This is a genomic window from Streptomyces sp. NPDC006208 (genome assembly GCF_040613775.1).
Taxonomy (GTDB): Bacteria; Actinomycetota; Actinomycetes; order Streptomycetales; family Streptomycetaceae; genus Streptomyces.
This window is the reverse complement of sequence record NZ_JBEXSW010000004.1, coordinates 1-56,401: the sequence shown is the minus strand read 5'-3', so window position 1 is coordinate 56,401 and position 56,401 is coordinate 1. Positions and strand designations below refer to the sequence as shown.

At 70.6% G+C, this 56,401-nt stretch carries 52 protein-coding genes and 1 tRNA gene (1 of these 53 cut by a window edge); 31 read left to right on the top strand and 22 right to left on the bottom strand.

Annotation, left to right across the window (positions count from 1 at the left end; translation table 11 throughout):
• A protein-coding gene (locus ABZ208_RS04075; protein WP_356908006.1) for an MFS transporter crosses the window boundary here: on the top strand, positions 1-972 show its 3' portion. Its footprint begins 546 nt before the window's first position; only the last 972 of its 1,518 coding nucleotides appear in the window; the start codon falls outside the window, past its left edge; it ends in the stop codon at positions 970-972.
• Between the two features lie 85 nt (positions 973-1,057).
• Here ABZ208_RS04075 and ABZ208_RS04070 read toward each other — a convergent pair whose 3' ends face one another.
• The 3 genes from ABZ208_RS04070 to ABZ208_RS04060 all read right to left on the bottom strand — a co-directional run bounded on the left by ABZ208_RS04070 (position 1,058) and on the right by ABZ208_RS04060 (position 4,268).
• Positions 1,058-1,873 (bottom strand): DUF6227 family protein, encoded by an 816-nt coding sequence (locus tag ABZ208_RS04070; RefSeq protein ID WP_356908005.1) that lies wholly within the window; start codon positions 1,871-1,873, stop codon positions 1,058-1,060.
• Positions 1,874-1,977: 104 nt separating this feature from the next.
• Entirely contained in the window at positions 1,978-3,030 is a 1,053-nt protein-coding gene (locus ABZ208_RS04065) for a P1 family peptidase (RefSeq protein WP_356908169.1), read from the bottom strand.
• A 14-nt stretch (positions 3,031-3,044) separates the two neighbouring features.
• Positions 3,045-4,268 (bottom strand): low temperature requirement protein A, encoded by a 1,224-nt coding sequence (locus ABZ208_RS04060; RefSeq protein WP_356908004.1) that lies wholly within the window; start codon positions 4,266-4,268, stop codon positions 3,045-3,047.
• Positions 4,269-4,655: 387 nt separating this feature from the next.
• Between ABZ208_RS04060 and ABZ208_RS04055 the strand changes: the two genes are divergently transcribed.
• The 6 genes from ABZ208_RS04055 to ABZ208_RS04030 are packed head-to-tail and all read left to right on the top strand — an operon-like array spanning position 4,656 to position 9,925.
• A complete protein-coding gene (locus ABZ208_RS04055; protein WP_356908168.1) occupies positions 4,656-5,666 on the top strand; it encodes an MFS transporter in 1,011 nt (336 codons plus the stop codon).
• Positions 5,663-7,972, top strand: coding sequence for a molybdopterin oxidoreductase family protein (locus ABZ208_RS04050; RefSeq protein WP_356908003.1), 2,310 nt, complete (start codon positions 5,663-5,665; stop codon positions 7,970-7,972). The genes ABZ208_RS04055 and ABZ208_RS04050 overlap by 4 nt, the downstream gene beginning before the upstream one ends.
• 8 nt (positions 7,973-7,980) lie before the next feature.
• Positions 7,981-8,580: a 4Fe-4S dicluster domain-containing protein gene (locus ABZ208_RS04045; RefSeq protein ID WP_356908002.1), complete on the top strand. Its 600-nt coding sequence runs from the start codon at positions 7,981-7,983 to the stop codon at positions 8,578-8,580.
• Complete coding sequence (locus ABZ208_RS04040; protein ID WP_356908001.1) at positions 8,577-9,317, top strand: Rieske (2Fe-2S) protein; 741 nt, start codon at positions 8,577-8,579, stop codon at positions 9,315-9,317. The genes ABZ208_RS04045 and ABZ208_RS04040 overlap by 4 nt, the downstream gene beginning before the upstream one ends.
• Entirely contained in the window at positions 9,314-9,685 is a 372-nt protein-coding gene (locus tag ABZ208_RS04035; RefSeq protein WP_356908000.1) for a hypothetical protein, read from the top strand. The genes ABZ208_RS04040 and ABZ208_RS04035 overlap by 4 nt, the downstream gene beginning before the upstream one ends.
• A 33-nt stretch (positions 9,686-9,718) precedes the next feature.
• Positions 9,719-9,925, top strand: coding sequence for a hypothetical protein (locus ABZ208_RS04030; protein WP_356907999.1), 207 nt, complete (start codon positions 9,719-9,721; stop codon positions 9,923-9,925).
• A gap of 23 nt (positions 9,926-9,948) precedes the next feature.
• Here the strand turns inward: ABZ208_RS04030 and mscL are convergent, their stop codons facing one another.
• The 6 genes from mscL to ABZ208_RS04000 form a co-directional block, all read right to left on the bottom strand.
• On the bottom strand, positions 9,949-10,461 hold the full coding sequence (gene mscL, locus ABZ208_RS04025; RefSeq protein ID WP_356907998.1) for a large conductance mechanosensitive channel protein MscL: 513 nt from the start codon (positions 10,459-10,461) through the stop codon (positions 9,949-9,951).
• Between the two features lie 123 nt (positions 10,462-10,584).
• The gene (locus ABZ208_RS04020) at positions 10,585-11,103 is read right to left on the bottom strand and encodes a hypothetical protein (RefSeq protein WP_356907997.1); all 519 of its coding nucleotides are present in this window, start codon (positions 11,101-11,103) and stop codon (positions 10,585-10,587) included.
• Between the two features lie 249 nt (positions 11,104-11,352).
• Positions 11,353-12,216, bottom strand: a complete 864-nt coding sequence (locus ABZ208_RS04015) for an S-methyl-5'-thioadenosine phosphorylase (protein WP_356907996.1) — start codon at positions 12,214-12,216, stop codon at positions 11,353-11,355.
• A gap of 81 nt (positions 12,217-12,297) precedes the next feature.
• Positions 12,298-12,627 carry an FmdB family zinc ribbon protein gene (locus tag ABZ208_RS04010; RefSeq protein WP_356907995.1) on the bottom strand — a complete coding sequence of 110 codons (330 nt, stop codon included), beginning with the start codon at positions 12,625-12,627 and terminating at the stop codon, positions 12,298-12,300.
• 68 nt (positions 12,628-12,695) lie between these two features.
• Complete coding sequence (locus ABZ208_RS04005; RefSeq protein ID WP_356907994.1) at positions 12,696-13,967, bottom strand: MFS transporter; 1,272 nt, start codon at positions 13,965-13,967, stop codon at positions 12,696-12,698.
• A 240-nt stretch (positions 13,968-14,207) separates the two neighbouring features.
• Positions 14,208-15,719, bottom strand: coding sequence for a potassium/proton antiporter (locus ABZ208_RS04000; RefSeq protein WP_356908167.1), 1,512 nt, complete (start codon positions 15,717-15,719; stop codon positions 14,208-14,210).
• Positions 15,720-15,949: 230 nt separating this feature from the next.
• Between ABZ208_RS04000 and ABZ208_RS03995 the strand changes: the two genes are divergently transcribed.
• Positions 15,950-18,736, top strand: a complete 2,787-nt coding sequence (locus tag ABZ208_RS03995) for a penicillin acylase family protein (protein ID WP_356907993.1) — start codon at positions 15,950-15,952, stop codon at positions 18,734-18,736.
• Here ABZ208_RS03995 and ABZ208_RS03990 read toward each other — a convergent pair.
• The gene (locus ABZ208_RS03990; protein WP_356907992.1) at positions 18,702-19,319 is read right to left on the bottom strand and encodes a 5-formyltetrahydrofolate cyclo-ligase; all 618 of its coding nucleotides are present in this window, start codon (positions 19,317-19,319) and stop codon (positions 18,702-18,704) included. The genes ABZ208_RS03995 and ABZ208_RS03990 overlap by 35 nt on opposite strands.
• A 94-nt stretch (positions 19,320-19,413) precedes the next feature.
• Here ABZ208_RS03990 and galU point away from each other — a divergent pair, with 94 nt between their 5' ends.
• The 7 genes from galU (at position 19,414) to ABZ208_RS03955 (ending at position 24,923) form a co-directional block, all read left to right on the top strand.
• Positions 19,414-20,316, top strand: coding sequence for a UTP--glucose-1-phosphate uridylyltransferase GalU (galU, locus tag ABZ208_RS03985; protein WP_356907991.1), 903 nt, complete (start codon positions 19,414-19,416; stop codon positions 20,314-20,316).
• A gap of 4 nt (positions 20,317-20,320) precedes the next feature.
• Entirely contained in the window at positions 20,321-21,622 is a 1,302-nt protein-coding gene (gene glp / locus ABZ208_RS03980; RefSeq protein WP_356907990.1) for a gephyrin-like molybdotransferase Glp, read from the top strand.
• Between the two features lie 95 nt (positions 21,623-21,717).
• Positions 21,718-22,272 (top strand): cyclic pyranopterin monophosphate synthase MoaC, encoded by a 555-nt coding sequence (moaC, locus tag ABZ208_RS03975; protein WP_356907989.1) that lies wholly within the window; start codon positions 21,718-21,720, stop codon positions 22,270-22,272.
• Positions 22,269-22,865 carry a MogA/MoaB family molybdenum cofactor biosynthesis protein gene (locus tag ABZ208_RS03970; RefSeq protein ID WP_356907988.1) on the top strand — a complete coding sequence of 199 codons (597 nt, stop codon included), beginning with the start codon at positions 22,269-22,271 and terminating at the stop codon, positions 22,863-22,865. Before moaC ends, ABZ208_RS03970 begins: the two co-directional genes overlap by 4 nt.
• A complete protein-coding gene (locus tag ABZ208_RS03965) occupies positions 22,862-23,491 on the top strand; it encodes a GNAT family protein (RefSeq protein ID WP_356907987.1) in 630 nt (209 codons plus the stop codon). The genes ABZ208_RS03970 and ABZ208_RS03965 overlap by 4 nt, the downstream gene beginning before the upstream one ends.
• A 136-nt stretch (positions 23,492-23,627) precedes the next feature.
• Positions 23,628-24,764 (top strand): gephyrin-like molybdotransferase receptor GlpR, encoded by a 1,137-nt coding sequence (gene glpR, locus ABZ208_RS03960; protein ID WP_356907986.1) that lies wholly within the window; start codon positions 23,628-23,630, stop codon positions 24,762-24,764.
• Between the two features lie 85 nt (positions 24,765-24,849).
• Positions 24,850-24,923, top strand: a tRNA-Ala gene (locus tag ABZ208_RS03955).
• 121 nt (positions 24,924-25,044) lie between these two features.
• Here ABZ208_RS03955 and ABZ208_RS03950 read toward each other — a convergent pair.
• Positions 25,045-26,499 carry an MFS transporter gene (locus ABZ208_RS03950; protein WP_356907985.1) on the bottom strand — a complete coding sequence of 485 codons (1,455 nt, stop codon included), beginning with the start codon at positions 26,497-26,499 and terminating at the stop codon, positions 25,045-25,047.
• A gap of 599 nt (positions 26,500-27,098) precedes the next feature.
• Here ABZ208_RS03950 and ABZ208_RS03945 point away from each other — a divergent pair.
• Positions 27,099-28,499: a hypothetical protein gene (locus ABZ208_RS03945; protein WP_356907984.1), complete on the top strand. Its 1,401-nt coding sequence runs from the start codon at positions 27,099-27,101 to the stop codon at positions 28,497-28,499.
• A 142-nt stretch (positions 28,500-28,641) separates the two neighbouring features.
• Here the strand turns inward: ABZ208_RS03945 and ABZ208_RS03940 are convergent, their stop codons facing one another.
• Positions 28,642-29,583 carry a peptidase gene (locus tag ABZ208_RS03940; RefSeq protein ID WP_356907983.1) on the bottom strand — a complete coding sequence of 314 codons (942 nt, stop codon included), beginning with the start codon at positions 29,581-29,583 and terminating at the stop codon, positions 28,642-28,644.
• A 110-nt stretch (positions 29,584-29,693) separates the two neighbouring features.
• A complete protein-coding gene (locus tag ABZ208_RS03935) occupies positions 29,694-30,182 on the bottom strand; it encodes a GNAT family N-acetyltransferase (protein ID WP_356907982.1) in 489 nt (162 codons plus the stop codon).
• Positions 30,183-30,232: 50 nt separating this feature from the next.
• On the opposite strand from ABZ208_RS03935, the gene ABZ208_RS03930 reads away from it, so the two are divergent.
• Entirely contained in the window at positions 30,233-31,030 is a 798-nt protein-coding gene (locus ABZ208_RS03930; RefSeq protein WP_356907981.1) for an exodeoxyribonuclease III, read from the top strand.
• Here the strand turns inward: ABZ208_RS03930 and ABZ208_RS03925 are convergent.
• The gene (locus tag ABZ208_RS03925; RefSeq protein WP_356908166.1) at positions 31,018-31,677 is read right to left on the bottom strand and encodes a MerR family transcriptional regulator; all 660 of its coding nucleotides are present in this window, start codon (positions 31,675-31,677) and stop codon (positions 31,018-31,020) included. The two genes, ABZ208_RS03930 and ABZ208_RS03925, sit on opposite strands and share 13 nt — an antisense overlap.
• A 179-nt stretch (positions 31,678-31,856) precedes the next feature.
• On the opposite strand from ABZ208_RS03925, the gene ABZ208_RS03920 reads away from it, so the two are divergent.
• From ABZ208_RS03920 to ABZ208_RS03905, 4 genes are all read left to right on the top strand, one after another.
• Positions 31,857-33,398: an NAD(P)/FAD-dependent oxidoreductase gene (locus ABZ208_RS03920; protein ID WP_356907980.1), complete on the top strand. Its 1,542-nt coding sequence runs from the start codon at positions 31,857-31,859 to the stop codon at positions 33,396-33,398.
• Complete coding sequence (locus tag ABZ208_RS03915; RefSeq protein WP_356907979.1) at positions 33,395-34,309, top strand: alpha/beta hydrolase; 915 nt, start codon at positions 33,395-33,397, stop codon at positions 34,307-34,309. Before ABZ208_RS03920 ends, ABZ208_RS03915 begins: the two co-directional genes overlap by 4 nt.
• The gene (locus ABZ208_RS03910; RefSeq protein ID WP_356907978.1) at positions 34,306-35,196 is read left to right on the top strand and encodes an SDR family oxidoreductase; all 891 of its coding nucleotides are present in this window, start codon (positions 34,306-34,308) and stop codon (positions 35,194-35,196) included. The genes ABZ208_RS03915 and ABZ208_RS03910 overlap by 4 nt, the downstream gene beginning before the upstream one ends.
• 97 nt (positions 35,197-35,293) lie before the next feature.
• Complete coding sequence (locus tag ABZ208_RS03905; protein WP_356907977.1) at positions 35,294-35,527, top strand: hypothetical protein; 234 nt, start codon at positions 35,294-35,296, stop codon at positions 35,525-35,527.
• A 111-nt stretch (positions 35,528-35,638) separates the two neighbouring features.
• Here ABZ208_RS03905 and ABZ208_RS03900 read toward each other — a convergent pair whose 3' ends face one another.
• Entirely contained in the window at positions 35,639-38,929 is a 3,291-nt protein-coding gene (locus ABZ208_RS03900) for a S41 family peptidase (RefSeq protein WP_356907976.1), read from the bottom strand.
• A 161-nt stretch (positions 38,930-39,090) separates the two neighbouring features.
• Here ABZ208_RS03900 and ABZ208_RS03895 point away from each other — a divergent pair, with 161 nt between their 5' ends.
• Together ABZ208_RS03895 and ABZ208_RS03890 are read left to right on the top strand one after the other, a co-directional pair.
• Complete coding sequence (locus ABZ208_RS03895) at positions 39,091-39,678, top strand: TetR/AcrR family transcriptional regulator (protein WP_356907975.1); 588 nt, start codon at positions 39,091-39,093, stop codon at positions 39,676-39,678.
• Between the two features lie 113 nt (positions 39,679-39,791).
• Entirely contained in the window at positions 39,792-41,957 is a 2,166-nt protein-coding gene (locus ABZ208_RS03890; protein ID WP_356907974.1) for an MMPL family transporter, read from the top strand.
• A gap of 148 nt (positions 41,958-42,105) precedes the next feature.
• Here ABZ208_RS03890 and ABZ208_RS03885 read toward each other — a convergent pair whose 3' ends face one another.
• On the bottom strand, positions 42,106-42,450 hold the full coding sequence (locus tag ABZ208_RS03885; protein ID WP_356907973.1) for an SsgA family sporulation/cell division regulator: 345 nt from the start codon (positions 42,448-42,450) through the stop codon (positions 42,106-42,108).
• A gap of 170 nt (positions 42,451-42,620) precedes the next feature.
• Between ABZ208_RS03885 and ABZ208_RS03880 the strand changes: the two genes are divergently transcribed.
• The 7 genes from ABZ208_RS03880 to ABZ208_RS03850 all read left to right on the top strand — a co-directional run bounded on the left by ABZ208_RS03880 (position 42,621) and on the right by ABZ208_RS03850 (position 48,382).
• Positions 42,621-43,700, top strand: a complete 1,080-nt coding sequence (locus ABZ208_RS03880; RefSeq protein WP_356907972.1) for an energy-coupling factor ABC transporter permease — start codon at positions 42,621-42,623, stop codon at positions 43,698-43,700.
• Position 43,701: 1 nt separating this feature from the next.
• A complete protein-coding gene (gene cbiQ, locus ABZ208_RS03875) occupies positions 43,702-44,463 on the top strand; it encodes a cobalt ECF transporter T component CbiQ (protein ID WP_356907971.1) in 762 nt (253 codons plus the stop codon).
• Positions 44,460-45,221, top strand: a complete 762-nt coding sequence (locus ABZ208_RS03870) for an ABC transporter ATP-binding protein (RefSeq protein ID WP_356907970.1) — start codon at positions 44,460-44,462, stop codon at positions 45,219-45,221. The genes cbiQ and ABZ208_RS03870 overlap by 4 nt, the downstream gene beginning before the upstream one ends.
• Positions 45,218-45,709, top strand: a complete 492-nt coding sequence (locus ABZ208_RS03865) for a MarR family transcriptional regulator (RefSeq protein ID WP_356907969.1) — start codon at positions 45,218-45,220, stop codon at positions 45,707-45,709. Before ABZ208_RS03870 ends, ABZ208_RS03865 begins: the two co-directional genes overlap by 4 nt.
• Positions 45,710-45,851: 142 nt before the next feature.
• Positions 45,852-46,256 (top strand): organic hydroperoxide resistance protein, encoded by a 405-nt coding sequence (locus ABZ208_RS03860; protein ID WP_356908165.1) that lies wholly within the window; start codon positions 45,852-45,854, stop codon positions 46,254-46,256.
• Positions 46,257-46,430: 174 nt separating this feature from the next.
• Entirely contained in the window at positions 46,431-47,594 is a 1,164-nt protein-coding gene (locus ABZ208_RS03855; protein ID WP_356908164.1) for a serine hydrolase domain-containing protein, read from the top strand.
• Entirely contained in the window at positions 47,591-48,382 is a 792-nt protein-coding gene (locus ABZ208_RS03850; RefSeq protein ID WP_356907968.1) for an SDR family NAD(P)-dependent oxidoreductase, read from the top strand. The genes ABZ208_RS03855 and ABZ208_RS03850 overlap by 4 nt, the downstream gene beginning before the upstream one ends.
• Here the strand turns inward: ABZ208_RS03850 and ABZ208_RS03845 are convergent.
• The 5 genes from ABZ208_RS03845 to ABZ208_RS03825 all read right to left on the bottom strand — a co-directional run bounded on the left by ABZ208_RS03845 (position 48,379) and on the right by ABZ208_RS03825 (position 53,611).
• The gene (locus ABZ208_RS03845; protein WP_356907967.1) at positions 48,379-49,164 is read right to left on the bottom strand and encodes a DUF817 domain-containing protein; all 786 of its coding nucleotides are present in this window, start codon (positions 49,162-49,164) and stop codon (positions 48,379-48,381) included. The genes ABZ208_RS03850 and ABZ208_RS03845 overlap by 4 nt on opposite strands.
• A 36-nt stretch (positions 49,165-49,200) precedes the next feature.
• Positions 49,201-50,085 carry an EamA family transporter gene (locus ABZ208_RS03840; RefSeq protein WP_356907966.1) on the bottom strand — a complete coding sequence of 295 codons (885 nt, stop codon included), beginning with the start codon at positions 50,083-50,085 and terminating at the stop codon, positions 49,201-49,203.
• Complete coding sequence (locus ABZ208_RS03835; protein ID WP_356907965.1) at positions 50,082-50,573, bottom strand: YbaK/EbsC family protein; 492 nt, start codon at positions 50,571-50,573, stop codon at positions 50,082-50,084. Before ABZ208_RS03835 ends, ABZ208_RS03840 begins: the two co-directional genes overlap by 4 nt.
• Positions 50,574-50,631: 58 nt before the next feature.
• Complete coding sequence (locus tag ABZ208_RS03830; protein ID WP_356907964.1) at positions 50,632-52,269, bottom strand: penicillin-binding transpeptidase domain-containing protein; 1,638 nt, start codon at positions 52,267-52,269, stop codon at positions 50,632-50,634.
• A 325-nt stretch (positions 52,270-52,594) separates the two neighbouring features.
• Positions 52,595-53,611 (bottom strand): hypothetical protein, encoded by a 1,017-nt coding sequence (locus ABZ208_RS03825; protein ID WP_356907963.1) that lies wholly within the window; start codon positions 53,609-53,611, stop codon positions 52,595-52,597.
• Between the two features lie 127 nt (positions 53,612-53,738).
• Between ABZ208_RS03825 and ABZ208_RS03820 the strand changes: the two genes are divergently transcribed.
• Positions 53,739-54,311, top strand: a complete 573-nt coding sequence (locus ABZ208_RS03820) for a TetR/AcrR family transcriptional regulator (RefSeq protein WP_356907962.1) — start codon at positions 53,739-53,741, stop codon at positions 54,309-54,311.
• 221 nt (positions 54,312-54,532) lie between these two features.
• On the opposite strand, the gene fxsT is transcribed toward ABZ208_RS03820, so the two are convergent.
• Positions 54,533-56,401, bottom strand: a 1,869-nt coding sequence (fxsT, locus tag ABZ208_RS03815) for an FxSxx-COOH system tetratricopeptide repeat protein (protein WP_356907961.1), incomplete at its 5' end; no start/stop codon positions are given.

The window sequence follows — 56,401 nt, the reverse complement described above, 5'->3', positions numbered from 1 at the left end:
CTGCCGGTGGGCATCGCGGGTCTGCTGCTGGGCCGCAAGTTCATCACCGAGTCCCGGGCCCCCAAGGCGCTGCGGCTCGACCTGGTGGGTGTCGCGATGGTGACGCTCGCGCTGCTGATGCTCATCTACCCCCTGACCCGCGGGCATGAGCTGGGCTGGCCGCTGTGGGGTCACCTGTGCATGGCCGGCAGCGTGCTGGTGTTCGCCGCGTTCGTGGTCTACGAGAAGTACAAGACGCGTAAAGACGGTTCGCCGCTGGTCGAGCTGTCGCTGTTCAGGGTGAAGAGCTTCGCCGCCGGCGTCGCCGTCCAGCTGACGTTCGGCATCGTGATGGGCATCTTCTTCCTGGTCTGGACGCTGTACATGCAGACAGGACTCGGCTGGAGTCTGCTGAAGGCGGGTCTGACCGGGGTGCCGTTCTCGATCGCGGTCTCCGCGGCGGCCGGGATGTCCGTTCAGATGCTGGTCCCGCGCTTCGGCCGGAAGGTGCTGCAGGCAGGCGCCGCGATCATGGCCTCCGGTCTGCTGATCTACATATGGGAGGCCGACCGCTACGGCACCGGCATCCACCCTTGGCAGATGATCCTGCCGCTGGTGGTCATGGGTGCGGGAATGGGGCTGATCGTGGCGCCGCTGACGGACGCGGTGCTCTCGGACGTCCCGCGCGAGCACGCCGGCTCGGCGTCCGGTCTGATCAACACGACCGGCCAGATGGGCATGGCGCTCGGTCTCGGCCTGGTGTCGGTGGTCTTCTTCGGATCGGTCGACGAGGAGCGGATCGTGCCGAACGGGATCGGCAAGGCCTATGCGGAGGCGTTCCAGCACTCGCTGTGGTGGGTGGCCGCGGTGCTGGCCGTGATCTTCGTGGTGATGTTCGCCCTGCCGGCCCGCCCCAAGCAGCATGTGGAGGGTGCGGAGGACGAGCCCGAGCCGGTGAAGGGCACCGAGCCGGAGCCGGTACTCGCGCACTGATACTCGTGCACTGACGGGCCGAACCAGGCCGATGCCCGCGTCACTTCGGTGCCGCGGGCATCGTCGTGTCATGACGGCAACGAGGTCAGCGGCGCACCTGCGCGCGGAGCTCCATCGCCTCGCGGGCGGTGTGCTCGGTGTCGTACACCTCGCACATATGGCGGCCGTCCGGGGTCGCCGTGTGCTCGACCTCCCACAGGCTCGTCTCCGTGCCGTCGAGCAGCAGGAACGCGTGCTCGTAGAGCGTGAAGCCCGCGTCCTTGCCCGCCACCCGGAACTGGCGGCCGAAGACCTGCGTGATGTGGTGGGCGAAGGCGGCCCGCAGCCGGCACGCCGTCTCCTCGCCCGGCCGGTCCGCGTTCTCCGCGCGGCGCAGTACGCGGCGGGCGTGGTCGGCGGAGTCGTCGGGCACGTACCTCGGCGGGAGCGGGGCCGGGGGAGCGCACATCAGCGAGGCGAGCAGCTCGAGATCGGCGTCCAGGTCCGGGCCCACGCCCTCCTCGTCCGGGCTGCCGGGGCGGGCGAGGAACCCGGAGCCCGCGAAACCCGGGAAGCCGGCCGGCAGACGTGACGCGGCGAGGCGGGCCTCGCACTCGTCGGCGTAGATCTCGTACTCGTCCGCGGCGTCCGGACCGGTGCTGTGGACGAGCTCCCACAGCGTGAGCGAACTGCCGTCGCTGAGCAGATACGTGTGCCGGTAGGTGGCGCGATGGAGTCCCGTGCTGTGGTGCGAGGAATGCAGCGAACTGGCGTGCGCCAGCGCCGACTCGAGCCGCTCGACCGTCCTGTCGGGCAGATCGAAGGAGTTGAGCGCCCGGCCCAGGAGTCGCTCGAGGTGCAGCTCGGTTGTCTCGTACGGTTCGTCGTGCTCGTCGCTCTGTCCGGTCGGCTCGTTCAACATGGGTCTCCAGGCCGTCGCCACACGTCACTTGCTGATTGCTAAACGTAGCGTCTGGGTCTGACAGCGCGTCCCGGGTTCGGCAAAACGAAGCGGCGCGAGGTGCGTCACTCGACGCCGTACAGCTCCCCGTAGGACGGAAACGTGCCGCCCGGCCCGTCGACGCTGCGCGCCGCCAGCACCGCTCGTACGATCGCCCGGGTCACCACGTCCGCGCCCGCGGCCAGCACTTCGTTGAGGGCCAGGGGGTCGGCCGTGTCGAGGCGGGCGGTCCCCGTGGCGAGCGCGAAGACCGTGTCGCCGTCGTTGAGGAGATGGACCGGCCGTACGGCGCGCGCGATGCCGTCGTGCGCCGTACCTGCCAGCTTCTGCGCCTGGGCACGGGTCAGATCGGCGTCCGTGGCGACCACGGCCAGCGTGGTGTTCAGCGGTGCCGGTCCGCTGTTCTCGCGTGCCTCGGCCAGCCGCAGCTGCGCCGCCGCGTGGACGGCCGCGGGCGGTGTCGCGACGCGCTCAGCGAGCTCGGCCACGTAACTGCCGTACAGGGCGCCCGTCCGCGGGTCGACCGCCGAGCCCGCCGCGTTCGCCACCACCAGCGCGGCGACCGTGATCCCGGACTCCAGGGCCGTGCTCGCGCTGCCGATGCCTCCCTTGAACTGTCCGACGACCGCGCCGGTCCCGGCTCCCACGCCGCCCTGTGCGACGGGTGCGCCCTCGGCCGTGGCCGCCGCCGCCTCGATCGCGGCGCGCCCGGTCGCCGCGTCGGGTCTGGCCCGCCAGTCGCCACCGCGTCCCAGGTCGAAGACGCATGCGGCCGGGACCACCGGAACCACCTGTGAGGGGTCCTGTCCGACCCGTACGCCGCGGCCCTGCTCCTCCAGCCAGGCCATCACGCCGGCAGCCGCGTCCAGCCCGAACGCGCTGCCGCCCGTCAGCACCACCGCTTCGATGCGCTGGACCAGATTGCGGGGGTCGAGCGCATCGGTCTCCCGGGTGCCCGGTCCGCCGCCCCGTACGTCCACGGCCGCCACCGCCCCGCCCTCGGGCGCGAGGACGACGGTCGTGCCGCTGAGTGCACGGTCCCCGGGAACCTGCGCATGACCGACTCTCAGGCCCCGCACATCGGTGAGCCCGTCCGTCGCCGCGTCATTCCTGTCCATAACGGCCATGCGCATCACCGTAGTTGGGGTCGGGTGGGGCGAGCGTGACGGGTGGTGAGCGTCACACCGACCGCGACGGTCACGGCGGAGACCAGTCCGGCGGTGAACACCGCCCACTGGCCGGCGAAGGTGCAGGCCAGGATGGCCAGCCCGCACACCGGCAGTGTCAGTTGCTCCGCCATGCCGCGCTTGAAGTGGCGGGAGTGCAGCGCCCACACGGTCAGGACGAAGGCCGCGGCCGGGATCGTGACGGTGGCCGCCGCGGCGGTGGTGGAGACATGGGCCTTGTGGACCGACTCCTCCACCGCGACCTCCAGGCCCGCTCCGATCGCGGCGGCGGAAGCGAAGATCAGGAAATGCCCGTAACCCCAGGGAATGGCCTGGCGGTTGGAGTTGAGCCGCTCGTGGGCAGGCACCGCGAAGTAGACCCACCAGGCGGAGAAGACGATGAGAAGTCCGCCGCCCGCGATCGGCAACAGCTCGTACACGGCATCGGTCTCGTCGAGCGCGGACTGCACACCGGTGGTGGCGGCGTACATCGTCTCGCCCAGCACGATCAGGGTGAACTGGCCGTACCGCTCGACGATGTGGTGCGGGTGCCACGAGGTCTGGTGGTCCCGCTCGGCGATCACCGGAACCAGGAGTTCGGCCACCACCGCGATCAGGAACAGCCAGCGCCGCATACCTTCGGGGGCGGCCAGCAGTGCCACCCAGACCGCCTGGCAGATGGCGAGGCCGGCCGCGTAGCGGGTATTGGTGCGGCGGGCCGCCCCCGGCGGCTCGGATGCGGCGGCACGCAGCCACTGGGCGGTCAGGGCGACCCGCATCAGCAGATAGCCGATGACGGCGACGGTCCAGTCGTTGTCGGCGAAGGCACGCGGCACGCCGGCCGCGTAGACCAGCACGCCGCTGATCTGGATGAACGTCGCGATGCGGTACGGCACGTCGTCGCAGTCGTAGGCGGACGCGAACCAGGTGAAGTTCATCCAGGCCCACCACACGCCGAAGAACACATAGCCGTAGCCGGTGATGCCGGTGGCGTAGTGCCCCTCGGCGAGGGCGTGCACCAGCTGCACCCCGGCTTGGCCGACCGCCACGACGAAGCAGAGGTCGAAGAACAGCTCCAGCGGTGTCGCGGCACGATGAGGTTCGGCGCGGCTGCGCGCCTTCATACGGCGCAGCGGTCGGGCGGCCGAGCCCACTCCTGCGCGAGGGTCCGGTGCGGGGGTGGACGTCATCGGCCCAGCACAGCAGAGCAGGGGGCGACTGCCCGGTGGGACGCGCGCGCCGCCCTGCCCGGTCACTCGGTCACCGCGCACGCCGCCCGGTCCGGTGGTCCCGAGGTCGTGAGGTCCCGAAGTCCCGAGGTCCGGGGGCCGGAGGCCAGGGATCTGCGCCGAGCGGGGCTGAATCCGTCTGAGCGACGAGCCATCCGAGGGACGAGCTCACTCCGCCGACCGGCAAAAGGGGTCAAAGGGTACGCACGGCCCTACCGTGACCCCGTGACCGAGCCACCGGAGCCCCCCGACGAGGTACCGGCGAAGCCGCCCGCGCGGCCGACCGAGCAGCCGCCGCCCCCGCCCCCCGCGGCCGGGTCCGACTCGGCCCGCCCGCTTCCCGTCCACCTGCGTGCGACGGCGGCCGGCACCATCGTGTCCGTACTGCTGATTCTGGCGATCGTGTTCGGCAGCCGACTGCTGAAGGACTTCGACGCAGCCCTTCTGCCCTACGCCGTCGCCACGGTCTTCCTCGCCTTCGGCGTGGCCTACCGGTACACCGTGTGGGTCTCCGCTCCCGGCGCACGCCGGCTCTTCGAGCAGGGCCGGCGCAGTCTCTTCTCGGCCGAGAACTTCCGCCGCGCCCCCGTTGCACTGCCGAAGATGATCGCCACCTATCTCGGCTTCCAGAAGTTCCTCGGCGCCCGCTCGCACGCCCGCTGGGCCGCCCATCAGCTGATCTTCTGGGGCTGCATCCTCGCCGCGCTGATCACCTTCCCGCTGACCTGGGGCTGGTTCACCTTCACCTCGAACACCGGGTCCGGTCCCGGCTACGAGATGCGGATCTGGGGCCTGGAAGTGATCGGCTTCGATGCGCTCGGCTTCTTCGGCTGGGGCATGTTCCACGGCCTGGACCTCGCGGCGGTCCTTGTCATCCCCGGCGCCTCGTACTTCCTGTGGCGGCGGATGAAGGACCGCGGCGCCATCACCGGCCAGCGTTTCGCCTATGACCTGGTCCCGCTGATCGCTCTGATCGTCATCTCCGTGACGGGGCTCCTCCTCACCTTCTCGTCGATCTTTCTGAACGGTGGCGGCTACGAGTTCCTGGCGATCCTGCACATGGTGTCGGTGGTCCTCACGCTCATCTACATCCCGTTCGGCAAGTTCTTCCACATCGTCCAGCGGCCGGCCGCGGTCGGCATGCAGCTGTTCAAGTACACGGCCCGCCAGGACGAGCAGATCTTCACCTGCCGCCGCTGCGCCCTGCCCATCGACACGGCCCCCTATGTCGAGAACCTCAGAGGCACGATGCGCGACCTGAAGCTCGACTTCGACCAGTGGGCCGAGTACTGCCCGCGCTGCAAGCGCGTCCTGCGGGGCACCGCGTATCTCACCCAAGTGAAGAAGGGCTACAAGTGACTCCCGACGAGTCCGCCACCGTCCCCGTCGACCCCTCCATCGCCCCGCCCGGCACCCGTGACTTCCGTGACGCGGGCGGCATCCCCGCCGACCGGTGGCACGCCGACCGGACCGGCGAGACCCTCGTCCCCACACACTGCTGCTTCTGCGGAGTGCAGTGCGGCATGTATCTCCGCGTGAACAGCAAGGGCAAGGTCTTCGGTGTCGAACCCCGCAACCACGACATCAACCGCATGCGCCTGTGCCCCAAGGGCATCAACGCCTATCAGCAGGTCAACCACCCCGACCGGCTCACAGCTCCGCTGATGCGCCGCTCGCGCGACGAGCCCTTCCGCGAAGTCTCCTGGGAGGAGGCACTCGACTTCACCGCGGCCGAGGTCCGGCGCATCCAGGCCGAGTACGGCAATGACGCCTTCGGGCTGCTGGGCGGCGCCAGCCTGTACTCCGAGAAGACCTACCTCGTCGGCAAGTTCGCCCGCGTCGCGCTCAAGTCCCGGCACGTCGACTACAACGGCCGCCTCTGCATGGTCTCCGCGGCCGGAGCCAACAAGCTGGCCTTCGGCATCGACCGGGCCGGCAACCCCTTCGCCGACATCCTCCTCACCGACTGCCTGCTGATCGCGGGTTCCAACGTCGGCGAGTGCTTCCCCGTGATGACCCAGTATCTGTGGGGGGCCAGGGACCGCGGAGCCTCGCTGATCGTCGTCGACCCGCGCGAGACCGCGATCGCCCGCACCGCCGACATTCATGTGGCGATCAAGCCGGGCACCGACTCGGCGTTCTTCAATGCCGTGCTGAACGTCGTCATCGAGGAAGGCCTCACCGACGAGGCCTATCTCGCGGCCCATGCCACCGGCTGGAACGAGGTCAAGGCCAAGGCTGCCGAATATCCACCCTCCCGCGCCGCCGGCATCTGCGGTGTGCCCGCCGGACAGATCGTCGAGGTCGCCCGCGCCTTCGCCACCGCCGACCGGGCCATGGCCTGGCACGCCCGCGGTATCGAGCACCATTCCCAGGGTGTCGAGAACTGCCTCTCCGTGATCAACCTGTGCGTCGCCACCGGCAATATCGGCAGGCCGGGCGCCGGCTACGGAACCATCACCGGCCAGGGCAACGGCCAGGGTGGTCGCGAACACGGCCAGAAGTCCGACCTGCTGCCCGGCGGCCGCTCGATCATGAACGACGAGCATCGCCGGCAGATCTGCGAGATCTGGGGCATCGAGGAGTCCGAACTCCCGCCCGCAGGCACCTCGATGATGGAAATGATCTGGCAGATGCAGCGCGGTGAGATCCGCGGACTGATCGGCATCTGCAACAACCCCTTCGTCTCCCTTCCCAACTACCAGGTGGTCAAAGAGGGTTACGACGCCATCGAATTCCATGCCCAATTCGACTTCTTCCTTTCCGAGACCGCTGCCAACGCCCATGTCGTCTTCCCCGTCACCACCTGGGCGGAGGACGAAGGCGTCATGGCCAATGCCGAAGCCCGCGTCATCAAGCACAACAAGGCCCAGGAACCGCCCCCCGGCGTGCGCACCGACACCTGGGTGATCTGCCGGCTGGCGCAGCGCCTCGGCGCGGGCGACAAGTTCGCGTTCACCAGCTCGCGCGAGGTCTTCGACGAGCTGCGCGTCGCTTCCGCCGGGACCGTCAACGACTACTACGGGATCACCTACGAGCGCCTGGAGGAGACCGGCGGTATCGCCTGGCCCTGTCCGGCCACCGACCACCCCGGCACCCCGCGCCTGTTCGAGGACGGGAGGACCTACCACCCTGACGGCAAGATGCATATGCAGGCCGTCGACTGGCACCCGCCGATGGACCCGTACAGCGACGAGTACCCCATGTCCCTCACCACCGGCCGCACCGTCGCCCACTTCCTGTCCGGCAACCAGACCCGCAGGCTCGGCGCGCTCGTCGAACAGACCCCGCGCCCCTGGGTCGAGGTGCACCCCTCTCACGGCTTCCGCTCCGGCGAGCCGGTGCGTGTCGTCACCCGCCGTGGCGGAGCGGTCTTCCCCGCCCTGGTCACCGAGGCCATCCGCCCCGACACCGTCTTCGTGCCGTACCACTGGCCCGTCCCCACGGCGGCCAACGTACTCACCATCGACGCGCTCGACCCCCGGTCCAAGATCCCTGAATACAAGGTGTGCGCCTGCCGTATCGAGGCGGCCGAACAGATCGACGAGGTGCCCGCGCCGCCCGTCGCACCGGGGCATGTCGCCTACCCGGAGGCCCAGGTTTCCCGCACCGACCCCCTGCCCCCCACCTCGCCGCAGGGCCGCGGCACTGCCGAGAGGGGCTGACGCCCGCCATGATGGGCAGAACGATCTTCATCGACCCGGGGCGCTGCATCGGCTGCCAGGCCTGTGTCTCCGCCTGCCGCGAGTGCGACTCGCACCGCGGCAAGTCCATGATCCATCTCGACTACCCCGACGAGGGGCACTCGGTCGCATCCCTCCCCACCGTCTGTATGCACTGCGAGGACCCGGTCGCCCCGTGCGCCGAGGTCTGCCCCGCCGACGCGATCCTGGTCACCGCGGACGGAGTGGTGCAGCAGGCGGACACCACGCGCTGCATCGGCTGTGCGAACTGCGTCAACGCCTGCCCCTTCGGCGTACCGAAGATCGACCTCCAGGCGAAGCTGCAGATGAAGTGCAATCTCTGCTACGACCGCACCGCCTACGGTCTCGCTCCCATGTGCGCCACGGTCTGCCCGACCGGCGCCCTGTTCTACGGCACCGTCGAGGAGCTCCAGGCCGAACGCCCCGGCGTCCAGGTCGCCGACTCCTTCACCTTTGGCGATGTCGTCGTCAAGACCGGTGTGGCCATAGTCGTGCCCGCCGAGAAGGTCCGGTGGCCCGTGCCCGGCGGACTGCCGGTGATCGAGGTGAACGGAGTGGATGTCCGATGAGCGTCACCGCACCTCCGCCCGGGGAAGGGCCCGTCCAGCACTTTCCGGACGCCGCCCAGGAGGCGCTCCACGACCGGATCGCAGCTGACTCGCTCACCACTCGCCGCGACTATCTGCGCATTGTCGCGACGGTCTCCGGCGGCCTCGCCGTCGGCGGCATCGGCGTAGCCGGCGGCGTACTGCACCGGCACGGTGACAACGAGGGCGTACCCAGGCCCAAGAAGATCGCGGATGCTCTCGCGCCCGGTGAGTCCCTGGCCTTCCGCTACCCCGGTGACGAGGACCGGGCGATCGCGATCCGGCTGCAGGACGGCACACTCGCCGGCTACTCCGCGGTCTGTACGCATCTGGCCTGCGCCGTGCTGTTCCGTGCGGACCGGGGTCTGGAGGGCGAGCTGCTCTGCCCCTGCCACGACGGCGTCTTCGACGTCCGGACCGGTGATGTGACCGCCGGCCCGCCACCGCGGCCGCTGCCCCGGGTGATCCTCGACGAGGATGCCTTCGGCAGTGTGTGGGCCGTCGCGACCGCCCGCTCCGGCGAGAACGACAAGGACGCCTGGTGCCGCCAGTTCGCCGAAGTGGCACCGGACCGCGCGGCGCTGATCGGCTGCCCGGGGGCGGTGGGAGAATCGGAGACCGGGACGTCGGCCGAGTCCAGGTCCACGCCGCGCGCGGGTCCGACGCCGGAGCGCGGCATGCGGTCGCCGTCGCCGTCGACCGAGCGGGGCCGGAGATGAGTGACGACTCGAACCTGCCGCCCCGTCCGGCATACCGCCCCGGCAGCTCCGAGGCCCGGCTGAACCGGCCCGTGCGTGAGCGCTATCCGCAGATCCGCCCCACCAGCGGCTACGGCGATCCGCGGATCACGCGCACCGGGCCCGGTCCCGGCGCCGGCAGTGAACAGGAGCCCGAACGCTCGTCGATGCTCACCGCGCGGCTGGCGCTGGCGGGCACTGTGGTCGTCGGACAGCTCTGGGGTCTGACCGTCGTCGTCAACGAATGGATGCAGGGGGAGACCGCAACAGCCTGGTGGGGTGCGGGATTCCTGTGTCTGTCCTTCCTGGTCGTCCTGGCGCTGTGGTGGCTCGATCCCAGGGACCGCTGACCGCGGCCCGGCCCGCCGCCGTACCCTGGAGACATGAGCGCCGCCCCCGCCCCCGGATCGCGAGCTGCGAAGCAGCCCCGGCAGCAGCACCCGAAGCCGAAGCTGATCTTCGACGATCCGCTGGACCAGCAGTCCTCGGACGATACGGACCGTGGGTGGGGCGAGCGGCCTTCCTCGAGCGGCGACAGCGCCGCCGATCTGGCGCGTTTCCTCGACGAGAAGCCGCCCCACCACATCTGAGGCCTCAAGGCCCCACGCCCGCGCTACCGGCTGGCGCCGGACCCGGTCGTGCCGGTGGTGCGCGCCGTGTCTGAGGCACTTGTGCCCGTGCCGCGCTGTGCCACCAAAGCATCGCGTATCTCCTTGAGAACCTCCAGCTCGGTCACCTCCAGCGTCTCCCGTACGCCTTCCCTCGCCTTTTGTATGGCGGCCCGGCGCGCCAGGTACTTCGACATCGGCAGCACCATGAGGAAGTAGACGACCGCCGCCGTGATCAGGAACTGGAGGGTGGCGCCGAGCACCGATCCCCACATGATCTGGATGCCCTGCACCTCGCCGTTCACGACCTCGCAGGCGTCCTTCAGGCAGGAGGCGTAGGAGTCCAGGTCCTTCGTTCCGAACGCGCCGACAAGCGGATTGATCACGCCCTTCACCACCGCGTTCACGATGTTGGTGAAGGCGGCGCCGATGACGACCGCGACCGCGAGGTCGACCACGTTGCCGCGCATCAGGAAGGACTTGAAGCCCTCCAGCACGCTCGTCTTCTTCTCGCTCACGAATGAGCCTCATTTCACATGTGCAACAGGGGAGAGGGGATGGTGCGAAACCTACGGCAGGGTCCTGTCGCGCTGTCCAGTCCGGGTGCGAGAACAGATGGGGTGGCGGCACGAGGGCGGCGGTCAGCACACCGTCACCGCCAACCGGGAGTTCGCTCCGGCGCCCGCCAGCTTCACCGCGGTGGTCCGCGGGACGGACAGGACAACCAGCGCACCGCCGTCCGCGGAATTCTCGTGGGCCCGGGGTACGTCAGCCACCCGAGCCCCCGAGGCCACCACCACCGCCTTTGAGGCCTCCCCCACGGGGGAGTCGGCGGACGCGATCACATCCACCCGGTCTCCCGGCCGCAGCAGCCGGACCGTCGCGGCGTCCGCGATCCGCACCGGAGCCGACACCAGGTCCGTGGCCGGCCGCCGATGCTGTGCCGCCGGTGCCGCTGCCGCCAACGCGCCTGTACCCGGCCCGCGTTCGCCGCTCGGTCCCAACGGGCCGGCCGGGCCCTTCGAGCCCTGGGCACCCGACGCGGCCAAGGCGGCAGCCGTCACGGCCAGTCCCGCGGCCATCGCCCGCCGACGCCTGCGCATCGCCCGCCGCAGCCGCTGAGCTCCGCCGCGCACCCGCAGCGGAGCGAACAGCGGCACGCCCAGCGGCTCCGGCGCTGAGGAAGCCGGGGAGGAGGACGGGGAAAACGGGGAGGACGGGTGGGACCGGGAAGCGGAGGAGGAAGAAGAAGAGGGAAGCGACATGCCGCGCACCGCCTGTCTGCCGTAGGGAGAGTTGCCCGCCGGTCCGTGACCGGCCGCTCCCCACGATCCACACTTCGTGCCCACCCTGCTCACGCCTGTGGACGGACCCGCGCCTGTGGACAACTTGCTCACCCCGCAGGGTGATTACGGCAGCTGGAACCCCGGGTCGAGCCCCTCCAGCGCGCCCGTGCACAGACAGTCCCGCGACTCGTTGGACGGCAGCCCCGCCACCGCGTCGAAGAGCACGGACCGCAGCCGGTCCACATTGGCGGCGAACACCTTCAGCACCTCCTCGTGGGAGACGCCCTCCCCCGCCTCGGCGCCCGCGTCCAGGTCCGTGACCAGACTCATCGACGTGTAGCAGAGTTCCAGTTCACGCGCGAGCACGGCTTCCGGGTGTCCCGTCATGCCGATCACGGACCAGCCCATCGCCGCGTACCACCGCGACTCGGCCCGGGTCGAGAACCGCGGCCCTTCGACGACCACCAGCGTTCCGCCGTCCACCGGTTCCCAGTCCCGCCCGCGCGCCGCCGCGAGCGCGGCCTTGCGGCCCCGCGGGCAGTACGGGTCGGCCATCGCGACATGCACGACGTTCGGGACAGTGCCGTCGGGCAGCGGCAGCCCGTCGAAGTACGTCTGTGTGCGGGCCTGCGTACGGTCCACCAGCTGATCGGGCACGAGCAGGGTTCCGGGGCCGTAGTCCGGCCGCAGCCCGCCCACCGCGCACGGGCCGAGCACCTGCCGTACCCCCACCGACCGGAGCGCCCACAGATTGGCGCGGTAGTTGATGCGGTGCGGCGGCAGACTGTGGCCGCGCCCGTGCCGGGGCAGGAACGCGACCCGTCGGCCGGCGATCTCTCCGAGGAACAGGGAGTCGCTGGGAGGGCCGTACGGCGTCTCGACCTGGATCTCGGTGACGTCGTCCAGGAAGGAGTAGAAGCCCGAGCCGCCGATCACACCGATCTCCGCGGAGCCGGAGGCTGCTGCTGCGTTCGCGTTGGTCGCCATGCCGATCACAGTAGCCGCCCGCGAAACGCCCGGAACCCCGCCGTACACACTGCGACGGCGGGGTTCTCGGAAAGGCGGTTGTCAGGCGGCGGAGCCGGACGAGCTCGACGGCGAGGACGCGGTCGACGAGGAAGACGACGACGAGGAAGAGGACGGCGTGGAGGCCGCGCTCTTCGAGTCGGACGACTTCGACGTGGACGACGACGTCGACGAGGGTGAGCTGCTCGACGACGCACCACGGCTGTCGTTGCGGTAGAAGCCGGAGCCCTTGAAGACAATCCCGACTGCCGAGAACACCTTCTTCAGGCGTCCGTCGCAGCTCGGGCACACGGTCAGGGCGTCATCGGTGAACTTCTGCACCGCCTCGAGGCCCTCGCCGCATTCGGTGCACTGGTACTGGTAGGTCGGCACTTGTCTTCCTCCTGGCACTCTCACTCAATGAGTGCTAACGACGGTCCATAGTGACGTATTCCGCCGGATCAGTCCACCGTCACAGGCACGCGGTGACCGATCCCACGTGCTGCGACCCGTCCCGTCGCTCTCGGCGACAACCGCGAGCGCAGCGCGACCAGGGTGGTCAGCGCGAGCACGGTGCCCACCAGCGGGACCGCGAATCCGGCGCTCGCGCCGTACCCGTCGGCGAGCTGCCCGGCCACGGTCACGGCCGCCGCCTGGCCCAGTGCCACCGCGCCGGTCAGCCAGGTGAACGCCTCGGTGCGGGCCGAGGCCGGCACCAGGGAATCGACCAGCGTGTAGCCGATGATCAGTGCGGGCGCGATGAACAGGCCCACCAGCAGGCCCAGCGCGCCGAGCAGCACCACGGAGTGCGCGGTCCACAGCAGCGACGCGGCGACCGTGAGGCCCGTGTAGCCGAGCACCAGGCGGCGCCGCGGCCCGGTCTTCCAGGCGATGGCGCCGACGGCGACGCCCGCCAGCATGTTGCCTGCGGCGAAGAGCCCGTACAGCAGGCCGTTCATGCCCGGCTGTCCGATCTCCTCGGTGAACGCCGTCAGCGAGACCTGCATGCCTCCGAAGACCGAACCGATACCGAGGAAGGCCACGGCAAGGACCCGTACCCCGGGCACCGACAGCGCGGACACGCGTCCTGCGCGGCCGTCCAGGGCGGGGCGGCCGTGAGCGGGCTGCGTACGGCGCTGGGCGGCGAACAGCAGGCCGCCGGCGAGTGTGAGCCCGGCCTCGGCGGTCAGACCCGCGGCGGGATGGACACCGGTGCACAGGGCGGTGGCCAGGACCGGTCCGACCACGAAGGTGAACTCGTCCGTCACCGATTCGAAGGCCGCGGCCGTCGGCAGCAGCGGCGACCCGGGGAGCCGGGCCGCCCAGCGGGCCCGGACCATCGGCCCGACCTGCGGCACTGAGGCGCCGGTCGGCACGGCGGCCGCGAACAGCGCCCACAGGGGCGCGTCCGTCAGTGCCAGGATGATCAGCAGGGTCACCGACGCGGTGTGCACGAGTACGCCGGGCACCAGCACGGCGCGCTGGCCGAAGTGGTCGGCGAGCTTGCCGCTCTGCGGCGCGAACAGTGCCATGGAGACACCGGTGACGGCGGCGGCCGCACCGGCGCTGCCGTAGGAGCCGGTGGTGTGCTGCACAAGCAGAACGATGCTGATGGTGAGCATCGCGAAGGGCTGCCGCGCTGCGAATCCGGGAAGCAGGAACGTCCAGGCTCCGGGGGTACGGAGCAACTGCCCGTAGCCGGGGCGCTTGTCGGAAGCGACCGTGGATGCCACGGTCCGTGCCTTTCTGCCGCCTGGTAGCGCTCGCCGGGGTGCCGGAGAGCAGCCGAGAGCTGTCCTCTTGCGCGGAACTGCGGTAGATACCGGGGTCCACTGCGGGGACTCCGCGGCCGCCATACGGTCGCGCCAGCTCTGCGTCAGGCAGAGTTGGTCGATCAGTGTGGCCTCATGGTACAGGGGTGGACGGCATATGCCACCTGGGAAATGGTGGAAATCACTGACGTGTGCCTGGGATTAACGGGATCTGCGGGGCGTGTTTCCGCCCGTTCCGAGCCAGTCGGCCAGCTTGCCGCCCTGTCCGACCGCCCGCAGCCGCCGTTCGGCGCTGTCCCGCACCGGGTCGGTCGCCACCACCAGCAGCTCGTCGCCGTGCCGCAGTACGGTCGTCGGCAACGGCACGAAGCTCTTGCCCTCCCGTACGACCAGGGTGACCGCGGACCCCGGCGGCAGCCGCAGCTCGGCGACCTCGACGCCGTGCATCTTCGAGGCGTCGGGGATCGCCACCGACAGCAGGTGTCCGCGCAGCCGCTCCAGCGGGGCGGACTCGATCCCGAGGTCTGCCGCCTCCGAGGTGTCGCCCAGCTTCAGCGCCTTCGCGAGCCACGGCAGCGTCGGCCCCTGGATGAGGGTGTAGACCACGACGAGGATGAAGACGATGTTGAAGATCCGGCCGCTGCCCTCGACCCCGAAGACCATCGGGATGGTGGCGAGGATGATGGGCACGGCGCCGCGCAGCCCCGCCCATGACATCAGGACCTGCTCCTGCCAGGGGATGCGGAAGGGGATCAGGCTGATGAACACCTCCAGCGGGCGCGCGGCCACTGTCAGCACCAGGCCCACGATCACCGCGGGCCAGAAGTCGCCGGGCAGCTCGTGCGGGGTCACCAGCAGGCCGAGCAGCACGAACATGCCGATCTGGGCGATCCAGCCGAGCCCCTCGGCGAATCCCCGGTTGGCGGGCGCGTGCGGCAGCTTGGAGTTGCCGAGCACCATCGAGGCGAGATAGACGGCGATGAAGCCGCTGCCGTGTGCCATGGCGCCGGCGGCGTAGGCGACCACCGCGATGGCCATGACGGCGATCGGGTACAGGCCGGAGGCGGGCAGCGCCACACGCCGCAGCCCGAAGGCGCCGAGCCAGCCGGTCGCCAGTCCGATGGCCGCGCCGATCGCCAGCTCCAGCGCGATCTTCCCGATGAGCACGTACCACTCGTCGGTCGGACCGGAGGTCGAGAAGGCGACGACCAGGATGACGACAGGAGCGTCGTTGAAACCCGACTCGGCCTCGAGTACGGCCTTCACCCGGGTGGGCAGCGGCACCTTGCGCAGCACGGAGAAGACGGCGGCGGCGTCGGTCGAGGAGACGACCGCGCCGATGATCAGGGCCTGGCGCCAGTCGAGCCCCACCAGATAGTGGGCGGCAGCGGCCGTGACCCCCACGCTCACCGCGATGCCCACGGTCGACAGCACGACCGCGGCGGGCAACGCCGGTCGGATCTCCTTCCACTTGGTGCTCAGACCACCCTCGGCCAGAATCACCACAAGTGCGGCATACCCGATCACCTGCGTCAGATTTGCGTCATTGAAGCCGACGTCGCCGATGCCGTCCTGCCCCAGAGCCACCCCGATGCCCAGATACAGCAGCAGGCTGGGGAGCCCACTGCGGGACGAGATGCGCACGGCCGCAACGGCGATGAGCAGAACGAGCGAGCAGATGAGCAGGAGTTCGTTGAGATGGTGGACAGTCAGTGGCCGATCCTTCCCCTCACGCCGACGAGCCGGACGGCCGCTCCGGTTGGTGTGACGGCCCTCGACACTTCGTTACCTTACCTAATCTTTAACGTTCTCTTGACGGGCTGATGGTGTGCCCGGACGGGGGCGGGTACTGCCTTGCGGATACCGCGTCCGGGCCGGTTGAGTGCTGCGCCTAGAGTTGCCCCAGCACTCCCCAGGACCACCCTGCCCCTCGAAGGACAGCGATGCCCGCCAACACAACCGCCTCTTCCCCCAAGAAGAAGGGGCGTCGCGCCCGCCTGCTCGTGCTCGTCCTGGTGCTGGCGCTCGTCGCGGGTGTCGGATACGGCGCGTACTGGAGCATCAGCACGGTGCGCGCCTCCTTCCCACAGACCACCGGGACCCTTGAACTCGACGGCCTGAAGGGCAGGGTCGAGGTCAAGCGCGACGACTACGGCATCCCGCAGCTGTACGCGGACAGCGACGAGGACCTGTTCCTCGCCCAGGGCTTCGTCCAGGCGCAGGACCGCTTCTGGGAGATGGACGTCCGCCGCCACATGACGGCCGGACGTCTCTCCGAGATGTTCGGCTCGGGGCAGGTGGAGACCGATGCCTTCCTGCGCACGCTGGGCTGGCGCCGCATCGCCCAGCAGGAGTACGACACCAAGCTGTCGGCCGAGACCAAGAAGCACTTGCAGTCCTACGCGGCCGGTGTGAACGCCTACCTCGAGGGGCGCTCGGCCGAGGAGCTGTCCGTCGAGTACGCGGCCCTGGGCCTCGTCAACGACTACAAGCCCGAGCGCTGGACGCCGGTCGACTCGGTGGCCTGGCTCAAGGCGATGGCATGGGACCTGCGCGGCAACATGCAGGAGGAGATCGACCGCTCGCTGCTGACCAGCAGGCTCGACGAGGAGCAGATCGACGACCTCTACCCGCCCTATCCGTACGAGCGGAACAAGCCGATCGTCGCGGAGGGCGGTATCGACCCGGCCACCGGCACGTTCGACCCGGCGGCCAGGCCGTCCGACCTGAACGACGGCGGCAGCGGAGCGAACGGCAGTGACGCCGGCGGCACGGGCGACGGCACCGCCGGCAGCCCGGCCGACGCGGCTTCCGGGCTGAACTCCCAGCTGTCCGCGCTGTCCGACTCCCTGGACTCCGTCCCGGCCCTGCTCGGCCCGAGCGGCAACGGCATCGGCTCCAACTCCTGGGTCGTCTCCGGCCGGTACACGACGACCGGCGACCCGCTTCTCGCGAACGACCCGCACCTCGCGCCGCAGCTGCCCTCGCTCTGGTACCAGATGGGCCTGCACTGCCGCACCGTCTCCGCCGCCTGCAAGTACGACGTCGCCGGCTACACCTTCTCCGGCATGCCGGGCGTCATAATCGGCCACAACCAGGACGTCGCCTGGGGCTTCACCAACCTCGGCGCGGACGTCACCGACCTCTACCTGGAGAAGCTCACGGGCGACTCCTACACGGTCGGCCGCAGGGAGAAGAAGCTGACCGTCCGCACGGAGGTCATCAAGGTCGCCGGCGGCGCCGACAAGACGATCACGGTGCGCTCGACCGAGCACGGGCCCCTGGTCTCCGACCGCAGCAATCAGCTGGAGAAGGTCGGCGACAAGGCCCCCGTCTCCAACTCGGCACCCGACCGGGGCACCGGCTACGCCGTCGCCCTGCAGTGGACCGCCCTGCAGCCCGGCAACTCCATGGACGCCGTCTTCGAGCTCAACCGGGCCAAGGACTTCCGCAGCTTCCGCAACGCCTCGCGGAAGTTCGAGGTGCCCTCGCAGAACCTCGTCTACGCCGACGCCAAGGGCAACATCGGCTACCAGGCGCCCGGCCGGATCCCGGTGCGTTCTCGGGGCGACGGCTCGACGCCCGCGCCCGGCTGGGACCCGAGGTACAGGTGGAAGGGGTACATCCCCTTCGACGAGCTGCCGTACGAGTACAACCCCGAGCGCGGCTACATCGTCACTGCCAACCAGTCGGTCATCGATGCCGAGAAGTACCCCTACCTGATCACCGAGGACTACGGCTACGGCGCCCGCAGCCAGCGCATCAACGACCTCATAGAGTCGAAGATCCAGGGCGGCGGCAAGATCTCCACCGAAGACATGCGCACCATGCAGATGGACAACAGCAGCGAGATCGCCAAGCTGCTGACCCCGTATCTGCTCAAGATCGACATCTCGGACCCCTACGTCCGCGAGGCACAGAAGCTGCTGGAGGGCTGGGACTACACCCAGGAGCCGGACTCCGGTGCCGCCGCGTACTTCAACGCGGTGTGGCGCAACGTCCTCAAGCTGGCGTTCGGCAACAAGCTCCCCAAGGAACTGCGGATCGAGGGCGAGTGCCTGAACGTCCGCCCGGCCGACAGCACCGCCCCGGACGACGACCTGGGCGAGCGGGTGCGCGAGTGCGGCCAGCGCGACGGGGACTCCGCACAGCCGGACGGCGGTGACCGGTGGTACGAGGTGGTGCGACGGCTGATGAAGGACGAGGACAACGAGTGGTGGCACTCCCCGAAGACCCGTACGGAGTCAGCCACCGGGACCCGTGACGAGCTGCTGGCCCGCGCCATGGTGGACGCCCGCTGGGAGCTGACGGCCGAGCTCGGCAAGGATGCATCCACCTGGAGCTGGGGCCGGCTGCACCAGCTGACGCTGAAGAACCAGACGCTGGGCACCGAGGGCCCGGGCTTCCTGCAGTTCGTCCTCAACCGCGGGCCGTGGAACCTGGGCGGCGGCGAGGCGGCGGTCAACGCCACCGGCTGGAACGCGGCCAGCGGCTACGAAGTGGTGTGGGTGCCGTCGATGCGGATGGTCCTCAACGCCGGCGACTGGGACAAGTCCCGTTGGATCAACCTGACCGGCGCCTCGGGACATGCGTACAACGCGCACTACACCGACCAGACGGACAAGTGGGCCAAGGGCGATCTGCTGGAGTGGTCCTACGGCGCGGAGGCCGTCTCGGCGCGCACCGTCGACACCCTCACGCTGACGCCGAAGGGTGCTTCGGGGGGCTGAAGCGGGTGACGCCTTCGGGTGTCACCACCGCGTGCACGGGGTGGTCGTGAGGTTCCACGGGGACCCGCGCGACCACTTCGTTCGCGTACAGGAGCACGACGAGAGCGGGGTTCGCCCCGGCGGCGGCGAGGCGGGCCAGCGCCCGGTCGTACGAGCCGCCGCCGCGGCCGAGCCGCATACCGTTCGCGTCGACCGCCAGGCCGGGCAGCAGTACGGCGCCGGCCTCGACGACGGCGTCTGGGCCGAGCCGCCCGCCGTCGGGTTCCAGCAGACCGCGCCCGGCGCGCACCAGATGCTCCTCACCCCGGTACACGCCCCAGTCCAGGTCGTTGTCCGGCAGCAGCACGGGGAGCAGGACGCGGACCCCGCGGTCGCGCAGTGCGTCGAGCAGTGCGCGGGTGCCGGGCTCGCGGCCGACCGAGACATAAGCGGCGACGGTCGTCGCTTCGGTCAGTTCAGGCAATTTCACAGCGTGTCGAGCGAGAACCGCGGCGGCCTTCTGGACGTCCTCGGTGGACAGGAGCCCTCGGGCACCAAGGAGTTCGGTCCGTACCGCACTCTTTCCGGACATTTCTTCGCTCATTGCTCGCTCGTAAACCTCTCGTATACCTCTTTATGAGGCGGAAGTTAACCGGAGTATCATCTTCCGCCCATACTCAGCAGATATGGTCTTCCGCATGACTCAGTCGCACCCCAGGATCAGCAAGGCTGTCATCCCCGCCGCAGGCCTTGGCACCCGATTTCTGCCTGCCACGAAAGCCACTCCCAAAGAGATGCTGCCTGTGGTCGACAAGCCCGCGATCCAGTACGTCGTCGAGGAGGCGGTCTCGGCCGGCCTCTCCGACGTGCTCATGGTCACCGGCCGCAACAAGCGTCCCCTCGAGGACCACTTCGACCGCAATTACGAGCTCGAAGAGGCACTCACCCGCAAGGGCGATGCCGAACGGCTCGCAAAGGTACAGGAGTCCAGCGACCTCGCCACCATGCACTACGTCCGTCAGGGCGACCCGCGAGGCCTCGGCCACGCGGTGCTGTGCGCCGCACCGCACGTCGGCGATCAGCCCTTCGCCGTCCTGCTCGGCGACGACCTGATCGACCCGCGCGACCCGCTGCTGGCCCGCATGGTGGAGATCCAGGAGCGCGAGGGCGGCAGTGTGATCGCCCTGATGGAGGTCGACCCGGACCAGATCCACCTCTACGGCTGCGCGGCCGTGGAACCGACCAAGGACGGCGACGTCGTCAAGGTCACCAGCCTGGTGGAGAAGCCCGACCCGACCGAGGCGCCCAGCAACCTGGCGATCATCGGCCGCTACGTCCTCGACCCCGCCGTCTTCGACATACTCCGGGAGACCGAGCCGGGCCGTGGCGGCGAGATCCAGCTCACCGACGCGCTCCAGAAGCTCGCCGCGGACGAGAAGCTCGGCGGCCCGGTGCACGGCGTGATCTTCAAGGGCCGCCGCTATGACACAGGCGACCGAGGCGACTACCTGCGCGCCATTGTCAGACTCGCGTGCGAACGTGAAGACCTGGGCCCGGGCTTCCGGACCTGGCTCCGCAGTTACGTCACCGAGGAGATGTAGGACCGTGAGCAGCACGATCTGGTCGGTGGACGACCATCTGGAGGACATCCTCGGCGCGATCCGCCCACTGGATCCCATCGAGCTCCAGCTGCCCGACGCCCAGGGCTGTGTCCTGGTCGACGACATCACCGTCCCGGTCGCGCTGCCCCCCTTCGACAACAGCTCCATGGACGGGTACGCGGTGCGCACGGCCGATGTCGCCGGCGCCACCGAAGAGTTCCCGGCCGTGCTGAGCGTCATCGGCGACGTCGCGGCGGGCGGCGAGGGGCTGCCCACCGTCGGCCCCGGCCAGGCCGCACGCATCATGACCGGCGCGCCGCTGCCGCCCGGCGCCGAAGCGGTCGTTCCCGTCGAGTGGACGGACGGCGGCACCGGCGGGGGAGCCGCCACCGCCATGCGTCCGGCCGGCGAGGCGCCCGAGGGCGCGAGCGGCGAGGTCCGGGTGCACCGCCCGGTCGAGGCGCGCGCCCATGTACGGGCCCGCGGCAGCGACGTCCAGGCGGGCGAGCTCGCCCTTGCGGCGGGCACGGTCCTCGGCCCCCCGCAGATCGGCCTGCTCGCCGCGATCGGGCGCGGCACCGTGCGGGTGCGGCCGCGGCCCCGTGTGGTCGTCCTGTCCACCGGCAGCGAACTGGTCCAGCCCGGCGAGGAATTGGGCGAGGGCCAGATCTACGACTCCAACAGCTTCGCGCTGGCCGCCGCGGCGCGGGACGCGGGCGCCCTGGCCTTCCGGGTCGGCGCGGTCACCGACGACGCCGGGACGCTGCGCGCCACCATCGAGGACCAGCTGATCCGCGCCGACCTGCTGGTGACGACCGGCGGTGTCAGTGTCGGTGCGTACGACGTGGTGAAGGAAGCCCTCTCGTCGGTCGGCGACGAGGACGAGCCCGGTAGCGGGATCGACTTCCGCAAGCTCGCTATGCAGCCGGGCAAGCCGCAGGGCTTCGGCTCGATCGGCCCCGAGCACACCCCGCTGCTCGCCCTGCCCGGCAATCCGGTCTCCTCCTATGTCTCCTTCGAGCTGTTCGTGCGCCCCGCGATCCGCAGGCTGATGGGCCTGCCGGACGTGCACCGCCCGAAGGCGCGCGCCGTGCTCAAGGCGGACGAGCCCCTGTCCTCCCCGGAGGGGAAGCGCCAGTTCCTGCGTGGCGTGTACGACTCCGAGTCCGGAAGTGCCACCCCGGTCGGCGGCGCCGGGTCCCATCTGATCGCGGCGCTCGCCCACGCCGACTGCCTGATCGTCGTGCCGGAGTCCGACACCTCCATGGAGCCGGGCGCCGAGGTCGAGGTGGTCCTCCTGGGGTGAGGCGGGCGGTCCTCCTGGGGTGGCGGGCGAGCAGTGGCGGTACCGTGTCTGCCCACACAGGCCCCAAGGGCCCGGACCGGGAGCACAGGCGCAGAATGAGTACGCAAGGCAGGCTGACGCACATCGACGAGGCGGGGGCGGCCCGCATGGTCGACGTTTCCCAGAAGGACGTGACCGCGCGCACCGCGCGGGCCACCGGCCGGGTCCTGGTCTCCCCGCGGGTGGTGGAACTGTTGCGCGGCGAGGGCGTCCCCAAGGGCGACGCGCTCGCCACGGCCCGGATCGCGGGGATCATGGGCGCCAAGCGCACCCCTGATCTGATTCCGCTGTGCCATCCGCTCGCCGTCTCCGGGGTGAAGCTGGATCTCTCCGTCGTGGACGACGCGGTCGAGATCGCCGCCACCGTGAAGACGACGGACCGCACGGGCGTGGAGATGGAGGCGCTCACCGCGGTCTCGGTCGCCGCGCTGACCGTCGTCGACATGGTCAAGGCGGTCGACAAGGCGGCGGTCATCACGGACATCCGGGTCGAGGAGAAGACGGGCGGCAAGTCCGGCGACTGGTCACGGGAGGCGGCACCCGGGCGCGACGCGGCGTCCGGGGAGGCGGCCGGGAAGCAGGACGCGGCGCAAGAGGAGGCCAGATCATGACGGCCGTCGAACCGGGCCAGACCCACGGCGCCGGCCAGGACGCGTCCCGGCAGGACCGTGTCGCACCGGGCGCCGCACCCGGGTCCGGCCCCGGCGGCGCGCAGCCCGCGCCGTACCGCGCGCTCGTCGTCACCGCCTCCAACCGCGCCGCGGCAGGGGTGTACGAGGACACGGGCGGGCCCCTCATCGCCGAGGCGCTGGTCTCCTTCGGCTTCGCCGTGGACGGTCCCCGGGTCGTCCCCGACGGTGACCCGGTGGGCCAGACGCTGCGCGAGGGCGTGGCCGCCGGGTACGACGTCATCCTCACCACCGGCGGAACCGGCATCTCGCCCACCGACCGCACCCCGGACGTCACCCGCGCGCTCCTCGATCACGAGATCCCCGGAATCCCCGAGGCGATCCGGGCCCACGGCCGCGGAAAAGTGCCCACCGCCGCCCTGTCCCGCGGGGTGGCCGGTGTGGCCGGCGGCACGCTCATCGTGAACCTGCCGGGCTCGACCGGCGGGGTACGCGACGGGCTCGCCGTACTCGAACAGCTCCTGCGCCATGCCGTCGACCAGCTTCGTGGCGGCGACCATCCCCGGCCGTCATGAGAGTCTCCTGGCCGGTGACGCTGGCGGACGGCGATGTGAGCCTCCGCCCCATAAGGGTGCGCGACCAGCGGGACTGGCGTGAGGTCAACCGGCGCAACCGCGACTGGCTCCGCCCGTGGGAGGCGACGATCCCGCCGCCCGCACCCAGCGGCCCGGTCGCCCAGCGCCCTACGTACCGCCAGATGGTCCGCCATCTGCGGGCAGAGGCGAACGCGGGGCGCATGCTGCCCTTCGTCATCGAGTACGAGGGCCGTCTGGTGGGCCAGCTGACGGTCGCAGGGATCACCTGGGGCTCGATGTGCTCGGGCCATGTCGGCTACTGGGTGGACCGTGAGGTCGCGGGCCGCGGGGTCATGCCCACCGCCGTCGCGCTCGCCGTCGACCACTGCTTCCGTACGGTCGGGCTGCACCGGATGGAAGTCTGCATTCGGCCGGAGAACGGTCCGAGCCGCCGGGTGGTGGAGAAACTCGGATTCCGCGAAGAGGGGCTGCGCCCCCGTTATCTCCACATCGACGGTGCGTGGCGGGACCATCTGGTCTTCGCGTTGACGGCCGAGGAGGTGCCGGAGGGGCTGCTTCACCGCTGGCACCAGGCGCGACCAGGAACAGCTCGGAAAATAAAATAAATGTTCGAAATCGATCACTGTCGACCATGAGGTGATCCGAACAATCGCAAAAAAAGTCCGTGATATCAGCCAGATCGTGCGACACACCGGGCCAATTGGCGGATCCCCTTGCGCGAATCCCTCTACGGTGTGATGCGTGAGCAGCAGCGGCCTCATCTATGCAGTCATCGTCGGGGCCTGGGCCGCCTACTTGGTGCCGATGTGGCTCCGCAGGCAGGACGAGCTCAATGAAGCCCGTCCCACGGAACGCTTCTCCACCGCCATCCGGCTGCTGTCCGGACGCGCGGCGATGGAGCGCCGGTATGCCAAGGAGCTGCGTGAGCGCACCGCCGAGCAGCCCGAGCCCGAGGTGGACCCGGACGCCGTCACGGACCGCTTGAGTTCCGTGGACGTCCGGGCCTTCGCCGCGCCCCCGGCCCGTACGGAAGCCCGTCTCGACATGCCGGGGCGCCCTCCGGCGCCGAAAGGTCAAGCAGGTCCGCCGGCCACGGCGCGGCCGGCCAAGCGCCCCGGCGTTCCGAACCGGGCCGCGATCGAGCGTGCCCGGCGCAGCCGGGTCCTGGCCCGTCGCAGACGGACGATCACGGTCCTCTTCATGGTCTTCACGGCGGGCTCGATCGTCGCTGCGGTCGGCGGGCTCGGCTTGCTGTGGGCCCCGCTCGCACCGGCACTGCTGCTGAGCCTCTACATCATCCATTTGCGGGGGCAGGAGCGGCGGCGCTTCGCGTTCACCATGGACCGGCGCAGGGCCGAGGCCGCGGCCCAGCGGCTGCGCGAGAGTCGTCCGCGACGGCACCAGCCGGCGGCGGATGCGGCGGCGGAGCAGGACGAAGTGTCCGCCTCGCGGGCCGAACCGGAGCCGGCTCCCCAGCTCTCCCCCCAGGAGGCCGGCCGCCGTGCGCTGGTCGAGCAGACCGACCACGCCGAGTGGGTGGACCAGCAGCGCGAGCGCGGCCCGGCCCGGGGCGACAGCTGGGAACCGGTCCCGGTCCCGCTGCCGACCTATGTGACGGCTCCGGTCGCCCCGCGCGCCTACAGCGGTGTGGACATCAGCGACCCGGAGACCTGGAGCTCGGCCCGGTCCTCGACGGCCGAGCCGACCCAGGCCCAGGCCCAGGCACACGCCGACGCGGACCCCGACGCGGCGTCCCCCGCCGCCGACGGTTCCCCGAAGCGTCGCCCGCCCTCGCCCCGCCGGTCGCGCGAACACGGCCGCACCCCGCTCTTCGACCAGTACGCGGACGAGGACAGACCGCGTGCCGCCAACGAGTGACACCGCCCCGGGACGGGGTCCGTGACCAGCAGGTAACGGATTTCCAAGCACCCCGATCGGGATGCTAGAGTTTCACTCGTTGCAAGGGCCTGTGGCGCAGTCTGGTAGCGCACCTCGTTCGCATCGAGGGGGTCTGGGGTTCAAATCCCCACAGGTCCACCGCAGCTGAGAGCCCCTGTCGGAGCAGTCCGACAGGGGCTCTCTCTTGTCGTGCACCAACTGACGGTTGATCCGCTGCAGCTGGTGCCCGACCGGATGTCCGGGCAGGTCCTGGACGCTGTCAGCAGCGACGGATCTGGTACGGCACGGGGGCGGGTTCCGGTTCGCTCGGTGTCGGGCACCGGCTCAAAGCGACGAGGAAGGTCAGCACGATTCCGCCTGCCACGACGAAGAGCGTGGTGCTGATCCCGTCGGCGGTGGCGATTCGAAGCTGTTCACCGGAGAGACCATCAAGGCCGGCAGTCGCCACCAGGACGAGGACGGCGAGGCCGACAGCCGCGCCCACGCCTGAGCCGGTGGAGGCAATGCCGGAGGCGATGCCTTGTTGTCGGTCGGGGACTCCGGTGGCGGCGGCGATGAACATGGTGGTGAAGACCACCCCGTCGCCGATGCTGAGCGCCACGAGGCCGGGGACGAGTTCGATGTATGTGCCGTTCGGCGTGACCGTGAGGCCGAGTGCAACCGCACCGAGCGCACCGACGGCGAGGGCTGCGGCCAGTGTGCGCCTGAGACCGAACCGCGTCACGAGCCGGCCTGCGGTTGTCGAGCCGGCCACCACCACCGCCGTGGGGATGACGAAGCAGGCGCCGGTCTGCAATGCGTCGTAGCCCAGCACCTCCTGGAAATAGATGGACAGGAAATAGAGCACGGAGCCGAAGGTCGCCATGAACATGAACGCGATGACGACGCCGGTGACCAGGTTGGGGTTGGTGAGCAGCCGAGGTGGCATGAGCGGGTCGCAGCTGCGCCGCTCGATGACGACGAAGGCTCCGAGCAGCAGCAGTCCCGCCGCTGCGCCGACCAGGATGACCGGCGTGAGCCAGCCCAGTCCGGGGCCTTGCACGAGGGCGAACACGACGAGCGTGACGCCGAGGGTGACGCTGAGCGCACCGGGCAGGTCGAACGTGCGGCCCTTCTCGCGTTCACCGTCCCGGGGGATCAGAACGAAGGCAAGCAGCAGCGCAGGGCCGGCCAGGACGACGTTGACGAAGAAGACCGCTTCCCAGCCGAACGCCTGCGTCAGAAGACCGCCGAGCAGCACACCGATGACGAGCCCTGCCGCGCCTGACCCTCCCCAGATTCCCAATGCGCGGTTGCGGGCGGGGCCTTCGGCGAAGGTGGTGTTGATGAGTGCCAGAGTGGTGGGGAAGACGAGCGCTCCGCCGAGACCTTGGACCGCGCGGGCGACGAGGAGCATTCCGGCGCTGGTCGCGAGTCCTCCCACAAGCGCTGCCCCGGCATAGAGTGCGAGGCCGGTGGCCAGGATGCGGCGTCGTCCGAGCAGGTCGGCGGCGCGCCCGCCGAACAGCAGGAAGCCGGCCGAGGCCACTGCGTAGGCGCTGATGACCGACTGGAGCGTCTGCGCGGAATAGCCGAGGTCGCGTGCGATGTCGGGGAGTGCCACGACCACGATGTACTGGTCGAGTGAAACGATCAGCATGGCGAAGGACAGGAGCACCAGTGTCGCTGTCCCACGGTTCCAGCCGAAGTTGCCGGGCGCAGATGATGTCTCCATGGGGCGCACGACAGCACTCCTGATGATCGGTCAAGTCTGCGCTTACGGCCTGCGGGGAAGATCCGTCTGATGGGGGGCGGCCGGCCCCGCGGGGAAGGACGGTTGCCCAGACCCTATACAGCTCGCCCTCACCGATCCCGTCAACGACCCACGCTTGTCGGACGGCGCCCGGGGGCCCGGTCTTCGAGGCCGTCCCGCTCACGAGCCGGCTCCGATGCGGCGGTCCGGCCGACCGTGGTGCCGGGCAGCACTCTTGACTGCCCGTCGGCCTGAGGCGACGTCACATGTCCAGCGGCGCGGGAGGTCCGGGTGCCGTCCGCCACCCCTTTTCGTCGCCGTTTCCTCTGCGCGGAGGGACCCGAGAGGGCCCGAACCCCCTTTCCTTGCCGATCGGTTGCCGTCATGCGCATCCGCCCGGGTGGCGTGCCGGTGCCTGCCCGCGGTGCGGTGTGGTGCACGTCATGGTGCGGGGTCCGTCGAATCCCCGCGGCGGTCATGGCGGGTGTGGGAAAGTACGCCCGGTTGTTACTCGCCGGTATGACGCGAGTCCCTTCCCTGTTGCGCGTATCCCCCAAACACACGCTCCGAGGATCTCCTGCATGCGTAAGTTCCCGGTCAGAAATGTCGCTTTAGCGTCACTGGTCACCGTTTCCCTGCTCGCCACCGGCTGTTCGGCCGATACCGGGGCGTCGTCCCCGGCCGCGGCCGGCGCCGAGGCGTCGCGTCCCCTCACCACAGCCACCCCCGAGGCCGGTCCCTCACGGCAGCTCGCCGTGGCCGGCGTGCCCGAGGGTGAGCCGACCGCCGTCGCCCGGGTGGGCAAGGACGGTCAGGCGAAGAAGTCGCCGCTGAAGGTCGCCTCGTACGACCGCGGCAGCCGGCGTGCCGTCATATCCGGGGCGGGCAAGGCGCCGTCGGCGTCGCCCGCGCCCGGCAAGAGTGCCCCCGCCGGGGAGACCGCTCCCGCCGTCGGCGACATCATCGCCAGCGGACCCGCGCCCGGCGCTCCCGACGGACTGCTCGCCAAGGTCACCGAGGTGGCCGGGCAGAGCGAGAAGGGCACCGAAGTGAGGACCGCGCCGACGACGCTCGGCGCGCTGCTCGGTGACGACAAGGCGGACGGCGCGGTGCCGGTCGACCCGGCCACGGTCGACGTCGAGCCGCTGGTGAAGGGCGTGAAGGTCTCCTGGGCGAAGGCCGGGGACATCACGGCCGGCCCCCAGGGTGCGAACGTGCCCCTCGGCAGTCTGCGGATCGACGTCGGCGGTTCGGTCCCGCTCCCGGTCTCCGAAGATGCTCCCGTGCAGGGGGCGGCGTCGGTCGCGGGCTATGTGCAGCTCGCGCCCAAGGTCGAGTTCTCCTACGACGGGTCCTCCGTCCTCTCGCCGGACTCGGCGTTCCTGGGGCTCACGGGTGACTGGGCCTCCCAGTGGGAGCTCAAGGGCAAGGCCGTCGCGGGCGGCAAGCCGGTGCGGATCCCGTTCGCGAAACTGCATGCCGACCCGGTGATCCAGGTCGGTCCGGTGCCCGTCGTGGTCAATCTCGACCTCACCGCCTACGTCCAGGTGGCCGCGGACGGCAGCGTCACCGTCGAGGTCAAGCAGGACCTCAAGGGCGACTTCCGGGTCGGTGGCAGCTACTCGAAGGCCGGCGGCTGGAAGCCGGTCAGCACGGCCGACATGACCGGCACCCCGGTCCGCGCCAAGGTGACCGCGGCGGGCAAGGTGAAGGCCGCCCTCGGGGTCGAGGCCGGTATCGGGCTGTACGGCGCGGTCGGCGTCACCGCCGACCTCGCTCCCTATGTGCGCGGCGAGGCGAGCGCGACCGCCACGCCCACGTCCGTGGCCGGGTCCTGGAAGCTCCACGGCGGGGTCGATCTGAGCGGATGGCTGCAGCTGCAGTTGTCCATCTTCGGTACGCCCGTCTTCCAGCACCGCATCCCGCTGGGTTCGCTGAACCGTGAGTGGCTGCTGGCGCAGGGCGAGGGCGCCGTCGCCTGACACGTCGCACGGCCGACACGCGAGCCCCTGCCGGACGTTCCGGCAGGGGCTCGTGCGTCATCGAAGGGTGCCGGGGGTGGCATCGGACGAGACCGGCGGGGAGCGCCGCGCCCCCACCCCACTCACCCGGCGGGCGGCACGCTCAGGAGACCTGGGCCTTGTCGTAGACCGCCTTCGCCTCATTGCCGAAGTACGGGCCGAACATCCGGTTCGGCAGGAAGATGTAGCCGAAGCTGTTCACCGAGGCCTGCAGACCGGTGCCGGTCGCCTCGTTGAACGAGGTGAACCACGGGCCCCCGCTGGAGCCGCCCGTCATGTTGCAGCCCAGGCTGTGGTCCTTGGAGAACAGGAAGTCCCGGGAGCTGTTCCCGCTGCAGTGGATGAGCCTGGAGCCGTCGTAGGGGGCGGCCGCGGGGAAGCCGAAGGCGTACATCGGCTTGTTGTAGCCGCCGTTGAAGCTCAGGCCCTGTGCCCCGACCGTCGCGGCGAGCGTCTTGCCGTTCAGCGGGGCGACGACCGCCGCGCCCACGTCGTAGTTGATGTCCTCGCTCGCCGCCCACTGGTCGGTGGCCAGCGTCCTGGTCGCGCTCCACTGGCCGTACGGGGCCTGGCCGTTGTCGTATCCGGGCACGAAGACCCAGTTGGTGTGCCAGGCGCCCTGGTACTTCACGCAGTGGCCGGCGGTGATGACCGTGCTGCCGTTCTGGCTGGTCACCGAGTTGCCGGAGCAGGAGGCCGTACGGCCCTGCATGGTGAAGAACACCCGGCCGGATGTCTTCACGACCGCGCCGCCGCTGCTCCACGGTCCGCCGGGCTGCGGGAACGCGGTGGGGGCGATGACGGTCTCCTCGCCGCCGGGCGCGGGGGACTTGAGGGCGCCGGGCCCGACCGGGACGAGATCGAGCGGGGTGGCGGCGCGCATCCGTTCGGCGGTCCAGAAGCCCTTGGCCGCCTGCTTCGGTGCGAAGGAGGCGGGGGAGGGGGCGGGTGCGGGGGCGGCGCCGGCGGAGGTGGCCGACAGCGCCCCGGCCAACAGGGCGGTGACGGCCAACAGGGCTGCGGTGGCAGTGCGATGGCGTCTCACGCATGTCTCCTTCTGCCGTGCCCGCCCCTCAGCGCGCAGGGGCGGGGTGGGGGATGAGGCGGTGCGGATCGGCGTGCGTGAGGCAGAGTGCCACGGGAAGCTGAGAAATGTCAGGGGCGCGACAAGAGCTTGGCCATGCAGCGGCTGCTCTCGTACCCGCGGTAGTGGCCGAATTTGGCGCACGGAAGATAGCCGCAGGAGGTGTAGAGCGCGATCGCCTCGGGCTGCATGTCACCGGTCTCCAGCACCATCCGGGTGCGGCCGGCGGAGCGGGCGTCCTCCTCCAGGGCGGCGAGGATCCGGCGGGCGAGACCCAGACCCCGTGCCTCGGGGATCACATACATGCGCTTGAGCTCGGCGTCCCCGTCCGCGTAGCCGAGCGGGCCCGCGTCCTGGGTGCGCCAGCCGCCGGTCGCGAGCGGGCGGCCCTCCCCGTCGTACGCGATCAGATACAGACCCTCCGGAGGCACGAACATCGAGGCGTCGAGGGGTGTGGCGTCCCCCTCCTCGTCCCCGTACCGCTCGATGTATTCGAGCTGGACCTGGTCGTTGAGCTTGACGGCGTCGGGGTGATCGAAGGCGACTGTTCTGACATGCATGCCGAGAAGCGTACGTGTATGCGAATGCGGGTGGTCGGTATGGTGCCGTGGTGCTCACCGTGACATCCGTGAATGTGAATGGGATCCGCGCCGCCGCGAAGAAGGGCTTCGTCCAGTGGCTGGCCGGTACGTCCGCCGATGCCGTCTGTCTCCAGGAGGTACGCGCCGAGGCGGATCAGCTGCCGGCCGCCGTGCGTGACGTGGAGGGCTGGTACACGGTGTACGCCCCGGCCGCGGCGAAGGGTCGCGCGGGGGTCGCGCTGTACACGCGGCGCGAGCCGGACGACGTGCGGATCGGTTTCGGTTCGAGCGAGTTCGACGGCAGCGGCCGCTATGCCGAGGCGGATCTGCCCGGGGTCACCGTCGCCAGCCTGTATCTGCCGTCCGGCGAGGCCGGCACGGAGAAGCAGGACGAGAAGACGCGCTTCATGAACGAGTTCCTGCCCTATCTGACCGGGCTCAGGGCCAGGGCGGCGGCGGACGGCCGCGAGGTCGTGGTCTGCGGCGACTGGAACATCGCCCACCAGGAGGCCGACCTCAGGAACTGGAAGGGCAACGGGAAGAACTCCGGCTTCCTCCCCGAGGAGCGGGAGTGGCTGACCCGTGTGTACGACGAGGCCGGGTACGTCGACGTGGTGCGCGCGCTCCACCCGGACCGGGAGGGTCCGTACTCGTGGTGGTCCTACCGCGGCCGCGCCTTCGACAACGACACCGGCTGGCGCATCGACCTCCAGGTGGCGACGCCCGGGCTTGCGGGCCGCGCGGTCAAGGCCTTTGTCGAGCGGGCGGCCACGCACGGCGAGCGGTGGAGCGACCATGCGCCGGTGACGGCGGTCTACGAACTCTGACCCGGCTGCTGCGCGTTCTCGGCAGCCTCGGGCGCCCTGCGTATACGGCGGTCCATCGCCATGGACAGCTCGGCCTCGACCACGCTCTTCGCCAGCGGGCGCAGCCGCTCCAGTCCGGCGTCGGCGCTGTGGGTGCTCAGCGTGGCGGCGAAGAGGTCGGCCAGGGCTTCCGCGTGGACGCGGACCTGGCGGCCTGCCTCCAGCACCGCCGAGAGCGGGACCCCCTCCCGTACCAGCGCCGCCGACACGTCCAGCAGGCGGCGGCTGATGTGCACGATCTCGTCGCCGTCGGTGGCCAGATAGCCGAGCTCCAGCGCCGTGGCCAGGTTCTCGGGGGTGACCTCGCCCTCGAAGTAGTCGGCGAGTGCCTCCGGGGTGAGCCGGACCGGGGTCTCCTCGGTGGGTTCACCGAGGCCGAGCACCTCGCCCACGTCCCGGCCGCTCTCGAACGTGGTGGCCAGATCGGCGATGCCGGTGAGCGTGTGGCCGCGCTCGAGCAGGGCGGCGATCGTACGGAGTCGGGCGAGGTGGTGGTCGTCGTACCAGGCGATCCGGCCCTCGCGGCGGGGTGGCGCCAAGAGACCGCGCTCGCGGTAGAAGCGCACGGTGCGCGCTGTGATGCCGGCCTCCTTGGCCAGTTCCTCCATGCGGTACTCGCGCGCTTCAGTCACAGCAGAAGCCTATGTTGTACCGCCGGTAACTTGTTGCGCCCTACCCCTACCGCTCGGTATGCCACTGCTCTACTCTCCCCACCATGCCAGTGTTTGCTGGCAACGTCAGTGGGTCCGGCCCGGGACGGTCCGGGACGTTCAGCGGGAGGCGCGGGATGACCGACCAGCAGCACGAGCATGTACGGGTGGCGGTGATCGGATCCGGATTCGGCGGCCTGGGCGCCGCGGTCCGGCTGCGCCGCGAAGGTATCACCGACTTCGTCGTCCTGGAGCGTGCGGACTCGGTGGGCGGCACCTGGCGGGACAACAGCTACCCGGGCTGCGCCTGCGACGTGCCCTCGCACCTCTACTCCTTCTCCTTCGCGCCCAACCCCGACTGGCCGCGCACCTTCTCCGGCCAGGAGCACATCCGCGCCTACCTGGAGCATGTCGCCGACACCTTCGGGCTCCGCCCGCATGTGCGCCTGAACCACGACGTGCTGATGATGCGCTGGGACACCGACGCCCGGCGCTGGGACATCGAGACCTCGCAGGGCCGGCTCACCGCGGATGTCGTCGTCTCCGCGACCGGGCCGCTGTCCGACCCGAAGATCCCCGAGATCCCGGGGCTCGCCGAGTTCCCCGGGAAGGTCTTCCACTCCGCCCGCTGGGACCACGACTACGACCTGACCGGCAAGCGCGTCGCCATGGTCGGGACCGGCGCGTCCGCGATCCAGATCGTGCCCTCGATCCAGCCGAAGGTCGGCAGGCTGACCGTCTTCCAGCGCACCCCTCCGTGGGTGATGCCGCGTGTCGACCGGAAGATCACGGCGGCCGAGCGCTGGATGCACCGGCAGTTGCCGTTCACCGGTGCCGCCCGGCGCGGACTCCTGTGGGGCATCCGGGAACTGCAGGTACAGGCCTTCACCAAGCGGCCGAACGAACTCGGGCTCATCGAGCGGCTCGCCAAGGCCAATATCGCCAAGCACATCAAGGACCCGGAGCTGCGGGCCAGGCTCACGCCCTCGTACCGCATCGGCTGCAAGCGCATCCTGCTGTCCAGCACGTACTACCCGGCGCTCGCCCGGCCGAATGTGGACGTGGTCGCCTCCGGGCTGCGCGAGGTGCGCGGGTCGACGGTGGTGGGCGCGGACAGGAGCGAGACCGAGGTCGACGCGATCATCTTCGGTACGGGGTTCCATGTCACGGACATGCCGATCGCCGAGCGGGTCGTCGGTGCGGAGGGCATCACGCTCGCGGAGGCGTGGAAGGACGGGATGGAGTCACTGCGCGGCGCGACCGCGGCGGGCTTCCCCAACTGGATGACGATCATCGGCCCGAACACGGGACTCGGGAACTCCTCGATGATCCTCATGATCGAGTCCCAGCTGAACTACATGGCCGACTACATGCGGCAGTTGAACGTCCTGGGAGAGGGAACGGTGCTCTCCGCGCGGCCGTCCGCCGTGCACGCGTGGAACCGCAAGGTCCAGGACCGGATGAAGCGGACCGTGTGGAACACCGGCGGCTGCACCAGCTGGTACCTGGACGCCAACGGCCGCAACACCACGATCTGGCCGGGCACCACGGGTGAGTTCCGCAGCGCGACGCGGCAGGTGGACCTCGGGGAGTACGAGGTCGTCCGGGGGCCCAAGGCCGTCGCCGAGGCCGCCGCGAAGGCCGAAGCCTCCGCCGGCAGTGCGGAGGCCGCGCGATGAGCCGGCTGCTCAAGCGCACCGACGCCCCGCCGGTCGCCCGGCGCGAGCTGACCGCCGTCTCCGCCGACGGTTCGCGCATCCACGTCGAGGAACACGGCCCCGAGGGCGCGCCCACCGTGGTGCTCGCCCACGGCTGGACCTGCTCCACGCACTTCTGGGCCGCGCAGATACGGGACCTGGCCGCCGACCACCGCGTGATCGCGTACGACCAGCGCGGCCACGGCCGTACGCCGGCAGTGCCCGGCGGCTACACCACCGACGCGCTCGCCGACGATCTGGAGGCCGTGCTCGCGGCCGTACTGGCTCCGGGGGAGAAAGCCGTGCTCGGCGGGCACTCCATGGGCGGTATGACGCTGATGGCCGCCTCCGGGCGGGACCGCTTCCGGCAGCACGCGGCCGCCGTGCTGCTGTGCAGCACCGGCAGCGCGCGCCTGGTCGACGAGTCGCTTGTGCTGCCTCTGCGGTCCGGGCGACTGCGCACCAGGCTCACGCAGTTCGTGCTCAGCGCGCCCGCACCGCTCGGCCCGGTCACCGCGCTGTCGAAGCGCATCCTCAAGTACGCCACGATGGGACCGGGTTCGGCACCGGAGCGGGTGGCCGAATGCGCCCGTATCGTGCACGCCTGCGCCCGCAGGACACGGGTGGCCTGGTCCCACGTCCTCGGCGCACTCGACCTGGACACGGGTGTGCGGGGCATGAACGTGCCCGCGATCGTCGTGGGCGGCACCGCGGACCGGCTGACCCCCATGGTGCACTCCCGCCACCTGGCCGCCGCGCTGCCCCAGTGCCTCGAGCTGGTGGAACTTGCCGGAATGGGGCACATGACACCGGTAGAGGCGCCGGAGGCGGTCACGGCCAAGCTCCGCGAGCTGGCCGGCACCTACCTGAACGCAAAGGAGAAGGCCGTATGAGCAGGACGAGTCTGGAAGGACAGGTCGCGGTCGTCACAGGCGCAGCGCGCGGTGTCGGCGAACTGCTGGCCCGCAAACTGTCGGCGCGCGGCGCGAAGGTGGCGCTCGTCGGCCTCGAGCCGGACGAGCTCAAGAAGGTCTCGCAGCGGCTGCACGCCGACAACGACTTCTGGCACGCGGACGTCACCGACCACGAGGCGATGACACGGGTCGCACAGGAGGTCAAGGAGCGCTTCGGCAAGGTCGACATCGTCGTCGCCAACGCGGGCGTGGCGTCCGGCGGCCCGTTCGTGGACTCCGATCCGGTGGCCTGGCGCCGGGTGATCGAGGTCAACCTGATCGGAAGTGCGGTGACGGGGCGGGCGTTTCTGCCCGTACTGACGGAAAGCCGGGGGTACTTCCTGCAGATCGCGTCGCTGGCCGCCATCACGCCGGCACCGATGATGACGGCGTACTGCGCGTCCAAGGCGGGCGTCGAGGCGTTCGCACACAGCCTGCGCGCGGAGGTCGGCCACAGGGGCGTCAGGGTCGGGGTCGGCTATCTGTCCTGGACGGACACGGACATGGTGCGGGGTGCCGACCAGGACGAGGTGATGCGGGAGTTGAGGCAGCGGCTGCCGTGGCCGGCGAACCGGACGTACCCGCTGGGTCCGGCGGTGGACCGGATCGTGGCCGGTATCGAGCGCCGCTCCCCGCATGTGTACGCGCAGTGGTGGCTGCGCGGGATGCAGGCGGTGCGCGGTTATCTGCCGGGGCTCGTCGGGACGGTGGGCCAGCGGGAGATGAGGCGCTTCGAGCCGCGGCTGGGCGGTGTGGCGAAGGGGCTCGTGGGGGCGGGCGGAGCGGCCGACGAGTCGGCCCGCACGGAGCGCACGGAGCGTAACTGATCGAAATGCGTGGTGTGTCCGTGCGTGCAAGGCTGGTCGCAGCCCAGGGGGCGTACCCCGCCCCCGACCCCCCTTCTCCCTTCAAGGAGTGACTTCCATGGGCATTCAGGACCAGTTCAAGGACAAGGAACAGCGGCTTGCCGGCCAGGCCAAGCAGGCGCAGCGTGGCGGCAAGCCGGCACCCCAGCAGCAGCCGTCGCGAAGCCGACCGCAGCAGGGCCGCCCGGAGTCTCCGCAGCGCGGCTCGCAGTCCCGGGACCAGCGGCGTGAGCGCATGCAGGACGAGATGCACGAGGGCGAGGACAGGATGGACCGGGGCTACGACGCCTGACGAGGCGTACGTGAGGCACGGTTGAACGAGGCGCACCCGCGAGGGCGGGTGCGCCTCTTCCGTGTGCCGGCTTCTTCTCTGTGCGACGCGCCCCTGCGACGTGCTCCCGCACTACGGCCGTGGCGGGAGCGGGGGGCGGCGGCGGTTGGGGGTGCCGGAGTAGTCAGGTGGGACAGCGGCAGGAGCGGACTTCAGCATGTCCAGGGCGAGTTGGACGGCATCGTCCAGTTGCGCGTAGCGGCCTTCCGCCCAGTCCATGGGCGTGCGCAGCGCATCCAGGTCCGGTTCGACGCCGTGGTTCTCGATCGACCAGCCGTACGCGTCGAACCACGCCGCGTTCATCGGAACGGTGATCACCGTGCCGTCGCCCAGGCGGTGGCGGCCCGTCATGCCGACCACGCCGCCCCAGGTGCGGCTGCCCACCACCGGGCCCAGATTGAGGAGTTTGAAGGCCGCTGTGATCATGTCGCCGTCCGACGATGTCGCCTCGTCCGCGATCGCCACCACCGGGCCGCGCGGCGCGTTCGAGGTGTAGGAGACCGGCTGGGCGTTGCGGGTGAGGTCCCAGCCCAGGATCTTCCGGGTCAGCTTCTCGATGACCAGCTCGCTGATGTGGCCTCCGGCGTTGCCGCGCACGTCCACGATCAGGGCGGGGCGGGACACCTCCAGGCGCAGATCCCGGTTGAACTGGGCCCACCCGGAGCCTCCCATGTCCGGGATGTGCAGGTACCCGCACTTGCCGTCGCTCAACTCCCGGACCACCGCTCGGCGTTTGGCCACCCAGTCCTGGTAGCGCAGCGGCCGCTCGTCCACCAGCGGCACGATCGCCACCCGGCGGGGCCGCCCGTTCTCGTCGTCTGCCGGGCGGAAGGTCAGCTCGACGGTCGTACCGCCGGCAGCGGACAGCCTCGGGTACGGGCCGGCCACCGGATCCACCGGGCGTCCGTCGACATGGGTGAGGACCGCGCCCTCCCGGATCCCGGCCCCCGCGAGCGGAGAGCGTGCCTTGGAGTCGGACGAGTCGCCCGGCAGGATGCGCTTGACCAGCCACTTCCCGTCCCGGCACACGAGGTTCGCGCCGAGCAGGCCCATCGCGCGCTGGTAGTGCGGCGGTCCCTCGTTGCGCCGCGCCGGGGTGACGTACGCATGGGAGGTGCCCAGCTCGCCCAGCACCTCGCGCATCAGATCCGCGAACTCGTCCGGCGACGCGACCCGTTCGACCAGTGGCCGGTACTGCTCCAGCACGCCGTCCCAGTCGATCCCGGACATGTCCGGGTCCCAGAAGAAGTCCCGCATGATGCGGCCCGCCTCGGCGTATGCCTGGCGCCACTCGGTGGGCGGGTCCACCTCGTGCAGGATGCGGCGCATGTCGATGAACACGGTCGAGTCGCTGTCGCCCGTCTCGGTGGCGGGCAAGGCCCTCAGGTCCCCGTCGTCCACGGCGACCAGTCGGCTGCCGTCGCCGCTCACCGAGAACCAGTCCAGGTGGCCGACGAGTTCGGTCTTGCGCGCCTTGGAGATGTCGAAGTGCTCGAGCGTGGGGCGCCCCGAGGTGTCCGCCGGATTGACGAAGGTCTCGCCGAGCGCACCGGAGATCGGCCAGCGCAGCCAGACCAGTCCGCCGCCGGCCACCGGGTACAGCGCCGAGTACTTGGACGCGGCGACCGGGAACGGCGTCACCCGGTTCTCCAGACCCTCGATCTCGACCATCACCGAGCTGTCGCCGGTCTCCTCCAGCGGATCGAGCCCGCCGGCGGCCGGTCGTCCGTCCGGCGAGAGCGCGAAGGGCGAGGGCGTGGCGGACGACAGCGGTACGAGATAGGGGCGGCAGCCCAGCGGGAAGGACAGGTCACCGGTGTGCACGTCGTACACCGGGTCGAAGCCGCGCCACGACAGGAACGCCAGAAAGCGGCCGTCGCGGGTGAAGACCGGATTCTCGTCCTCGAAGCGGCCGTTGGTGACGTCGACGATCGTGCGGTCGACGATGTGCGCCATCTTGATCTGGCGCAGGGAGCGCCCGATACCCGGATGGGACCAGGTCAGCCAGCCGCCGTTGGGGGAGAACGCCATGTCCCGCACCGGCCCGTTGACGGAGTGGATCAGTTCGGTGACCTCGCCGGTGGACTCCTCGGAGGCGTCGAGCAGCAGCAGCCGCCCGTCGTGCGTCGCGATCGCGAGCCGTTCCCCGTCCGGGCCGGAGACCATCTCCTGGACCCGGCCGAGCTGCCCGGAGGCCAGCCGGCGTGCCTCGCGGTCGCCGCTGGCCCGCGGCAGATACGCGATCTCGACGGCGTCCTCGCCGTCCGCGTCCGTGACATAGGCGACCTGTCCGCTGCTGCCGAGCATCACCGGCAGCCGTACCCGTACGCCCGGGGTGTCCGCGATGGTCCGGGCGGGTCCGTCGCGGTGCGTGAGCCAGTACAGGCTGCCGCGCACATTGACGGCGCTGGCCCGCCCGGTCTCGTCGACCGCGACCCCGCCCACATGGTTGGCGGCCGGCACCTGGTATGTACGGCGTCCCGCGCGCGGCCCGCCCAGCCGTACCTCCAGCTTGCGCGGCCGGCCATCGGGGATGTGCAGGTCGTCGACGATCCACAGGTCGCCCGCGCACTGGTACACGACCCTGCGCCCGTCGCTCGAGGCGTGCCGGGCGTAGAAGGCGTCGTGGTCGGTGTGGCGGCGCAGGCCTGTCCCGTCCGGCAGGCAGGAGTACAGATTGCCGACGCCCTCGTGGTCGGACAGGAACGCGATCCGTCCGCCGTCGTCGGGGGACCAGCGCTCGGTGCCCGCGCCGCGGATGAACATGGGACAGTCCAGATGGCCTTCCAGGTCCGCCAGCAGTCGCTCGCCGTGCAGCCACAGGCGGCCCGTCGCTCCGCCGCGGTAGCGCTTCCAGGCGGCCGGTTCGTGCGGCGGCTTGCCGGTGAGCAGCAGGGTGCGCCGGTCCCCGCCGGGCAGGTCCGTGACGGCGATGTCCCAGACCGGCCCCCAGGGCAGCTGTCCGCCGGGCGCTCCGTCCGTGGTGATGCTGTAGGCCCAGGAGTAGTACGAGAACGGCTGGCCGTGCGAGGAGACGGCGAGGATGTGACCGTCGGGCGTCCAGCCGCACACCCGGGTGTCGGTCGAACCCCAGTAGCTGAGCCGCCGTGCCGGGCCGCCGTCGACGGGGGCGAGATGGATCTCCGGGTCGAGGCTGCGCCAGGTCGTGTAGGCGATCAGGCCGCCGTCGGGGGAGAAGCGCGGGTGGCCGACCCTGGTCCGGTCGACGGTGACGCGCCAGGCCCGTCCTGGGCGACGGCCCTCCGGCACCAGGGGCGCGACCCACAGGTCGTCCTCGGCCGTGAAGCACAGCAGTTCGTCGTGCAGATGCGGAAATCGGAGATACGCGACATCGTCACTCACCCCCCAATGCTTTCGGTGCCTCGGGGGCGTGGCAACTCGGCCCGCTGCCGCACGCGTGAGCCAGGCCACAAGCGAAACGGTTTCGTTTCGATGGATGCATGGGCTACCTTCGAGGTGTACGAAACCGTTTCGTTCGGCTGATGCCCGGGAAGGAGACCGTCATGACACGCAGCCGGCTCACCCCCGAGCGTGAGGCAGAGCTGTACAACGCCGTGCTCGACCTGTTGCGCGAGGTGGGTTACGACGCCCTGACCATGGACGCCGTCGCCGCCCGTACCCGCTCCAGCAAGGCCACCCTCTACCGCCAGTGGGGGAGCAAGCCGGAGCTGGTCGCCATGTCGCTGCGGCACAGCAAGCCGGTGGACATCTCGCAGATCGACACCGGCAGCCTGCGTGGCGATTTCCACGAGATGGTCGAACAGTCGGACGACTGCCAGATGGAGCGGGACACCGCGCTGGTGCGGGGCCTCTCCCGGGCGGTCCACGAGAACGACGATCTGCTCCAGGCACTGCGCGAGCTGTTCATCGAACCCGAGATGACCGGACTCGACACCATGCTGCAGCGGGCGATCGACCGCGGCGAGATCGCCGCGGACAACCCCGCGCTGAAGTACCTGTCGCACATGCTGGTGGGCGCCTTTGTCGCCCACCCGCTGATCAAGGACGAGCCCATGACTCAGGACTTCCTGCGCGACTACCTGGACGCCGTGATGCTCCCCGCACTGGGTCTCCCCGCCCCTGGCGTCTGAGCTCCCCTCCCCGATCGCACCACCGACAAAGTCCTACCTGACACGCACCGCTCACGTCGTCGGGCTGGTCATGCCTGCCCTCGTCCCAACGACCTGACCGGGAGCCCGTACTCGTGGCCACGTATCTCTACACACTCGGACGGTCCGCCTTCCGGCGGCGCCGACTCGTCGCCTTCATATGGGTGGCGCTGCTGGTACTCGCCGGGGTCGGCGCGGCCTCCGCGTCCACCGCCACCTCCTCCTCCTTCTCCATCCCGGGTACGGAGGCCCAGAAGGCCTTCGACCTGCTCGACGAACGCTTCCCCGGTGGCAGCGCCGACGGCGCGACCGCCCGGGTGGTCTTCAAGGCCCCGGGCGGCGAGAAGATGACCGAGGCCGCCAACCGGGCCGAGGTGGACAAGGCGGTCCGCGAGCTGAAGTCCGGCTCCGACCAGATCGCGTCGGTCACCGACCCGTACGCGGCGGGCGCCGTTTCCAAGAACGGCAGGACCGCCTATGTCTCGGTCTCGTACAAGGTCAACGGCATGGAGCTGACCGACGCCGCGCGTGAGGAGCTCCAGGAGACCGGTGCCGAGGCGCGGGAGGCCGGGCTGACCGTCGAGATCGGCGGCGATGCGCTGCAGGCCGCCCCCGAGACCGGGGCGGGCGAGATCATCGGTGTGATCATCGCCGGAGTCGTCCTCGTCATCACCTTCGGCTCCCTGGTCGCGGCGGGACTGCCGCTGCTCACCGCGATCATCGGCGTCGGCATCGGGATCTCCACCATCACCGCGCTGGCGAACGTCCTCGACCTGGGCTCCACCACCGCCACGCTGGCCACGATGATCGGTCTGGCGGTCGGTATCGACTACGCGCTGTTCATCGTCTCCCGCTACCGCGCCGAACTGGCCGAGGGACGCGAGCACGAGGACGCCGCCGGACGGGCCGTCGGCACCGCCGGCTCCGCGGTCGTCTTCGCCGGACTGACCGTCGTCATCGCGCTGGTGGGCCTTGCCGTCGTCAACATCCCGATGCTCACCAAGATGGGCTTCGCCGCGGCCGGGACGGTCGTGATCGCCGTCCTCATCGCCCTCACCCTGATCCCCGCCCTGCTCGGCTTCGCGGGCAAGCGGGTGCTGGGCCGCAAGGTGCGCAAGGGCAAGCAGATCAGTGACAAGCCGAACGCCGGCACCCGCTGGGCCAGCTTCGTGCTGCGCCGCCCGGTGGTCGTACTGCTCGCCGGTGTGCTGGGTCTCGGCGCGATCGCCGTTCCGGCCGGGTCGCTCGAGATGGGCCTGCCCGACGACGGCTCACAGCCGACGAGCACCACTCAGCGCAAGGCGTACGACCTGCTCTCCGACGGTTTCGGCCCCGGCTTCAACGGCCCGCTCATGGTTGTCGTCGACGGCGACCGGCAGAAGGCGGACCGTACGGTCGAGGTGATCCAGGGCATCGAGGGCGCCGCCGCCGTCACCCCGGCGACCCTCAACAAGGCCGGTGACACCGCGATGATCACGGTCATCCCGAAGGACCGGCCGTCCTCGGTCGCCACCGAGGAGCTCGTCCACTCGATACGGGACGCCGGCGACGACGACGTCCTGGTCACCGGTGCGACCGCGATGAACATCGACTTCTCGCAGCGGATGAACGACGCGCTGCTGCCCTATCTGGCGCTCGTCGTGGGCCTGGCGTTCCTGCTGCTGATGGTGGTCTTCCGCTCGGTGCTGGTGCCACTCAAGGCGGCCCTCGGCTTCCTGCTCTCCGTCGTCGCGGCGCTGGGTGCGGTCGTGGCCGTCTTCCAGTGGGGCTGGCTCGGCTCGCTCTTCGGCGTCGAGCAGACCGGCCCGATCATGTCGATGATGCCGATCTTCATGGTGGGCGTGGTCTTCGGTCTCGCGATGGACTACGAGGTGTTCCTCGTGACCCGGATGCGGGAGGCGTACGTCCACGGAGAGCGGCCAGGCCAGGCCGTCGTCACCGGCTTCCAGCACAGCGCCCGGGTGGTCGTCGCGGCGGCGATCATCATGATCGCTGTCTTCTCCGGCTTCATCGGCTCCAGCGAGCAGATGATCAAGATGATCGGCTTCGGCCTCGCGATCGCGGTCTTCTTCGACGCCTTCGTGGTCCGGATGGCGATCGTCCCGGCGGTGCTCGCCCTGCTGGGCCACAAGGCCTGGTGGCTGCCCCGCTGGCTGGACCGGGCGCTGCCCAATGTCGACGTGGAGGGCGAGAAGCTGAACAAGGAACTCGCCGCGACGTCCGTGGACGGGGGCGAGGAGCGCGAGTTGGCGCGCGCCTGATCGCCGGGCGCGGGAATCGGACCCCGGGGGCATTTGGCCGGCGCGGCATGCGCGCCGGCCGGGGCCGGTGAAAGCACCGGCTGAGCGGGCCCCCGGCGCGACGGCACCGTGGGGACGGGGTACGTCGCGGACCCGGTGGCCGTATCCGTCAGCCAGTGGCTGCGGGTGCGGCCACCGCGTACGTGTGGCTCAGGAACCGCATCAGCGTCTTGGCGTCGAACTGCACCACGGCGACACCGTCGGGTGTGTGGAACTCCACCACCGCCTGCACCCGGCCGCACGGCCAGACGCTGATGTCGCCGACGCTCACCGGCACACGCAGGCCGGTCTCCAGCAGCGCGCGGGGGAAGGTCCACTCCCGGCCGCTGGGAAAGGCGAAGCTCACGGCCTGCGGTTCGGCCGGATCGTAGATCATGCACACGTGCACGGATCGGTACTGAGGAGCGTCGGTGACTATCCGGCCCCGGGCGTGTTCTTCGACGGCGGCGGGCATGTGGCGCTCCTCACACTCGTCCGATCTAGTGTTTGGTCTTGTTTGTCATCTAATGTCGCATATTTTCCGCTTTGAAACCTGCCTGCTCTGTAAGTAGTGCGCTCTTGCAAGTCGTTTGCAGGAAGGTTCATCATTGGACGGTTATCCATCTGTCCGAAGCGGAGCACCCCATGCATGTCCCTGACGGTTTCATCGACGCACCTGCCTCGGTGGCCGCCGGAGTCGTCGCCGCAGGCGCCGTCGCCGTCAGCCTCCGCGGCGCCCGACGTGAACTGGGCGGAGCCACGGTCGCACTGGTGGGGGCCGAACGCACCGCGCCGCTGGCCGGCCTGGTCGCCGCATTCGTCTTCGCGGTACAGATGCTCAACTTCCCCGTCGCGGCGGGCACCAGCGGACATCTGCTGGGAGGCGCGCTCGCGGCCGTACTCGTCGGCCCGTACACCGGCGTCCTGTGCATAGCCGTCGTGCTGCTGATGCAGGGCATCCTCTTCGCGGACGGCGGCCTGACGGCGCTCGGCGTGAACATCACCGTCATGGGCGTGATCACTGTCCTCGTGGCGTACGGGCTGTTCCGTGGCCTGCTCGCGGTCCTGCCCCGTACCCGCCGCTCGGTGACCGCCGCCTCCTTCGCCGCTGCGCTGGTCTCCGTCCCGGCCTCCGCAGCCGCCTTCACCCTGATCTACGCGGTCGGCGGGGTCACCGAGGTCCCGATCGGGTCCGTCTTCACCGCCATGGTCGGTGTGCACACCCTGATCGGTATCGGCGAGGCCACCATCACCATGCTGACCGTCGGTGCCGTCCTCGCGGTGCGGCCGGACCTCGTGTACGGCGCGCGCGGCCTGTCCGCCCCGCTCAAGCTCAGGGTCGGCGGCGAGCTGGTGGACGCTCCGGCCGACGCCCCCGCTCCGGCCGCCCCTCGTTCCCCGCGCAAGGTCTGGCTCGCCGGCCTCGCCACCTCCCTGGTCCTGGCCGGATTCGTGTCCTTCTACGCGTCCGCCGATCCGGACGGCCTGGAGAAGGTCGCCGCAGACAAGGGCTTCGACACGTCGGTCGAGGAGCACGCCGCCGCCGACTCGCCGCTGGCCGACTACGGCGTCAAGGACATCTCCGACGCCAGGGCCTCCGGCGGCCTCGCGGGTGTGATCGGCGTCGGCGCCACCGTCGTCGTGGGCAGCGGGGTGTTCTACGTGGTGCGGAGGCGGCGTACCGAGGACGCCGGACCCAGCGCCGTACCGAGCACCTCGGCCTGACATGGGTTCGGGCCACGCCCACAGGCTCTACCGGCACGGGCACTCGCCGGTCCACGGTCTGCCCGCGCACTGCAAGCTGATCGCCGTGCTCGGCTTCGTGCTGGTGGTGGTCTCCACGCCACGCGAGGCGGTCTGGGCCTTCGGACTGTATGCGGTGCTGCTGGCCGCCGTCGCGGCCGTGGCCCGTGTCCCGGCGGGCTTCATGCTGCGCCGGATGCTCATCGAGATCCCGTTCGTCGCCTTCGCGCTGCTGATGCCGTTCGTCGTGCCCGGCGAGCAGGTCCAGGCCCTCGGGCTCTCGCTCAGCGTCCCGGGCCTGTGGGGGGCGTGGAACATCCTTGCCAAGGGGACCCTCGGCGTCGCCGCCTCCGTGATCCTCGCCTCGACGACCGAACTGCGCGAACTGCTGCTCGGGCTCCAGCGGCTGCGCCTGCCCTCGATGCTGGTCCAGATCGCATCCTTCATGATCCGCTACAGCGATGTGATCACCGACGAGATGCGCCGGATGTCGATCGCACGCCGGTCGCGCGGCTTCGAGGCCCGCGGCGTACGCCACTGGGGCGTCCTCGCCGCGTCGGCCGGTGCCCTGTTCATCCGCTCCTACGAGCGCGGTGAGCGGGTGCATCTCGCGATGGTCAGCCGGGGATACACCGGGACCATGCCGGTGCTCGACCACGTGCGGGCGAGCCGGGTCCAGTGGGCCTCGGCCGCCGCACTGCCGCTGACCGCGCTCGCGGTCTGTCTTCTGGGATGGACCCTATGACCACATCGCCCCCCGCCTCCCTGGACGTCAGGGGCCTCGCCTACGCCTACCCCGACGGGCATCAGGCACTGTTCGGCGTCGATCTGACGGTCGCGCGCGGCGAGCGGGTCGCCCTGCTCGGCCCGAACGGCGCGGGCAAGACCACGCTCGTCCTCCACCTCAACGGCATCCTCGGCGGGGGCGTCGGCTCGGTCACCGTGGCCGGGCTGCCGGTCGCCAGGGCCAACCTTGCGGAGATCCGCCGGAGGGTCGGGATCGTCTTCCAGGACCCCGACGACCAGCTGTTCATGCCCACGGTCCGGGAGGACGTGGCCTTCGGTCCGGCCGCGGCGGGCCTGCGTGGCGCCGAGCTGGAGGCCCGGGTGACGGCGGCACTGACCAGGGTCGGCATGGAGCGGTTCGCCGACCGGCCGCCGCACCATCTCTCCTTCGGGCAGCGCCGCCGGGTCGCCGTCGCCACCGTGCTCGCGATGGAGCCGGAGATCCTGGTGCTGGACGAGCCCTCGTCGAATCTCGATCCGGCATCGCGCCGTGAACTGGCCGACATCCTGCGCTCGTTGGACGTCACCGTGCTGATGGTCACCCATGATCTGCCGTACGCGCTGGAGCTGTGCCCGCGCTCGGTCATCCTCAGCGCCGGGGTGATCGCCGCCGACGGGTCCACGCAGGGGCTGCTGTGCGACGAGGAGCTGATGCGGGCACACCGGCTGGAGCTGCCGTTCGGCTTCGACCCGAAGTCCGTGACAATGTCCGCGTGAATCAGGACCAGAGGGGGACGGCAGCAGCGGCTTCGCTGCTGCTCGACGATCAGCTGTGCTTCGCGCTGTACGCGGCGCAGCGCGCCGTGACCGGCGCCTACCGCCCGCTTCTCGACGAGATCGGGCTGACCTATCCGCAGTACCTCGCCATGCTGGTGCTGTGGGAGCGGGGTGAGGTGGCGGTCAAGGAGCTCGGCGCCGCGCTGAAGCTCGACTACGGCACCGTTTCACCGCTGCTCAAGCGGCTGGAGGCGGCCGGTCTTGTGCGGCGCGAGCGCTCGGCGACCGACGAACGGTCGGTGCGGCTGCTGCTCACGGACGCGGGCGGGGCGCTGCGGGAACGCGCCGAGCAGGTGCCGGCCAGGCTGTTGGTGAGCACCGGTCTCCAGGCGTCCGAGATCGCGCGGCTGCGGGCGGATCTGCACCGGCTGGCCGAGCGCGTGGCGGAGGCGGGGACGTCGACCGCGCCGGACGCCTCGGAGCGGTAACGAAACGTACCCCGGAGTAACAAGAGCGCGCTCGCTCAGATACATTGTGCGCAATGTAATTCTCCCGTCCAGCGGCACTGCCCTGCCATCACCTCGGGGACGCATCGTGAGCGAGCAACTCGACAGCCGGCCTACGAAGATCATGTACGTGGCGGAGGCCACCGCGCACGGCGGTCGTGACGGCTATGTGACCAGCCATGACGGACAGATCGAGCTGCGTCTCGCCATGCCGCCCGCGCTCGGCGGCGACGGCAAGGGCACCAACCCCGAGCAGCTGTTCGCGGCCGGTTACAGCTCCTGCTTCCACAATGCGCTGGTCCTCGTCGGGCGCCGGGCCGGCCTGGACCTGACCGGGTCCACCGTCGCCGCCAAGGTGGGTATCGGCCCCAACAAGGCGCGTGGCTACGGGCTGGCCGTCGCGCTCAGCGTCTCCCTGCCGCTGGTCGACCAGGAGCTGGCGACGCGGCTGGTGTCCGCGGCGCACGAGGTCTGCCCGTACTCCAACGCCACCCGCGACAACATCGACGTCTCCATCATGCTGAGCTGAGCCCGCCCCGGGGGCAGGGCGCTCGGAAGCACGTTGCACCATGGGGGGATGAGCGGGAGTACAGACGCGATGGCCGCCCACGACGATCTCGTGACGGCGGCCCGCGGCACGGTGACGGACGCCGGCAACCGGGCGGTGGACGTGCACGGCACGGTGGGCGCACACAGCGCGCCGGTGGACGTGCGCGGCACGGTGGCGGACGGCTTCGAAGCCGTCCGGGACGCCTTCGTGCGCAACTTCGAGCAGCGCGGTGAGCGCGGCGCGGCTGTCGCCGTCTACCGGGACGGCCGCAAAGTCGTCGACCTGTGGGCCGGTACGCGGGACGTCGACGGCACCGAGCCCTGGGTTCTCGACACCGCTCAGATCGTCCGCTCCGCCACCAAGGGCGTCGCCGCGGCCGTGGTCCTGCTGCTCCACCAGCGCGGCCAGATCGACCTGGACGCCCCGGTCGGCACCTACTGGCCCGAGTTCAAGGCGGCCGGCAAGGAACGTGTCCTCGTACGCCAACTGCTCTCGCACCGCGCCGGGCTGCCCGTACTGGACCGCCCGCTCACGCCCGCCGAGGCCGAGGACGGCATCACCGGACCCGCGGCGCTCGCGGCCCAGCGCCCGGCCTGGGAGCCCGGCACCACCCACGGCTACCACGCACAGACCTACAGCTGGCTGCTCGGCGAGCTGGTCCTCCGGGTCACCGGCCGCAGCATCGGTCGCTGGGTCGCCGAGGAGATAGCCGGCCCGCTCGGCCTGGACTTCTGGACAGGCCTGCCGCCCGAGGAGGCCCACCGGGTCGGCCGGATCGGGCCCGTCGAGGAGCCCGCCACCGCCGAGGGCGGCGGTCTGAAGCTCCGGCCCAAGCGCGCGGTCACCGAGGCCTACCGCGACCCCGCGTCGCTGACCCGCCGCGCCTTCGAGGCCATCCACCCGCTGCCCGACGAGAACGACCCCGCCTACCGGGCCGCCGAACTCCCCGCCTCCAACGGCATCTCCACCGCTCGTGCGCTCGCCCGCTTCTACGCCGCGACGATCGGCGCGGTCGACGGCGGACACCGGCTGTTCGCCCCCGCCACGCTCACCCTCGCCCGCACCGAGGAGTCCGTGGGCCCCGACAAGGTGCTGTTCGTCCCCACCCGCTTCGGCCTCGGCTTCATGCTGCACGGCCCCGCGTCGCCGCTGCTCGGCCCCGGCTCCTTCGGCCACCCCGGACGCGGCGGCTCCCTCGGCTTCGCCGACCCCGAGTCCGGTGTCGCACTGGGCTACGTGACCAACGGCATGCGCAAGGGAGTTACCGCCGATCCCCGTGCCCAGGCGCTCGTCCGGGCGGTACGTTCCGTGCTGTGAAGCGATTCGAGGGATACAGCGTCCTGGTCACCGGCTCGGCCCGCGGCATCGGCGCCGCGATCGCGCGCAGACTCGCCTCCGAGGGCGCACGGGTCCTGATCGCGGACGTGGACGCGGAGTGCGCGGCGAAGACCGCCGGGGAGATCCCCGGCGCCGACTCCTTCCGCTGCGACGTCGCGGACCGCGAGTCGGTCGAGGCGGCCGTCGCGTACGCCGTGCGGCGCTTCGGCGCCCTCGACGTGCTCGTCAACAACGCCTTCTCGTGCGGCACGGACACTCCTCGCTTCGAGGACGAGCCGGACGACACCTGGCACCGGGACCTGGACATCTGCCTGACCGGCGCCTTCCGGTGCGCCCGCGCCGCACTCCCGCACCTGGCGGCAGGCGGCCGCGGCGCGATCGTCAACATCGGCTCCGTCAACGGTGAACAGGACTTCGGCAACCACGCCTACAGCGCGGCCAAGGCAGGCCTCGCCTCGCTGACCCGCACCCTGGCAGGAGACGCCGCCCCGCGCGGAGTGCGCGTCAACCAGGTCACGCCGGGCACGATCCGTACCCGTGCCTGGGAGGGCCGCGATGCGGCCCTCGAGACGCTGAGCCGCCTCTACCCGCTCGGCCGGGTCGGCGAGCCCGAGGACATCGCGGCGGCGGTGGCGTTTCTGGCCTCGCGGGACGCGGCCTGGATCACCGGCACGACACTGCGGGTGGACGGAGGGCTGCTCGCGGTCAACACGGGATTCCAGCAGGCGCTCGCCGCGGAAGCGGCCGAACAGGACGACGACCGCTAGGCCGGCCGCGCGGCGCCCGGCGTGCGGCCCGCCCCCGCTCCCGCCGCCAGCACGAAAGTGACCGTGATCAGCAGCGCCCACGCCCCGAACTTCGCCACCGACACCGGCTGCCAGCCCGCCAGCTGGTCCGGGTAGCTCCAGGCGCCCGCGTAGGTCGCGATGTTCTCCGCCACCCACAGGAAGAATCCGATCAGCACGAACGACAGCGCGAGCGGCATCCGATAGTCGTGCTCGCCCACCCGGAAGCGCACCCAGGTCCCTGCGGTCGCGCACAGCAGCAGCGCCGCCAGCGCCCAGCGGACGTCGGGCAGCCAGTGGTGGCTGAAGAAGTTCAGATAGACCGCACCGGCCAGAACCGCCATGATCCGCGGGCGATAGCGGTCCAGCCGCAGATCGAACAGATGCCAGGCGCGGCAGACGTAACTGCCCACGGCCGCGTACAGAAAGCCGCCGTACAGCGGCACGCCCGCGACCTTGGTCAGCGCCTCCTCCGGGTAGCTCCACGAGCCCATCCGCACCTTCACCAGCTCGAAGAGCAGCCCGATCAGATGGCACCCGGCGATGACCGCGGTGTCGCGCGCGCTGTCCCACCCGACCTTCCTGGCCAGCACCGCAAGCCCGATCCCGTACAGCAGCACCAGGTCGTAGCGCGCGACGGGCAGTTCGGGCAGCAGGCCCGAGACCGCGATACCGGCGACGAGGGCGACGGCGAAGGCGCAGCAGCGGGCCTGCAGCAGGCCGAAGCGCACCAGCTGACCCATCCAGGACGAGATCGCGTTCATGGCGAAGTGGACGCTCCGAGGGCCTTCCGCGGTTCGTCAGCCCGCCCTGAGCATCAGACCGATGCCGACCACCATCACCGCTGCCGCGGCGATCCGGGGTACACCGAAGCGCTCCTTGAAGAACACCGCGCCGATCGCCGCGCCCACGATGATCGACGATTCGCGCAGCGCCGCGATGGGCGCGAGCGGGGCGCGGGTCTGCGCCCACAGCACCAGGCCGTAGGCCAGCATCGACATCGCCGCGCCGAGCAGGCCGCGCGCCGCGTACGGTCGCAGCCTCGCCCCCAGGGCACCCCGGTGGAGGTACAGCGCGTACGCGGGCACGAGGGTGCCCTCCAGGATCATCAGCCAGGCGATGTAGCCGATCGGCGTACCCGAGGTGCGCACGCCCACACCGTCGACGACCGTGTACGCGGCGATCGACAGACCGGTCGCGAGGGCGGCGAGCAGCGCAGGCCAGTGCGGGCGCTGTCCGGAGCCCGGGGCTGTCTCCCGGGCCCCCGTGCCCAGGGGGAGGATGCCCCACAGCGCCAGGCCCACCAGGCCCGCCGAGGCGAGGACCACCCCCGCCAGCTGCCAGCCGCCGATCCGCTCGCCGACGAACAGCGCCGCGAGGACGGTCACCGCCAGCGGAGCCGTACCGCGGGCGATCGGATACATCTGGCCGAAGTCACCGAGGCTGAACGACCGCATCAGCAGCGCCTGGTAACCGACGTGCACCAGCGCGGAGACGATCAGATACGGCCACGCACCCGCCTGCGGGAACGGTACGAAGGGGGCGAGCAGCGCCCCCATCACCGCGGCGCCGCCGGCGATCAGTGTGAAGGCGATCACCTGGTCCTTGATGGTGTGCGCCATGGCGTTCCACCCGGCGTGCGTGACCGCCGCCGTCAGGACCGCCGCGGCGACCCAGACCGTCACGCCGTGCGCTCGCGGACGTCCACCAGCGTGCCGCCCGCGTGTGCGATCAGCGTCTTGGGGGCGAGCGGGAAGACCGTGTGAGGGGTCCCGGCCGCGGCCCACACCACGTCGTGGTCGAGCAGCGCCCGGTCGGCCAGCACCCGGGTCCGCGTACGGTGGCCGAACGGCGGTACGCCCCCGATCGCGTACCCGGTCGTCTCCCGCACCAGATCGGCGTCGGCGCGCTTCACCGACTCCGCGCCCAGTTCGTGGCGCACCCGCTCGACGTCCACCCGGGACGAGCCGTCCATCAGGACCAGTACCGGCACCGAGTCCGCCTCGAAGATCAGCGACTTGACGATCTCGCTGACATCGCAGCCGATGGCCTCGGCCGCCTGCGCCGCGGTGCGCGTGGCGTCGGGGAAGCGCCGTACCGGTACGTCCAGCCCGAGCTCGCGCAGAGCCTCGGCGAAACGGGGATGGGCGCCGGCGGTGTCGTGAGTGCTCATGGCCCGCACGCTAGCGGTAGCTGTACGGGCCATGCGAGTCGGTTCCGGTCCTTGGCCGTCAGCCCGCGCGCAGCACTTGGGCGACCACCTGGCCGGCCGCTTTGCCGCCGTGCCCGCCGGAGTCGACCACCGCGGCTGCGGCGAGGTCGTCGGCGTATCCGGTGAACCAGCTGTTGGAGTCGCCCTGTCCGTCGACCTCGGCGGAACCGGTCTTCGCGCCCTTGTCCCCGCCGACCGAGGCCATCGCGGCCGCCGCCGTCCCCTCACCGCGCGTGGCGGCGCCCATCAACTGCCGCAGGGTCTGGGCCATGCCGGCCGGCAGCGGCTGGGCGGTGGCCGGCTCGCGGCCGTCCAGGGCCAGCGGGACGATCAGCGGCTGCTTGAACGCCCCGCCCTTCACGGTCGCGGAGATGGACGCCATGTTCAGGGCGTTCATCTGGATCCTGCCCTGGCCGATGTACGAGGCGGCGGTCTCCGAGCCGGTCGACTCGGGCACGGACCCGTCCCGGGTCACGACGCCGGTCTGCCACTCCAGGCCGATGCCGAAGTACTTCCGGGCGGTGTCGCCCAGTGCCGTCCCCGCGGCGTTGCCCAGCGGCTTGACCGGCTTGATGAAGGCCGTGTTGCACGAGCGCGCGAAGGCCCGCTGCAGCGTCGCGTTCGGGATCGAGAAGTCCTCGAGATTGTGGAACTTCCGCTCCCAGTCGACCGTCGGCGGACACTCGACCGGTGAGTCCGGGCCGTTCACCAGCCCCTTGTCCAGCATCATCGCCGCCGTCACGATCTTCATCGTGGAGCCCGGCGCCTGACCGCCCTGCAACGCTGTGTTGTAGCCGCCCGCCGGGTTGTTGGCGACCGCCCGGATACGGCCCGTGCTCGGCTCGACCGCCACGACCGAGGCCTTGGCGTACTTCTTCACCGTCTGCTCGGCGGCTGCCTGCACCTTGGCGTCCAGATAGGTCGGGAGCCTGCCCTCCTTGCCCTTGGTCAGCGTCAGCAGTGACTGGTCCGGCACACCGGCGTCCGCGGAGGTGATCGCGAGCTCGATACCGGGCGTGCCGCCCGCCTTGTCCCCGTACTTGTCGCGCAGCGCGTCCAGAACGGGGCCGAGCGAGGGGTACTTCTCCTTCGTCAGCTCCACACCGTTGCGGTCGACCGCCTTGATCGGAGCCGCCGACGCCTCGGCCGTGGTGAGCGAAGCGCCCTTGGTCAGCTTCGGGTGGACGACGGCCGGCTGCCAGTCCACCAGCGCCCTGCCGGTCGTCAGTCCGCGCACCACGGTCAGCTCGGAGTCGTACGTCCAGGGCTTGCTCTTGCCCGCGTACGCCACCGTCGCCTTGACCGTGAACGGCACCTTCGCGCCGACCGCGGGCCCCGGCGTGATCACCGCGTCGGACACATGGGCCTGCTCGCTGTACCCCGTCAGCAGCGGCTCGGCGTCGGCCGCGTTGTTGGTCAGCTGTGCGGCCTCGGGCCCCTTACCCGCGGCCCATGCCGCGAGGAAGTCCTTCGCGGTTGTCTCGATCTCGTCGGCGCTGGGCGGCCCGGTCTTCTTCGTCGTGGCCTCGGCCGTGGTCCCCGGCCCGTCCCCGCTGCCGGTCAGCCCGTTGAACAGGTTGTAGCCCCCGCAGCCGACGCCCCCCGCGACCACGGCAAATATGCCGCCGATGACGGCGACCTTCGCTCCACTGCGCATGACTGCAGTCCCCTCCCCAGAGTGCGTTCGACTCTACGGGGCAGGAGTGACAGGAGAGTTGGTCGTTACCTGACCGGGACCGGGCCGACGACGACGGGCTCGACGCCTCTCGGTGCCGGGCCCATCGTCGTCCCTGCCGGTGAAACTTGCTCCACTTCATCAAGGCGCTTCTGCCGCGCACGGCGCGGCAGCGCGCGGCCCGTCGGCCGGGCGCCGCTCCTGTCTTCGCCCCACGGCAACCCGACCGCCGGCCGCACGCCTACAGCGAAGGGTTGACGGTGGGGGAGGCCCGCCGTGGCTGGGGCGGTCGGCTCCACGGCCACGGTCAGGTGGTCACCCGAGTGCGCCGCCGCCTCAGGTGGGGGCGCAGGCTCACCAGGACCGCGGCGATCACCGCCCACAGCGCGAGGGTGACCAATGGCTGCACCACCTGCGCGCCGTGGAAGTAGCTCAGGTCGGTCACGGCGCGGACGGCCGCGCCCGGTGGCAGCAGAGCGGAGACGGCGCGAGCGGCGGAGGGCAGGAGGTCCGGGCCGATGGTGGCTCCGCTGGTGGAGTTGCCGACCGTGAGCAGCAAAAGGGTGGCGACCGGCACGCCGACCGGGCCGAGGTAGGTGCCCAGCAGCTTGGTGGTGAACGCGGCTGCCGCGGCAAGCAGGGTCAAGCCGAAGGCCAGCGGCATCACCGGCGCGGGCACCGCCCCGAGGATGGGTCCGGCGATGACGGTGGCGACGATGCCGATGGCCACAGAGGCGCCGGACAGCAGCCAGAACCGGTGGCGCAGGTGCAGATGGTTCGCGAGCCCGAGGGCGTTCTGGGCGAGGACGAAGCCGGCCAGTGTGACGCCGAACGCCATGTAGAACCCGGCCAGTCCACGGGAGTCGAAACGGGCGAACGGGACGACGTCCACCGTGGTCAGGCGCTGGCTCGACCCGTGGGCATAGGCGCCGATCAGGCTCTTGACAGCCGTCGTCGTTGACTGCCCGTTGGCCCCGGCGACCTCCAGGCGCAACCGGTCGGAGTCCGCGCGGCCGCTGAGCGCGGCCACGACATCGCGGCTCTCCAGCTCAGCGCGCCCCGTGGCGGCGTCGGCGACAGGATGGACATCGACGCTGTCACCAAGGACCTGGCGTATCTCGCCCGAAAGCTCCTGCCCGGCGACAGCCACCGGTACCCGGTGCGGCTGGGGGTTGCGCTGCAGACCGACGTAGCAGCCGACGAAGGCCGCCACGACGACCAGGGCGATCACGGCCGGCTGGAGCCAGAGCCGGACCGGTGGCGCGGTCGAGGAGGAGGCGGTGGTCAGGTCGGCTTCGGCGGCCGGGCCGAGGCGAGTGGCCATGAAATGTCTCCCGTGTAGGGGGCGCGCCCTTGGATGAGGGGAGGGGAGTGCCCAAAATAGATGATGCAGGTAATCTAAGCGGTATCGTACGATAGATGTCGTCCGACATCCAAAAAGGAGGTGTCCTATGGGTCGCGTCTCACATGCACAGGCACAGGCGAACCGCCAGCGGGTCGTGGAGCGGGCCTCGCAGCTGTTCCGCGAGCAGGGCACGGGCGTGAGCGTCGCGGATCTGATGAAGGCGGCCGGCTTGACGCACGGCGGCTTCTACAAGCAGTTCGCCTCCAAGGAGGCTCTGATCGACGAGGCGGTCATCCACGCGGTCGGCGAACTGGCCGAGCACCACGCCACCACACTCGACGAGCACGAGGGGCGCCGCGTCGAGGCCCAGCAGGCCCTGATCGACGAATACTTGTCCGTCCGGCACCGGGACAACCCCGCCTCGGGCTGCCCCGTCGCCGCGCTCGCCACCGACATGGCCCGGCACAGTGGCGACCACGGGGCGCGCCGCACCTACACCGAAGGGGTACAGGACTTCACCCAGTGGCTCGCCACCGACGACGAGGACGGCATCGCCCGGCTGTGCACCATGCTCGGCGCCCTTCTCCTGGCCCGCGCCACCAAGGACTCCCCGCTGTCCGAGCAGGTCCTCTCCGCCGCCCGCACCGCACTGTCACCCGCCCCGCAACCACGTGTCTGACATCCACTGCTGACATCAACGTGCACGCACATCGGCGCACACCCACGGAAAGACGGCGCTGCCGACTGCTGCACCACAGCCCCGGATGCGCTCGCTCCCGGGCCCTGCATCCGGGGGTGCCCGCGCCTACGGATCAGGAAGATCGGCAACCACGACCCCAGCGTGGCGGCATTTCCGCCCGCCCTTGTCAGTCGGCCATCCCGGCAATCGTGGCGTTCAATTCAGGAGGACTCGTCAGCGCGTAGCTCTTCAAGCTGGTTGGCGCTGTTCAGGGTGTTGGGGTGGTCCTCGCCCAGCACCCGCCGCCGCCGGTGCAGGGTGTCCTCGACCAGGGCACGTGCGGCCTGAACTTCCCCCAGCGCCGCCAGATCGATGGCCAGGTTGTGGGCGCTGTTCAGGGTGTCGGGGTGGTTCTCGCCCAGCACCCGCCGCCGCCGGGCGAGCGTGTCCTCACCCAGGGTGCGGGCCTCGTCCGTCTGTCCAAGCTCCGCCAGCTGGACAGCCAGGGTGTGGGCGCTGTTCAGGGTGTTGGGGTGGTTCTCGCCCAGCACCCGCCGCCGCCGGGCGAGCGTGTCCTCGGCCAGGACGCGGGCCTCGTCCGTCCGTCCAAGCTCCGCCAGCCAGATGGCCAGGTTGTGGGTGCTGCTCAGGGTGTCGGGATGGTCCTCACCCAGGGCCCCCCGCTGCCGGGCGAGCGTGTCCTCGGCCAGGGTGCGTGCGGCCTCGAGTTCCCCCAGTGCTGCCAGTCGGATGGCGAGGTTGTTGGCGCAGTTCAGGGTGTTGGGGTGGTCCTCGCCCAGCACCCGCCGCTGCCGGTCCAATGTGTCCTCGTCCAGAATGCGGGCCTGGGCGTGGTCGCCGGTGTCGTCGTAGGCGCGGGCGAGGTAGGTGGCGGACCACAGGGTGTGCTGGTGGTCGGGGCCCAGTTGTTGGGTCCAGGTGTGGTGCAGCTGTTGCAGGCGGGGCAGGGCGGTGGGGGTGTTGCCGCGGTCCATGAGGTACCAGCAGGCCTCGTACGCCGCGTTCCGGCCGGCGTCGGTGGTGAGGTCGGCCGGATCGGGGGTGAGGAGGTGGGGGATCAGCGCGGGCCAGGCGGGCCAGGTCGCCGGGTCCGCTGCGTCGCCGGGGTAGGCGGCGGTCAGGAGGGTTTCGGCGGCCCGGACCGCATCCGCGTGCTCGGGCGGGGTGAGCTGGTCGCGGATCACGGCCTGAGTGAGGCGGTGCAGCTGCACCGTGCCGTCCTGGATACGGGCCAGACCCTGCCCGGCAAGGGCCCGCAGGGCCGTGCGGGCTGCGAGCGGTTTGCCCAGCAGCCCGGCCAGCGCCGGTGGCGGGTCGGTGACGGGACGGGTGCAGGTGTGCAGGGGGAAGGGTTCGGGTGCAAGCAGCGCGCAAGCCTGCAGCACCGCGAGCGCTGAAGGTTGTGTGCGGGCCAGGTGCTGGGTGCTCAGGCGGATCTGGGCGGCCAGCGAGACCGGGTAGGTGTCGGGGCGGCCTTCGTCCAGGACCTCGCTGATCCGCTCCTGGAGCAGGTCGAGGTATTGGGGGAGGGTGAGGCCGTCGGCGAGGAGGGCGGCGGCCTGCACCAGAGCCAGCGGCAGGTCCTCCAGCTGCTGGGCAAGCCGGTCCGCATCATGCTCGGCCAGGCCCGGGACGCGGGCTTGAAGCAGCCCAACTGATTCGGTGCGGGCGAAGGCGTCCACCGCCATGGCCGTGGCGTGGTCCTGCCAGTGGGGGTTGCGGGAGGTGATCAGCACATGCCCGTTCCCGCCGGGCAGATACGGGGCCAGCGCTGCGGGGTCTTCGGCGTTGTCGAAGACCAGCAGCCACCGCCCCCGCGTGCGCAGCTCCTCCGCCAGTGCCTCCAACGCCTCCGTCGGCGCCGTATCGGCCTGTGCGGCTCCGGTCTTGACCGCCAGCTGGGCCAACTGGTCGGGAATCAGGGCGGGTTCCTCGGAGCGGATCCACCAGGCCAGCTCGTACTCCCCGGCGAACCGGTGACCGTACTCGATCGCCAGCTGCGTCTTGCCCACCCCACCACGGCCCCGCAGCGCCTGCACCGCCACCCGCGAGCCCGAGGCGAGAGCCTG

What these genes read in the sequence shown, in the direction of transcription:
- ABZ208_RS04070 (WP_356908005.1), bottom strand. Translation starts at nt 1,873, where the DNA reads ATGTTGAACGAGCCGACCGGACAGAGCGACGAGCACGACGAACCGTAC.
- ABZ208_RS04065 (WP_356908169.1), bottom strand. Translation starts at nt 3,030, where the DNA reads ATGGACAGGAATGACGCGGCGACGGACGGGCTCACCGATGTGCGGGGC.
- ABZ208_RS04060 (WP_356908004.1), bottom strand. Translation starts at nt 4,268, where the DNA reads ATGACGTCCACCCCCGCACCGGACCCTCGCGCAGGAGTGGGCTCGGCC.
- ABZ208_RS04045 (WP_356908002.1), top strand. Translation starts at nt 7,981, where the DNA reads ATGATGGGCAGAACGATCTTCATCGACCCGGGGCGCTGCATCGGCTGC.
- ABZ208_RS04040 (WP_356908001.1), top strand. Translation starts at nt 8,577, where the DNA reads ATGAGCGTCACCGCACCTCCGCCCGGGGAAGGGCCCGTCCAGCACTTT.
- ABZ208_RS04035 (WP_356908000.1), top strand. Translation starts at nt 9,314, where the DNA reads ATGAGTGACGACTCGAACCTGCCGCCCCGTCCGGCATACCGCCCCGGC.
- ABZ208_RS04030 (WP_356907999.1), top strand. Translation starts at nt 9,719, where the DNA reads ATGAGCGCCGCCCCCGCCCCCGGATCGCGAGCTGCGAAGCAGCCCCGG.
- ABZ208_RS04015 (WP_356907996.1), bottom strand. Translation starts at nt 12,216, where the DNA reads ATGGCGACCAACGCGAACGCAGCAGCAGCCTCCGGCTCCGCGGAGATC.
- ABZ208_RS03995 (WP_356907993.1), top strand. Translation starts at nt 15,950, where the DNA reads ATGCCCGCCAACACAACCGCCTCTTCCCCCAAGAAGAAGGGGCGTCGC.
- ABZ208_RS03990 (WP_356907992.1), bottom strand. Translation starts at nt 19,319, where the DNA reads ATGAGCGAAGAAATGTCCGGAAAGAGTGCGGTACGGACCGAACTCCTT.
- galU (WP_356907991.1), top strand. Translation starts at nt 19,414, where the DNA reads ATGACTCAGTCGCACCCCAGGATCAGCAAGGCTGTCATCCCCGCCGCA.
- moaC (WP_356907989.1), top strand. Translation starts at nt 21,718, where the DNA reads ATGAGTACGCAAGGCAGGCTGACGCACATCGACGAGGCGGGGGCGGCC.
- ABZ208_RS03970 (WP_356907988.1), top strand. Translation starts at nt 22,269, where the DNA reads ATGACGGCCGTCGAACCGGGCCAGACCCACGGCGCCGGCCAGGACGCG.
- ABZ208_RS03965 (WP_356907987.1), top strand. Translation starts at nt 22,862, where the DNA reads ATGAGAGTCTCCTGGCCGGTGACGCTGGCGGACGGCGATGTGAGCCTC.
- ABZ208_RS03950 (WP_356907985.1), bottom strand. Translation starts at nt 26,499, where the DNA reads ATGGAGACATCATCTGCGCCCGGCAACTTCGGCTGGAACCGTGGGACA.
- ABZ208_RS03945 (WP_356907984.1), top strand. Translation starts at nt 27,099, where the DNA reads ATGCGTAAGTTCCCGGTCAGAAATGTCGCTTTAGCGTCACTGGTCACC.
- ABZ208_RS03935 (WP_356907982.1), bottom strand. Translation starts at nt 30,182, where the DNA reads ATGCATGTCAGAACAGTCGCCTTCGATCACCCCGACGCCGTCAAGCTC.
- ABZ208_RS03925 (WP_356908166.1), bottom strand. Translation starts at nt 31,677, where the DNA reads ATGGAGGAACTGGCCAAGGAGGCCGGCATCACAGCGCGCACCGTGCGC.
- ABZ208_RS03920 (WP_356907980.1), top strand. Translation starts at nt 31,857, where the DNA reads ATGACCGACCAGCAGCACGAGCATGTACGGGTGGCGGTGATCGGATCC.
- ABZ208_RS03915 (WP_356907979.1), top strand. Translation starts at nt 33,395, where the DNA reads ATGAGCCGGCTGCTCAAGCGCACCGACGCCCCGCCGGTCGCCCGGCGC.
- ABZ208_RS03910 (WP_356907978.1), top strand. Translation starts at nt 34,306, where the DNA reads ATGAGCAGGACGAGTCTGGAAGGACAGGTCGCGGTCGTCACAGGCGCA.
- ABZ208_RS03905 (WP_356907977.1), top strand. Translation starts at nt 35,294, where the DNA reads ATGGGCATTCAGGACCAGTTCAAGGACAAGGAACAGCGGCTTGCCGGC.
- ABZ208_RS03895 (WP_356907975.1), top strand. Translation starts at nt 39,091, where the DNA reads ATGACACGCAGCCGGCTCACCCCCGAGCGTGAGGCAGAGCTGTACAAC.
- ABZ208_RS03885 (WP_356907973.1), bottom strand. Translation starts at nt 42,450, where the DNA reads ATGCCCGCCGCCGTCGAAGAACACGCCCGGGGCCGGATAGTCACCGAC.
- ABZ208_RS03880 (WP_356907972.1), top strand. Translation starts at nt 42,621, where the DNA reads ATGCATGTCCCTGACGGTTTCATCGACGCACCTGCCTCGGTGGCCGCC.
- cbiQ (WP_356907971.1), top strand. Translation starts at nt 43,702, where the DNA reads ATGGGTTCGGGCCACGCCCACAGGCTCTACCGGCACGGGCACTCGCCG.
- ABZ208_RS03870 (WP_356907970.1), top strand. Translation starts at nt 44,460, where the DNA reads ATGACCACATCGCCCCCCGCCTCCCTGGACGTCAGGGGCCTCGCCTAC.
- ABZ208_RS03860 (WP_356908165.1), top strand. Translation starts at nt 45,852, where the DNA reads ATGTACGTGGCGGAGGCCACCGCGCACGGCGGTCGTGACGGCTATGTG.
- ABZ208_RS03845 (WP_356907967.1), bottom strand. Translation starts at nt 49,164, where the DNA reads ATGAACGCGATCTCGTCCTGGATGGGTCAGCTGGTGCGCTTCGGCCTG.
- ABZ208_RS03835 (WP_356907965.1), bottom strand. Translation starts at nt 50,573, where the DNA reads ATGAGCACTCACGACACCGCCGGCGCCCATCCCCGTTTCGCCGAGGCT.
- ABZ208_RS03830 (WP_356907964.1), bottom strand. Translation starts at nt 52,269, where the DNA reads ATGCGCAGTGGAGCGAAGGTCGCCGTCATCGGCGGCATATTTGCCGTG.
- ABZ208_RS03825 (WP_356907963.1), bottom strand. Translation starts at nt 53,611, where the DNA reads ATGGCCACTCGCCTCGGCCCGGCCGCCGAAGCCGACCTGACCACCGCC.
- ABZ208_RS03820 (WP_356907962.1), top strand. Translation starts at nt 53,739, where the DNA reads ATGGGTCGCGTCTCACATGCACAGGCACAGGCGAACCGCCAGCGGGTC.